Origin of the sequence: Pelagibacterium nitratireducens, assembly GCF_037044555.1 — a bacterium.
Lineage (GTDB): Bacteria > Pseudomonadota > Alphaproteobacteria > Rhizobiales > Devosiaceae > Pelagibacterium > Pelagibacterium nitratireducens.
The window spans coordinates 888,428-945,008 of sequence record NZ_CP146275.1; the positions used below are offsets into that span (position 1 = coordinate 888,428).

Consider the following 56,581-nt stretch of genomic DNA (forward strand, 5'->3'; position numbering starts at 1 on the left):
CTTTTCGACCGATTGCGGCCCGGCGTCGAGCACCATGCCGTCCTTGTCGATGGCGTCGAGCCCATAAACGCGGCTTGGCGTATCGGCCTTGAAATGCCAGGCGACGACGCCGTCGATAGGCAGGATGATGGCGCAACGGGCTTCTTCGGCCTTGTCCATTATGCGCAGCGCGGTTTCCTTGAGGTCGCGTTCGCACAGCGATTTGCCCACGTCATAGCCCAGCGCGTAGATGAAGGTGTTGGCCATGCCGCCGCCGATCACCAGCGCCTCGACCCGTGTGACGAGATTTTCGAGCAGGTCGATCTTGGTGGAGACCTTGGCGCCGCCGACGATGGCGATGACCGGCTTTACCGGATTGCCCAGCCCGGCTTCGAGCGCCTTGAGTTCGGCTTCCATGGCACGGCCGGCGGCGGCGGGCAGGGCGTGCGCCAGGCCTTCGGTCGAGGCATGGGCGCGGTGGGCCGCCGAAAAGGCATCGTTGACATAGAGGTCACCCAGCGAAGCCATGGTGGCGACCAGTTCGGGATCGTTGGTTTCCTCGCCGGGATGGAAGCGGGTGTTTTCCATAAGCACCACCGAACCGGCTTCGGCGCTTTGAATCACCTTCTTTGCATCGGAGATATCGGACCAGTCGGTGGACGCGAAATGGACCGGCTTGCCGATGATCTTGTGCAGGGCGCTCACCACCACCTTGAGGCTCATGTCGGGATCGACCTTGCCCTTGGGGCGTCCGAAATGGGCAAGAAGGATTGGCAAACCGCCCTTGTTGGCGATCTCCTGGATGGTGTGGGCCACACGCTCGACGCGGGTGGCGTCGCTCACCTTGCCATCCTTGACGGGCACGTTGAGGTCGACGCGGACAAGCACGCGTTTCCCGTCGAGGTCGAAATCGTCAAGGGTCTTGAAGGCGGCAGTCATGGTCGCATCCATCCGGTCTGGAATTCGAAAGGTCCCCTCGGCCATCACAGTGGCTCAAGGGCGGGCGATAGGCAAGAAAAAGGCGCTCCGAACGGAGCGCCCTTCGATTGGCAATCGTTGGGCTCAGAGCACCTTGCCAAACGCCACGGCGGTGTCGCTCATGCGGTTGGAGAACCCCCATTCATTGTCGTACCAGGACAGGATACGCACGAAAGTGCCTTCCATGACCTTGGTCTGGTCCATGTGAAAGATCGAGGAATGGGGATCGTGGTTGAAATCGGTCGACACCAGCTTTTCGTTGGTAAAGCCCAGGATACCCTTGAGCTTGCCCTCGGCAGCGGTCTTGATCGCCGTGTTGATTTCCTCGACCGAAGTTGTCCTTTTGGCGATGAACTTGAAGTCCACCACCGACACATTGGGGGTCGGCACGCGGATCGAGGTGCCGTCGAGCTTACCATTGAGTTCGGGCAACACCAGGCCCACGGCCTTGGCGGCGCCCGTGGTGGTGGGGATCATCGAGAGCGCCGCGGCGCGACCGCGATAGAGATCCTTGTGCATGGTGTCGAGCGTGGGCTGGTCACCGGTGTAGGAGTGGATCGTGGTCATGAAGCCTTTTTCGATGCCCACGGCTTCATTGAGGACATAGGCGACCGGGGCCAGGCAGTTGGTGGTGCACGAGGCGTTCGAGATCACCGAATGCTCGGGCGAAAGCTTGTCGTGGTTGACGCCATAGACCACCGTCAGGTCCGCGCCTTCGGCGGGTGCCGAAACGATCACTTTCTTGGCGCCGGCTTCGAGATGGGCCGAGGCCTTTTCCTTGGAGGTGAAAATGCCCGTGCATTCCATCACGATATCGACGCCCATCTCCCCATGAGGCAGTTCGGCAGGATTGCGCACGGCAGTCACCTTGATCGGGCCACGGCCCACGTCGATCGTATCGCCTGAAACCGTCACGGTGCCGGGAAAGCGGCCATGCACCGAATCGTAGCGGATCAGGTGGGCATTGGTTTCCACCGGCCCGAGGTCGTTGATGGCAACGACCTCGATGTCGGTGCGGCCGGATTCGATGATGGCGCGCAGGACGTTGCGGCCGATGCGGCCAAATCCGTTGATGGCGACGCGGACGGTCATGGAGCTACTCCTTGAGTATGGATATGCCGAACGGGAGGAAAAAGGGGCGCTGAACACGCCCCTCGGGATTTGAAAGTCTCTTAAAGTTGGGCTTTGGCCGCTTCAACAGCGGCTTTGGTTGTAATACCGAAGTGGTTGTAGAGCGCGTTGATCTCGCCCGAGGCACCGAACCCGGTCATGCCGACAAAGCGGCCCTTCTCGCCGAGGAATTTGGACCACCCCATCTCGATGCCCGCCTCGATGGCGACGCGGGCCCGCGCCTTGCCAAACACCGTACGTTTGTAATCGTCGGACTGGGCCCAAAACAACTCCATCGAAGGCACCGATACCGCGCGGGCCGAAATGCCCTCGTCGGTCAGCTCCTTGGCGGCTTCGACGGCAAGCTGGGTTTCCGAGCCGGTGCCGAAGATGACGACGTCGGCGTCCTTGTCACCCCAGATCGAATACGCGCCGCGCAGGCACTGGTTGTCTTTGGAGTATTCGGTGCGCAATGCCGGCAGGTTCTGGCGCGAAAGCGCGAGCACCGAAGGCTGCTTGAAGCGTTCGAGGGCGATTTCCCAGCATTCGGCCGCTTCCATGGCGTCGGCGGGGCGGAAGACCAGAAGGCCGGGGATGGCCCTGAGGGCTGCCAGATGCTCGACCGGCTGATGGGTCGGCCCGTCTTCGCCCAGACCGATGGAATCATGGGTCATGACGAGCCCGACCCGGATGCCCATCAGGGCGGCAAGCCGGATCGAGGGGCGGCAGTAATCGGTAAAGGTCAGAAAGGTGCCGCCATAGGGGTAGAGCCCGCCATGGAGCGCAATTCCGTTCATGGCCGAAACCATGCCGTGCTCGCGGATACCGTAATGGACATAGCGGCCCGAATAATCGTTGGCGGTCAGCGGCAGGGTCTGGGAGGTATTGGTATTGTTCGAGCCGGTCAGATCGGCCGAACCACCGAGGGTTTCGGGCATGGCGCCATTGATGACTTCGAGCGCCTTCTGGGAGGAGGCGCGGGTGGCGAGCTTGGGCTTTTCCTCGGCGAGCTTGTGCTTGTAGCTGGCCATCGCCGTCTTGAGCGCTTCAGGCAGATCGCCGCGCATGCGGCGCTCGAATTCACCCTTGGTCTCGGCATCTGCGGCATTGAGGCGTTCGGTCCAGGCGCTGCGCGCCTTGGTGCCGCGGTTGCCCGCAAGCCGCCATGCGTCCATCAAATCTTCGGGCACCTCGAACGGGCCGTATTTCCAGCCGAGCTCGGCCTTGGCCAGTGCAATTTCGTCGGTTCCGAGCGGGGAGCCGTGCGCCTTGGCGGTGCCGGCCTTGTTGGGCGAACCGAAGCCGATCGTGGTCTTGGCAGCAATGAGCGTCGGCTTGTCGGACTTCTGGGCGTCCTTTAGTGCCTTTTCGATCTGGTCGGGATCGTGACCGTCGATTTCCATCGTGTTCCAGCCGACAGCCTTGAAGCGGGCGATCTGGTCGGTGGAATCGGCCATCGAGACCTTGCCGTCGATGGTGATGTCGTTGTTATCCCAGATGACGATAAGCTTGTTGAGTTTCAGATGCCCGGCCAGCGAGATCGATTCCTGGGCAATGCCTTCCATAAGGCACCCGTCACCGGCATAGACGTAGGTGAAATGGTTGACCAGGTCGTCGCCGTATTCGGCGTTGAGATGGGCTTCGGCGATCGCCATGCCGACCGAATTGCCAAGGCCCTGGCCCAGCGGCCCCGTGGTTGTTTCGATGCCGTCGGCGTGGCCGTATTCGGGATGGCCGGCAGTCTTGTAACCGAGCTGGCGAAAATTCTTGATGTCGTCGAGCGTCATGTCCTCGTAGCCCAGAAGATAGAGCGAGGAATAGAGCAGCATCGAGCCGTGGCCCGCCGAGAGCACGAACCGGTCGCGGTCCGGCCAGTGGGGGGCCTTGGGGTCGAATTTCATGATCTTTGTGAACAGCACGGTGGCGATGTCGGCGCCGCCCATGGGCAGTCCCGGATGGCCGGAATTGGCGGCCTGCACGGCGTCCATGGAAAGGGCGCGAATGGCATTGGCCATGGCATCGTGTTTGGCTCTGTCTGTCATGATATCCCGAAGCGTTCGACGTTAGGAAAAATGGCGATGCGGCGGTCCGCACGAGACGGCCCGGTCGCGCGAGGCAGACACATAACAGGTCCGGTTAACGAGTCAATGTCGGGGCCGTCTTGCCCGGGGGTTGGTGCCCTTGCCATTTCCGCCACTTTTGGGGTTATTGTGGGCACCAGAGGCAATGGATTCGAAGGACGCGCCCAAAGTGACATCGCCATCGACCGGAGAGAGCTTTACCACAGCCATCGAACGGCTCGACCGGGCGCTCAACCGGCTCGACACATCGGTCCGCTCGCTGTCGGGACGGCTGCGCACATCGTCCCAGCTTCAGGCCGACAGCCAGCGGCTGGCCGGAGACCTCGACCGGGCCAATGCGCGGGCCGAACGGCTCGACCAGGCCGCCGAGACGGTTTCCAGGCGCATCGAGGAGGCGCTGACCAGCGTGCGTTCAGTGCTCGAAGAGGGAGATGCCCGTGGCTGAAGTCAGTGTCGAAATCAATGGCCGCAAATACCGCATGGCGTGCGAGGACGGGCAGGAAACCCACCTCTCGTCCCTGGCCACCCGGTTCAACAGCTATATCGACGATTACAAGGGCACGTTCGGCGAGATCGGCGATAACCGGCTTACGGTCATGGCCGGGATTGCGGTGGTCGATGAGCTTGTCGAGGCCGAGCGCAAGCTCGAGCAGCTGCGGGGCGAACTGCAGACGGTGACCAAGGCGGGCAACGACGTGGCCGCCGAGGCCGAAACCATGGAAAGCAAGTTCGCCGCCAAGCTGGCCGATGTCGCCCGCCGTATCGAATCGATAGCAACCGCCGTCGATGCTGCCGGTCAGGAGCCTCAGGGCAACTCGTGAGCGATCGGGCGCGGTCGCCGGCGTGTACTGCGTGCAATGGCTTGGACGGGTTTAAGGCCCTTGCCCGTCAGGGCAGCACGAATGGCAGGTCGGTATCGCCTGTCTTTTCGCCAAACCGGGTGATCAGCGCGTGGACCTGACCGCGGTGGTGGGTCTGGTGATTGAAGATCTGCATGATGAGCAGCGCGCGCGGCTTTGACATGTCACGTCCGACTGCCCCGCTGTGCCAGGACAGATCGCCTGCGATCGCCTCGGGCGTCATGGCATCGGCCCATTCGATCAGGACCTGGTCGAGGTCCTGCCGCTGTGCCCACAGACTGTTGAAGTCCTCGATCATGGTTGCGCTGCGTGCAATTGGCACGTCCGGTGCCTGCGCGGCGCCGAAGCGGGAAAGCCAGATGCGGTCGGCCCAGTAGAGATGAGACAGCGTGCCGTGGATCGATTTCCAGAAAGCCCCCTCGTCTGAGCGGCGCTGAGCATCGGAAAGCCGCAGCGCAGCCCCATAAACGCGGCGGTTGAGTTCGGCATTGTAGCGCGCCATGGTGCGCGCATATTCGGGCGTAATCATCGGGCTGCTCCCATGGTGACCTGCAGGCGTTGACCAATGTTATGTGCAGGATTGTATTTATGTCAATAATGCTGACATAAGCAGGGATATTTCGGGCATTTCTTCGTGCCGGGTCTGCGGTTCCTGCAGTCCGTTGTTTACCATTTATCCCCGGATTGATGGACATGTCATGTTGGTTATCCTTTGATTGGGTAACAATCCGATCCGTTAATGCGATCGGAAATGGGGCTGTGCGGATACAAAAAAACGCATTTCGGGCAATTGAACTTGGCCGCACCGCCTTGAAAACGGGGTATCGCCATGTCTGTCAGCGCATCACAAGCGCCTGTTCTTTCCATTGATCTCACGCGTTGCGCGCAATGGGTTGCCAAAATTTCGGCGGTCATCATCGCTCTGGGCATTGTGCGCGAAATCGTCATTGGCCGGATCGGGCTGGACACGCCGCTCAAGGAATTGCGCCACATAGCGCTCGATGCCGAGTTGTCGCTGCCAGCATTTTATTCAGCCGTCCTGATCCTGGCGATCGGGGCAACCCTGATGGTCATGGGGCGTACAGTGCGCCAGACCGGGGGAGTGGATGCGCGGCGCTGGACCATACTGGGGGTCATCTTCTGCCTTATGGCAATCGATGAGGCGGCGAGCTTTCACGAATCGCTGATGATGCCGCTGCGCAACGCCTTCGATCTCACCGGGATATTGTATTATTCCTGGGTCATTCCCGGCGCCATCGCGGTGGCATTGATCGGCGCTTATTACCTGCCTTTCCTCTTGCGCCTGCCGCGCCGCACCGCCGTCCTGTTCACCATCGCCGGCGGGGCCTATGTCGGCGGTGCGCTGGGGATGGAACTGGTGGGCGGCGCCGTCGAAAGTGCCACGGGCAAGGAGACCGTGGCCTATTCGATATCCATCCTGATCGAGGAGGGGCTTGAGATCGTGGGGCTGACGCTGTTTTTCTATGCTCTGACCGACCATATCGCCCGCGCATGGGACAGTGTTGGTCTTGCTTTTTCCGCCCGAACACTTGCCGTCGAGCGCAGCGCACTCCATCCGGTACCGGCCCAATAGGGCTGCGGCCCGCCGGGCTGGAAAACATTTGGTCCTTACCCACTTTTCGGGACGCTCACAAAGGCCTATATGATCGCGTGCTGCCCGGTTCGTGTAGGATACTGCATCCCCGGGGCCTTATCGATCCTAAAGGGAGCTGTCCCTGACCAGGCCCGTGGGCTTGGACAAACGGCGCCCACCTACTAACGTAGGTTCCCGGGATCGACACATCCCACGGCCAGGGCGGCACAAGATTTTAAAGGAAAGTGAGCGGCTTGACCGATAGCGAAGCCCAGCTTGAAGAGCAAAAGGCAACACTTCGGCAAGAGGCCCTTGCCCGGCGTCTGGCCGTTCCCCAGGACGACCGTGCCGACGCATCCAAACTGGCGGCCGATGTCTTTCTCGAGGGCGTGCCGCTGCATTCAGATCAGATTGTCGCGCTCTATTGGCCGATCCGTGACGAGATCGATTGCAAGCCGCTTCTGACCCGGCTCATGGATTCGGGCCAGAAAATCGCCCTGCCAGTGGTGACCGGCGAGGACGAGCCGCTCGAGTTGCGGCTCTGGGAAGACGGTCAGCCGCTCTATCCCTCGGGTTTTGGAACGCTCGCTCCAGCTGAAACCGCGCCCATCGTCACACCCGATATTGTCGTCATTCCGCTTCTGGCCTTCGACAGCCTCGGTACGCGGCTGGGCTATGGCAAGGGCTATTACGACAGAACGCTCGCCGCCATGAGCAAAAAACCGCTGCTTGTCGGTTATGCGTTCTCGGCCCAGGAACTCGATTTCATTCCCCGGCTCGATCATGACCTGCCACTCGACCTGCTGGTCACCGAGACCGGCCTGCGCCGCTTCGAGGACGCATGAGGCTTTTGTTTCTGGGCGACGTTATGGGGCGGGCCGGCCGGGATGTGGTGGCCGAGCGGCTTCCCGACCTGATCGAGCAATGCCGGTTCGATTTCGTCATCGTCAATGGCGAGAATGCCAGCCACGGGCGCGGCATCACCGAGGCCCATTACGAGCTGTTACGCGACGCGGGCGCCGATGTGGTGACGCTGGGCGATCATGCTTTCGACCAGCGCGAGTTGATGACGGCAATCGAGCGCCACGACACCCTGATCCGGCCGATCAATTTTCCCCCCGGGGCGCCGGGCCGCGGCGCCACAATGATTACGGGCCGCAACGGCCATCAGGTGCTAGTGGTCAATGCGCTGGGCCGGGTGTTCATGCCGCCCATGGACGATCCGTTCCGCGCTGTCGACAATGCCATCGCCAGCTGCCCGCTGGGTGAGCAGGCCGATGCCATCGTCGTCGATTTTCACGCCGAGGCGACCTCGGAAATGCAGGGCATGGGCCATTACCTCGATGGCCGGGTTTCACTGGTGGTGGGCACTCACACCCACATCCCGACCTCCGATCACCGCATCCTGCGCGGCGGAACGGGACTGATGAGCGATGCGGGCATGTGCGGGGATTATGACAGCGTGATCGGCATGGAGCTCGAAGAACCCCTCAACCGGTTCGTCACCGGTTTGGCCAGGGCGCGGTTCACGCCGTCCGAGGGTGAGGCCACGCTGTGCGGCGTTGCAATCGAGACAGACAGAGGCTCGGGGCTGTGCACGCAAATCCAGCCCGTGCGTATCGGTGGGTCGCTCTCGCAAGCGCTGCCCCAATTCTGAGGCTTTATTTCTCCGGATCGCTCCCCTATAACCCGCCAATCTCATTTTAACGACCAAACAGGGAACTGTCCGACCATGGCCGGCCATTCACAGTTCAAGAACATCATGCACCGCAAGGGCCGTCAGGACGCGGTGCGCTCGAAAATCTTTTCCAAGCTGGCGCGTGAGATCACCGTCGCCGCAAAGTCGGGCATGCCCGATCCGGCGATGAACCCGCGTTTGCGCCTGGCGGTCAACAACGCCAAGGCCCAGTCCATGCCCAAGGACAATATCGAACGCGCCATCAAGAAGGCGCAGGGCGGAGACGGCGACAATTACGAAGAGGTCCGCTACGAGGGCTACGGCCCCGGCGGGGTTGCCGTTATCGTCGAAGCGCTCACCGACAACCGCAACCGCACGGCGTCGAACGTGCGCGCCATCTTTTCAAAGGCCGGCGGCGCAATGGGGGAATCCGGATCGGTCGCCTTCATGTTCGACCGGGTCGGGGAAATCTATTATCCCGCCAAGGCCGGTGATGCCGATACGGTCATGGAAGCGGCCATCGAGGCCGGGGCCGAGGACGTGCAGTCCGACGAAGAGGGCCACACGATCTATTGCGCCTTTGAAGATATCGGTGAGGTTTCCACAGCGCTCGAAGCGGCTCTGGGGGAGGCCGAAAGCGTCAAGGCCGTGTTCAAGCCGCAGACCAATACGCCGGTCGATGCCGACAAGGGTGCGAGCCTGATGCGCATGATCGACAATCTCGACGACGACGACGACGTCCAGAACGTCTATGCCAATTTCGAGATGAGCGACGAGGACATGGCCAAGCTTTCGGCCTGACCGGCGCAAATGCTGTATTGAGAGGCGGCCCTGACGGCCGCCTTTTTCATGCGATGCGTTTGACTTCCTGCCCGCGATAGACCAGCCCGGTCGGCTCTTTGATCGCCGTGGTCGCTGTGGGGCGGGGCAGCAGCACCACGAGGCTGACGCCGTTGCGTCCGGATTCCTTGACCTTGTAAAGCTGTTCGTCGGCGCTTTTGAAGATGACGCCAAAATCGACCGGTTCGGCGGCAACGGCGCCGCCTATGCTCACCGACAGGACGCAGGCCTTGGTGCCTGCCGCATCGAATTCGATCATCTGGACCGATTGGCGAATGGTCTCGGCGGTGCGCTGGGCCTGTTCGGCATTGGCCGCGGGAAGAAAGACGCCGAATTCCTCGCCGCCGAGCCGGCCGATGATATCGAGGGACCCGACCGAGGAGCGGATGGCGGCGACGATGAGCTTGAGCGCGGTATCTCCACTGGCATGGCCGTAACGGTCGTTGATCGATTTGAAGTGATCGGCGTCGATGACAAGCAGCGTGCCGCCGCCGGCCTGCTCGTCGGCCAGAGCAAGGCTGACCGCATCGACGAAGGCGCCATGATTGAGGCAATTGGTCAGGCTGTCGCGCGCCGCTGCCGCCTCGAGCCTGTCATAGGCCATCTGCAGTTCGAACTGACGGACAGACAGGTAGAAAACCATCGGGCCGCCCAGCGCGAGCGGGGCGATGATGGCAACGATCAGACCGATTTGGCCGATGCCCTGGGAGAACACTTCGAGAATGATGTAGGAAATCACCACTGAAATCACGACGGCGACCGCCATGTGACCGAGCGTGCGTCCAATGATGCCCGCCCAGGCCTGCCGAGGCAGTCTGAATTCTCGTGCCATGGATATGTACCGAAAGTATTTGCGCCCGGGGGCAACCTAGCGGGTAAGGGGTGAACACAATCTTGCCGGGAACGGGAAAATTGGAGCCGCGCCGGATATTGTGAAGTCGGGGGATAAGATGGGGATGTTTTTGGTTTGTTCACTTTGCGCTTGGTAGGCTGATGGGAACGGGCTAATTTGGGGCATGTTGAATATCGTGCGAATCATGGGGATCGATCCGGGGCTGCGGCGCACCGGCTGGGGCATCATCGAGGCTGAGGGAAACCGTCTGCGGTTTATCGCCTGCGGGGTTCTGACGCCGGCCGTCGACCAGGAGCTTTCCCTGCGCCTCGTCCATCTCCACGAAGGGCTGATGCGGCTGATCGCCGAACATCACCCGGCCGAGGCCGCCGTGGAGGAAACCTTTGTCAATGCCGGCGCGCGTTCCACGCTGCTGCTCGGACAGGCGCGCGGCATTGCGGTGATGACTCCGGCTTCAATGGGTCTTCCGGTGGGTGAATATTCGGCCAACCTGGTCAAGAAATCGGTGGTCGGGACTGGGCACGCGGAAAAAAAGCAGATCGAATTGATGGTCAAGACACTGATGCCCGCCGCCAATTTTAAATCGGCCGACGCGGCTGATGCCCTGGCAATCGCCATTTGCCATGCCCACCATCGTCAACACCGCAAACTGGCAAAGAGCGCATGATCGGCAAACTCAAGGGCATCATCGAAACGCTCGGCGATGACACCGCGCTGATCGACGTCAATGGCGTGTGTTACGAAGCCCATTGCTCGGGCCGCACCCTGCAGGCGCTGCCCCGGGTGGGCGAAGCGGCCGTGCTGTTTATTGAAATGATCGTGCGCGAGGACATGATCCGGCTTTACGGTTTTGCCACCGAGGGTGAAAAGAACTGGTTCAAATTGTTGATGACCGTTCAGGGCGTTGGCTCACGCGTCGCGCTGGGCATTTTGTCGATCCTTTCGCCTTCCGATCTTTCCTCGGCCATCGCGCTCCAGGACAAGGCCATGGTGGGCCGCGCATCCGGGGTCGGCCCCAAGCTGGCCCAGCGCATCGTGTCCGAGCTCAAGGGCAAGGTTCCCGCCGGTGTCGCCATCGATGCAGGAGCGATGGGCCTGCAGACCGCTTTGGGCGAAGGGCTCGCCACGGGCAATGTGTCGGATGCCGTCTCGGCACTGGTCAATCTGGGCTACGGACAGGCGCAGGCCTCAAGCGCGCTGGCGCGGGTCGTGGCCAAAGAGGGCGAGGACACGCCCACCGAAAAGCTCATCCGGCTGGGGCTGCGGGAATTGAGTTCGTGAGGTCCGTTGCAATCGGGCGCCGGGGGCAATAGCAAACCAATATGACCGATCTCACCAATGCCGCTGAAGGCCGCGACGACAGTCTCGATGTTTCCCTGCGCCCCTCGGGGTTTTCCGAGTTTATCGGGCAGGAGGCGGCGCGCGCCAATCTGCAGGTGTTCATCGAAGCCGCAAAGCAGCGGCAGGCGGCACTTGATCATGTGTTGTTCGTCGGCCCGCCAGGGCTGGGCAAGACCACGCTCGCCCAGATCATTTCGCGCGAGCTTGGCGTAGGCTTTCGCGCCACGTCCGGTCCGGTCATCGCCAAGGCGGGGGATCTGGCCGCGCTTTTGACCAATCTCGAAGAGCGCGACGTCTTGTTCATCGACGAAATCCACCGTCTCAGCCCGGCGGTCGAGGAAATTCTCTATCCGGCGATGGAGGATTTCCAGCTCGATCTGATCATCGGGGAGGGCCCGGCGGCGCGCTCGGTGCGGATCGATCTGGCCAAGTTCACCCTTGTGGGCGCAACGACCCGGGCCGGACTTTTGACCACACCCTTGCGCGACCGGTTCGGCATTCCGGTGCGATTGAATTTTTACACGCCCCAAGAGCTGGTCCAGATCGTCGAGCGCGGTGCGCGGCTGATGGGCATGGCCATGACCTCGGACGGCGCGCTGGAAGTCGCTCGCCGCTCGCGCGGCACGCCGCGCATTGCGGGGCGTCTGTTGCGCCGGGTCACCGATTTCGCGCTTGTCGAGGGTGCGGCCGAGATCAACCGCAAGGTCGCCGACAAGGCGCTGTTGCGGCTCGATGTCGATGCCAGGGGGCTCGATCAGCTCGACCGGCGCTATCTTACGACAATTGCCGAATTTTATGGCGGCGGGCCGGTCGGCATCGAAACCATTTCGGCCGCGCTGTCCGAACCGCGCGATGCCATCGAGGAAATCGTTGAGCCCTATCTCATCCAGCAGGGGTTCATCCAGCGCACCCCGCGTGGACGGATGATGACGGCGCTCTCTTTCCAGCACATGGGCTATGCCGTCCCGCAGGGCTTTGCCGGCCTGCAGGCGAGCCTGTTCGAGGAGGAGAGCGGGGAGTGAGCGTTTTCGGCGGCGAAATCGGGGCCGATGGCCTCCACCGCTTTCCGGTGCGGGTCTATTTCGAGGACACCGATTTTTCCACCAATGTCTATCACGCCGCGTATCTGAAATTTTTCGAGCGGGCACGGACCGAATTTTTGCGCGCCCATGGCATCCATCACTCTCAATTGATCGCCGAGGGCCTCGCCTTCGCGGTGCGTGAAATGACCATTTCCTACGACAGACCCGCCCGTATCGACGATCTGCTCGAGGTCACAACGGAAATGGCCGCGGCCGGCGGGGCGCGGTTTGCTCTGGCGCAATCGATAAAGCGCGACGCAGAAATCATCTGTCGGGCGCAGGTCCAGGCGGTTTTGCTCAACGCCGCGGGGCGGCCGGTCCGCCTGCCAGCAGCCCTTCGCGCCCTACTTGATCGGCGTTGAGCGCTTCTTAACCTTTCCTTGACCATAAATGGGGCAAGCGGCCCTGCTGCGTCGCGGTGACCCGATCGCGGGCATTTGTCGAAATTCAACCTGCGTCGCTTTGACGACGAAAAGTGGGACCACTTTTCTGCACGCGGCGTTAATTTTGACAAATTTGACCGCGATTGCATCGGGTGTTGCTGGCGGCGGGGCACCCATCGGCAAGGTTTTTTCTCCGAGGAACACTCATAATGGAAGCTATGGACGCAGTGGGCAGCGCGGCGGCGCACACCGATTTTTCGCCCATCGGCCTGTTTCTGATGGCCGACATCGTCGTCAAGCTGGTGATGCTCGGCCTTCTGGCCGCGTCGATCTGGTGCTGGGCCATCATCATCGACAAATCGCTCAAATTCACCCGCGTGCGGTCGGACATGAACCAGTTCGAAAAGACCTTCTGGTCGGGCCAGTCGCTCGAAGAGCTCTATCAGACGCTCTCCCAGCGCCCCACCAGCGGGCTGGCGGCGGTGTTCGTTGCAGCGATGAAGGAATGGAAGCGCAGCCACGAACAGAACGCCTCGAGTTATGTCGGCGTGCAGGCGCGGCTCGACAAGGTGCTCGACGTGGCCATCGCGCGCGAAAGCGAACAGCTTGAAAGCCGGCTTTCGTTTCTGGCGACCGTGGGCTCGGCGGCCCCGTTTATCGGCTTGTTCGGCACCGTCTGGGGCATCATGAACGCCTTTTCGTCCATTGCGGCCTCGCAAAGCGCCAGCCTTGGCGTTGTCGCCGGCCCCATCGCCGAAGCGCTTTTTGCCACGGCCATCGGCCTTGTGGCGGCCATTCCGGCGGTTATCGCCTACAACAAGCTCTCGGGCGATGCCAACAAGCTGGTTGGCCGGCTTGAAGGCTTTGCCGATGAATTCGCGGCCATTCTGGGCCGCCAGCTCGAAGCGCGGAGCCGCAAATAATGGGCATGGGTGTTGCAGGCGGAAGCGGGGGCGGACGCCGCCGCCGTCGCGGCCAGCGCAGGGCCATGATGAGCGAAATCAACGTCACGCCCTTTGTGGACGTGGTGCTGGTGCTGCTCATCGTGTTCATGGTCGCCGCTCCGATGATGACGGCGGGGGTCGCGGTCGATCTGCCGCAGTCATCGGCGGGCGAGTTGCAGACGCCGCGCACCCCGATCATGGTTTCGGTTACCCCCGAGGGTGAGATTTTTGTCGATGACGAGCCGGTGGTGTCTTCCGCGCTGGTGGACGCCGTTTCCGCGCTCGCGGAATCGACTGAAGACCGGATTTATGTGCGGGGAGACACCTCTGCCAGCTACGGCACCGTGATGGACGTCATGGGCACGCTTTCGTCGGCCGGATATTCGCGTATCGGATTGATCACGCAGCAGCCGACTGCCGACAGCTCGGGGCAATAGTCCATGCGGATCGGGACCACCGTATCGGTCGTCGGCCATATCGCCATTATCGGGCTCACCCTCGTGCAGCTCTCGAGCGTCGAGCGGCTCGATCCGAACATGGATTCGGCGATTTCGGTCGATCTCGTCCCGATTTCGGAATTTTCAAATATCCAGGCGGGCAACCTGCAAAGCGAGATCGTCGAGACCGAAACACCGTCGGCCGTCGATACCGAAACCGAGGCCGAGCTTGCCGAGCGCACCGGCAACACCGAAGAAGATCAGCCCAACCCCGAAATTTCCGATACCCCGTCTCCAGCGCCCACTATTGAGACAGCGCCGGCGCCCGAACCTGCTCCGGAACCCGAGCCGGAGCCTGAACCTCAACCGGAACCCGAGCCCACGCCGCCGCCCACCCCGGCGCCGCGTCCCGAGCCCACGCCGGAACCCGAACCGGCTCCCGAGCCTGAGCCGACGCCCGCACCAGAGCCAGAGCCCGCGCCTGAACCTGTTCCGGAGCCAGAACCTGAGCCGGAGCCGGAACCAGAGCCGGAGCCCGAACCAGAGCCCGAACCTGAACCCGAGCCAACTCCCGAGCCGGAGCCTGTTGCGCCGGTACCGCCGCAGGTCACGTCGTCGGTGTCGCAACTGCGCGAGCAGTTTGCCGAGGCGCAGCGTCAGCCCGAGCCTAGCCCAACGCCGCAGGAGCCCTCCAGCCAGGTGTCCGATGACATTGCCGACCGCATCGGCGATCTGATCAATGAGGAAACCTCACGCGGGGCCACAACAGGCGAAGGTGGGCAATCCTCGTTGGGAGCGCCCAGCGGTCAGTCTGCGACGCTCACCCAGTCCGAGCAATCGGCGCTGGCCGCTGCCATGCGCCGCTGCTGGACGCCGCCGCCGGGCGCGCTCAGCGTGCCGGGGCTTACGGTGCGGGTTTTGGTTACGTTCAACCGGGACGGGTCGGTTTCAGCGACTGAAATCCGCTCGGCGCTGACCGACGATCTCATGCGTTCCACAGCGTTTGCCGCCCAGCGGGCCGTTGAGCGCTGCGGTCCCTATACGATGCTGCCGGCAGAAAAATACGACAGCTGGCGGCAGGTGGACGTGACGTTCGATCCGCGCGACCTTTAACCGAGCGACATCAATGCGTGGCCAAAATGCAATAACGAGTGCAAAACTGACCTCTCACCGATATTCGGACATGATTTGCCGATAATCGGGGCAACCTCAATTTGGCCTCTCCGATTGACCCTTCGGATCGAGGCGGCGGCACAGGCCGTCAAACATGGAGACTGACGTGGAAAACATTTCGATGACCCGCAGGACTGCGCTCAGGCTGGGACTTTCCGGCGCCGCGATGATGGCCGCAAGTCCGGTGCTGGCGCAATTGCAGATCACGGTGACGGGCGGCAATTTCACGCCCATGCCCATCGCCATCCCCAATTTCGCCTCCGCCGATGCGGCTTTCGGGGCCGAGGTGGCGCAGGTGGTGCGCAACAATTTGACCAATTCGGGCCTGTTCCGGCTGGTCGATCCGGCCGGATACCCCGCCCAGGTGGGCGATCCCAGCCAGACCCCCGATTTCCCCGCCTGGCGCTCGACGGGCGCGGACGCGGTGATCATGGCGGACGCTAACCGCGCGGAACAGATCCAGTCGAGCCTGCGGTTGTGGGACACGACGGCGGGCGCGCAGGTAACGGGAAAATCATACGGTACGGACGCAAGCTCATGGCGCCGTATCGCCCATATCGCATCGGACGCGGTCTACACGGGGCTGACCGGGGAAACGGGCTATTTCGACTCCCGCGTCGTGTTCGTGGCCGAAAGCGGCCCGCGCGCCAACCGCGTCCGGCGGCTGGCCATCATGGATCAGGACGGCGCCAATATCCGCTATCTCAGCGATGGCGCCCAGCAGATCCTTACCCCGCGCATGTCGCCCGACGGCCAGCTCATTGCCTATATGGTCCTGGACGGCCCGACCTCTTCAGGCATTTTCGTTGTGAACATGGCGACAGGCCAGGCACAGTCCATCGGCCAGTTCGGACAGATGAGCTTTGCCCCGCGTTTTTCGCCCGATGGTCGCCGGTTGGTGTTCTCGGTCAGCAATGGCGCGGTCACCAATATCTACGCGATGGATCTGGGGGGCAGTCAGCCTCAGCAGCTCACCACGGGCTCGGCCATCGACACCTCGCCCTCCTACTCGCCGGATGGGCAGCGTCTTGCGTTCGAATCCGATCGGGGCGGGCGTCCGCAAATTTACGTGATGTCGGCGGCCGGTGGTGGCGCGGAACGGATTTCGTATGGCGACGGGTCCTATTCGACCCCGGTCTGGTCGCCCAAGGGCGATCTGATCGCCTTTACCCGCCAGTCGGGTGGCCAGTTCTCGATCGGCATCATGGGACCGGATGGATCGGGTGAGCGTATCCTTGCCACTTCCTACCACGCCGAGGGGCCCACATGGGCGCCCAATGGCCGGGTCTTGATGTATTTCCGTGACCCCGGTGGCAATGACGGTTCCCAGCTTTATTCCATCGACATCTGGGGCCGTAACGAGCGGCGCGTTCCCACCGAGGGCTTCGCGTCCGATCCGGCCTGGGGCCCGCTGTTGTCGTAATGGCCATTGCAGTCGTGCAACACATGCAAGGCGTCCTGTTTCGGGACGCCTTTTTGCCGGGCAGATGCCGCAATTGCGCCCGATTAGCACAAGATTAACTATGCCCACACACGCGCGATTAAGATAACGCGCTGTAAAAATGCTAACCACAATTTTCCGGTTCTGGAGCTTTTTCGCTATGGGTTCGACCATGCCCCTTCTTCGTTTCGGCAAAGGCCTCCTGTTGGCGGTTTTGCTCGTTGCCGTCGCAGCCTGCGCCCGCACACCGACCACAGGCGTCGGCAATATCAGCGGCGATGCCGCCGGGGGCGGCGGTGCTCCTGGCAGCCAGCAGGAATTCCTGGTTTCGGTCGGCGACCGCGTCTTCTTTGAAACCGATTCTTCGGTTCTGACCGCCGATGCGCAGGCGACACTGGACCAGCAGTCCCAGTGGCTGCAGCAATACGCCCAGTACCGCATCGTGATCGAAGGTCACGCCGATGAGCGCGGTACGCGCGAATACAACATCGCGCTGGGTGCCCGCCGTGCCACCGCTGTCGTCAACTATCTGGTTTCCCGCGGCATTCCCCAGGAGCGCCTCTCGACCGTTTCCTACGGCAAGGAACGCCCCGTCGCGATCTGCAACGATATTTCGTGCTGGAGCCAGAACCGCCGCGCGGTCACCGTTTTGACAAACTGACCATCCAAATCGCCAATGCCAATCTGGAGGCATAGCGTCGGGACCGCGTATCTGGTCCCGGCGCTTCTTTTTTGCCAAAAACCTGCTTTAATCACGCATCCTTAAATCGTTGAACTGCGTTGCCAATGCAAAAGTGGCGCGTTTAAAGGAGATTTGTTGTGTCGAGACTTTTAACGACGCTCGCGGGGCGATGGCGGCAGGGCGCCGTGATCGCCGCAACGGCGGGACTTCTGACTTTTTCCATGACTGTCGCCGGACAGGGGCAGGGCAATGACCTGGCCGGTATGCAGGTGCGCATCGACCAGCTCGAAGAGCAGGTGCGGCTCAATTCGGGTCAGATCGAGGGGCTTCAGTTCCAGCTCACCCAGCTTCAGAGCCTTCTCGAGCGCACCCAGGAAGACAATGAATATCGCTTCCAGCAGCTGGAGGGCGGGAGCCTGGGGGAAACTGATGCGGCAATCCCATCCGGCGGCGAGACGCCTGCCGAGCGGTTGCCGCAGGACCCCCAGCCCCAGAGCGAACCGGCTCCCTCCGATCAGACGGTGATCGATCCCCTGATCGGGGATTCCGACATCATCGATAGCAGCGAAATTGGCGGCGAGGACAACCTCTATGCCAGCGATGTGTTCGGGCAGGAGTCGAGTGAGGAGGGTGCGGACGGGGTCGTTCTGGGCCCACCCGAAGGCGAATTGGGCAGCACGCCGCCCTCCGAGCCGCTCGATCTCAGTTTCGATCCCGATGCGATCCCGCTTGAGGATGGCGATGCCAACGCTCAGTACCAGGCGGGTTACGATGCCGTGGTGCGGGGCGAATACGCCTTTGCGGAAAACCAGTTCCGCCAGTTCATCGAAACCTTCCCCAACCACCAGCAGGCGCCCGATGCGACCTATTGGCTGGGCGAAACGTTGATCGAACGCGCCGCCTATGGGGAAGCGGCCGAAGTTCTGCTCGAAGGGTTCGAAAGCTACACGACCTCGACCCGTGCGCCCGATCTGCTGTTCAGCCTCGGCGTTGCGCTGCACGGGGCGGGAGAGTTCGATACCGCGTGCCGGACTTATGGCGAAGTGCTGCGTCGCTATCCGGACTCCACCCAGGCCTTCAAGGACAGGGTGACGGCCGAGCAGGCGCAGGCGGGGTGCTGACCCCGGCTGACATGGCGTTGTGCGGTCTCGACCCCGAGACGCTTTTTGCGCCTCTGGCCGGTCGAAAAACCATCGGCCTCGCCGTTTCGGGCGGGGCCGATTCGCTTGCACTGATGCTTCTCTATGCCGCCTGGAGCGGCACAAAGCCCAGGGCGATCGTCTATACCGTCGACCACGGCTTGCGGCCCGAGGCGCAGGCCGAAGCGGCCATGGTTGCTCGCGAGGCCGGAAAGCTCGGACTTTCCTGCCGCGCGCTTGCCTGGACGGGGGACAAGCCTTCGACAGGCAGGCAGAGCGCGGCGCGCAAAGCCCGCTACGGGCTGATTGCGCAGGCGATGGACGCCGACGGGGCCGAAATTCTGCTCACCGCCCATCATCTGCGCGATCAGGCCGAAACGGTCCTGATGCGGCTTGCCCATGGCAGCGGAGTTTCCGGGCTGGGCGGCATAAGGACATTTTCGAGCGTCGAGGGAATTTGTGTTTTCCGGCCGCTGCTTGGCGTTTCGCCCGAAACGCTGGCGACGCTGGTGGCGCGGGCCGGGTTGTCGCCGGCCTTCGACCCGTCCAACGCCGATGGAACCTATGAACGCACGCGCTGGCGCGACGCGTTGCCCGGCCTTGCCGATCTCGGGCTCGCGCCCGATCGGCTGGGCAAGGCCGCCGAACGGCTCCAGCGGATCGATGCTTTGGCCATTCGGGCGACCGATGGGTTTATCGCCGGGCATGGCACGCTCGATCCCCTGGGAATCGTGCGGATCGAGCGCGAGGCGTTCGGGACTGCCGATCCTGAAATCAGGGTGCGCGTTATCGAGCGGGCATTGGCTGGCGTATCTGGAGTGCAATCGTTCTTTCTGTCGCGGATCGAGGCGCTGGCGGAGCGAATTGCGGCGGGTGCGCGGTTCACGGCCACGCTGGCGGGCACACGCATCCTGGCCGAGGCGAACACAATCGTGATCCATCGTGAGGCCGGACGGCGCGGATTGCCTACGGCAAGTCTTGCCCCCGGCCAAAGCCTTGTCTGGGATGGCCGTTTTGTCGTCAAGGCGGCGATCGCGGGAACCATCGGGCCGGCCACCGGGTTGGGCAGAGAGGCGTTCGGGGCACTCACGGGCGGGACTTTGGCCGGTCCGGTTGCCGGTCTGCGCGCGGCACCGCTGGTCCGCGACGCGCACGGTGAAATTGCCGCCATTGGCGGCATAGAGGTTGGAGAGGGTTTTTCGGTGGAGCAAATCCCGTTAACCTCTTGGGCCGGAAACTGCGGCAATCGGCCACCGGACGGGGCTGTTGCCCTTGTATCGCCGGAATGACGGCCTTACATTCGGCGGCAACAATTATGGCACGTCGTGTGCCGCGCGGCCTCTTTGCGGGGCTGCTGCAATCTTAAGGGCGCTGCCCGACCAGGACAGGATTGATGAACGGAAATTTTCGGAATTTGGCCATATGGCTGGTCATCCTTTTCATGCTCTTGGGGCTGTTTCAGGTTTTCCAGTCCTCGACCCGCACCGTATCGACGGTGGAGCGGACCTATAGCCAGTTCGTAAATGACATCGACAATGGCCGTATCGCCGAAGTCACCATCATCAACGATACGGTTCAGGGCCGCACCAACGAGGGCACCCGCTTTGAGGTGACGATCCCCGAAGGCGCCAACATCGTCGAGCGGCTCGAAAACCAGAACGTGGAAATCACGGCCCGCGCGCCGGAAGGGTCGCCCTTCTGGTCGATCCTGCTCTCGAGCTGGCTGCCGTTCATCGTTTTGATCGCCGTATGGTTCTTCTTTATCCGCCAGATGCAGGGCGGTGGCCGTGGCGGCGCCATGGGCTTTGGCAAGTCGCGCGCCAAGATGCTTACCGAATCCTCGGGCAAGGTGACGTTCGAGGACGTGGCCGGTGTCGAGGAAGCCAAGCAGGATCTGGAAGAAATCGTCGAGTTCCTGCGCGATCCGGGCAAGTTCCAGCGGCTGGGCGGGCGCATTCCGCGCGGTGTGCTGCTTGTCGGCCCTCCGGGCACCGGTAAGACGCTTCTGGCCCGTTCGGTGGCCGGCGAGGCCAATGTCCCGTTCTTTACCATTTCGGGTTCGGACTTCGTTGAAATGTTCGTGGGTGTCGGTGCGTCCCGCGTGCGCGACATGTTCGAGCAGGCCAAAAAGAATGCGCCGTGCATCATCTTCATCGACGAAATCGACGCCGTCGGCCGCCAGCGTGGTGCCGGTTTAGGCGGCGGGAACGACGAACGCGAACAGACGCTCAACCAGTTGCTGGTCGAGATGGACGGGTTCGAAGCCAATGAAGGCATCATCCTGATCGCCGCGACCAACCGTCCCGACGTTCTCGATCCCGCGTTGCTGCGTCCGGGCCGTTTCGACCGTCAGGTCGTGGTGCCCAATCCCGACGTCGCCGGTCGCGAACGCATCCTCAAGGTCCACGTCCGCAAGGTGCCGCTGGCCCCCGACGTCGACCTGAAGGTTCTGGCCCGCGGAACGCCCGGCTTTTCGGGCGCGGATCTGATGAACATCGTCAACGAAGCCGCACTTCTGGCCGCGCGCCGCAACAAGCGGTTCGTGACCCATGCCGAGTTCGAGGATGCCAAGGACAAGATCATGATGGGCGCCGAGCGCCGCACCATGGCCATGACCGACGAGGAAAAGAAGCTCACTGCCTATCACGAGGCCGGTCACGCGCTGATCAACCTGATGCTGGTGGGCAAGCTCGATCCGATCCACAAGGCCACCATCATCCCGCGCGGCCGTGCGCTGGGCATGGTGATGACCCTGCCCGAAAAGGACAGCTATTCGTTCTCCCGCGAAAAAGCGGTGGCGCGTCTGGCCATGCTGTTCGGCGGCCGCGAAGCCGAGATCTACAAGTTCGGTGCCGAAAAGGTCACATCGGGCGCCTCTGGCGATATCCAGATGGCGACCAATCTGGCCCGCTCGATGGTTATGGAATGGGGCATGAGCGAAAGGCTCGGCCGCGTGCGCTACAAGTCGAACGATCAGGAAGTGTTTCTTGGCCATTCGGTGACCCAGTCCCAGCACATGTCGGATGAAACCGCCAAGCTGATCGACGAGGAAGTGCGCAAGCTTGTCGAAGACGGCGAGTTGGCGGCCCGCACCATGATCATGGAAAATATCGACAAGTTCGAAACCGTCGCCCAGGCGCTTCTCGAATATGAAACCCTGACGGGTGACGAATTGCGCGGCCTTATGGACGGCAAACAGCCGGTCCGGGATATCGACAACGACAACACGCCGAAATCGACCGGTGTGCCCAAGGCCGGTAAGCCGCACAAAAAGCGCGGCGAGGAAGGCGAACCCGATGCCGGGCTCGAGCCCCAGCCGGGCACCTGATGCCACAGCGTTCAAAGGGCCGCTCTCTGGAGCGGCCCTTTTTGTTTGTGCTGTTATCCCACGCCCTGCTTTAGCTCCTCCCTCGCTTCGCACCGGAGTATGGGTATGGCTGCTGGGTCCCGGATCAAGTCCGGGACAGCGATGGGGGTTGAGCCGCGCTTGCGGCTCCATCACCGCCATTCACTCCACCCCCATCGTCATCCTCGGGCTCGACCCGGGGAGTGAATGCCGTCCGTAGGCAAATCGCTCCGGTGGAGCGATTTGAGGCGCGAACGCCCGGAGCGCTATGCGCGAGGGCAGCAACGCCCGAGGATGACGTGGGTGAAGGTGGAAACGCTGCGTAAAAAACTTTATCCCCGCCCCATCATCCTCGTGCCATTCTCCTCGCACGGCCGCACCAGAGACGAGGATGCATACGAGCTTCCGGTGAGGGCGGGATTGGAGAAGGGGGAGCATGGGTCCGAGCCTTAGGACCGCATCGGCCCTCGGGCACTTCGATCCCATCCGACAGGCCGGTCCGGGTTCCATGCGGGTCGCTGCAGGGAAGGCCCAAAGCGGACGGATGGCCGGGCGAGGATGGGAGTCCACGTCGTACTCCCGAAAGGGAGAGGGGCACCGACGGGAGGTTGGCAGGGAAAGTGGGCACCGGATTCCCGGTTCGCCAACCGACCCACTAAAAATGCCAATATCCCGGACGACAAACCCCAGCCCGAGACGCCGCCATAAGCCCAAAACCCCGGATGCGTGGGGCGATGATCGCTTCATATAAAAACTAAATCATGCGGAGCGTTCATCGCCCCATGCCGTCTACTTCGATCCGTCCTTCGGCCAATCGTGCCGGTGGCACGATTGGAGGTGAGAAGGCCATGAGAGCTAAGCTCGAATGGCAATCATAGTCCGAGGCGATCTCGCCGTCGGACGCATCGGCGCGCCAAGACTAACCTATGTAAACCACCTTATCGTTTCCCTAAACGGCTGTTTAACCAGGGATGGTTAACTATTCGGGCAGGGACGACATATCGATGCCTGCTTGCAGGTCATCTGGGGGAACTGGATATGTTCAGACTAAACGGTGCTGCGTCCGGCGAAGCGCAATCGAAAATTGATGCCATCAATCGCTCACAAGCGGTGATCGAGTTTTCGCTCGATGGCACCATTCTGACCGCCAATGAGAATTTTCTCGCGGCTATGGGGTACGGGCTCGAAGAGATCGTGGGCAAGCACCATTCGATGTTCGTCCCGCCTGACTACGCGGGCAGCGAGGCGTATCGTGCCTTCTGGAAGAGCCTGGCGCAGGGCGTCTATCAGGCCGACGAGTTCAAGCGGCTGGCCAAGGGCGGCCGCGAGATCTGGATACAGGCAAGCTACAATCCGATCCTCGATCGCGCCGGCAAGCCGGTCAAAATCATAAAATTTGCCACCGATATTACAGCGCAAAAGCTGCAGGCCGCCGATCACGCGGCTCAGGTCGCAGCCATCGGGCGGGTACAGGCCGTCATCGAGTTTACCCTCGAAGGGATCGTCCTCACCGCCAACGAGAATTTCGTTTCAACGGTCGGCTATGGGCTCGAGGAGATCGCCGGCAAGCACCATGCCATGTTCTGCGATGCGAGTTATACGGCATCGCAGGACTATGCCGACTTCTGGGCGCGTCTGCGGGCTGGCGAGTTCGTGGCCGGTGAATTCCAGCGGGTGGGCAAGGGCGGCAAGGACATCTGGATACAGGCGAGCTACAACCCGATCCTCGATCCCGCCGGCAAACCGGTCAAGATCATCAAGTTCGCCACCGACATTACCGAGCGCAAACGGGCCGAGGCGATCATCGCGCTGCTCACCCGGAGCCTTGAAAGTATGGCCGAGGGCGATCTGCGCGGGCGGATCGATCAGAGCTTCACCGGCCAGTACGAAGCGTTGCGGCAGGCCTACAACAAGACGCTCGCGCAACTCGTCGATATCGTCTCCCGGCTCAAATCGACATCGGGCGCGGTCAAGACCGCAACCAGCGAACTGCTCACCGGGGCCAACGATCTGGCGGACCGGACCACAAAGCAGGCCGCGACCATCGAGGAAACATCGGCCGCCATGGAGCAGCTTTCTGGCGCTGTCGTCGCCAGCGCCGGGCAGGCGCGGACCGCCGCCGACAAGGCCCGTTCGCTCTCGGCCAGCGCCAGTGAGGGGGGCACCGTGATGGGCGAGGCCAACAAAGCCATGGAGCGGATCTCGGCCTCTTCGGCCAAGATTTCCAACATCATCGGCATGATCGACGATATCGCCTTCCAGACCAACCTTCTGGCGCTCAACGCATCGGTCGAAGCGGCCCGGGCCGGGGAGGCGGGCAAGGGATTTGCCGTTGTCGCCATCGAAGTGCGCCGCTTGGCCCAATCTGCGGCCGATGCGTCGTCCGAGGTCAAGGCACTCATTGAAACCAGCGCCGCCGAAGTTGCCGGAGGCTCCCGGCTCGTCGAACAGGCCGCCGCCCGGCTGCTCGAGATCTTGCAGGGCGCTGAAGAAAGCTCGGCCGTCATAGGTGAGATCGCCAAGGCGGCCTCCGAGCAGTCCGCCGCCATCGAGGAGGTCAACAGCGCGGTCCGGCAGATGGACGAGATGACCCAGCACAATGCCGCCCTGGTCGAACAGACCAACGCCGCGGTCGAGCAGACCGAGGGCCAGGCTGTCGAACTCGACCGGATCGCTGCGGTCTTTACGGTCACCGACCAGGAACCGAGCCCGGTTGCCCGCCCGCCGGTTGCGGCGCCGCGGCGCGCCTATCGTGTGGATGGCAGTGCGGCGATCAGCACCGAGTGGGAGGATTTCTAGAGTTCGATCCGACGTCCCCCGGTCAGCGCCTCTTGTCACGACGCCCTCTCTTGGCTACCCAGAAGCGTCTTTTATGGAGAAGCAGCGCGTGGCCAAGATCGATACCAAGACCGAAGGACTGGACCTCTATGTCTATGTCGCCAAGACCTTTGCCGACAGTCCATGGCTCCACTACGGTCTGTGGGAACCCGGCGAGCGCCCCAACATTCCCCAGTTGCGGATGGCGCAAGAGCGCTATGTCGATAAGCTCCTGGCGCTGATCCCGCCCGCTCCCGGCCGGCTTCTCGATATTGGCGGGGGCACGGGCGAAATGGCAAAGCTGCTGCTCGACAAGGGTTACACTGTCGAAATGATCACGCCGAGCCATTTGCAGGCCGAAGTAGCCGCTGAAAAGCTCGGTCCCAATGCGCGTGTCCATGAGACCAAATTCGAGGATTTTTCGGGTGAAGGTCCGTTCGATGTGTGCATGTTTTCCGAGAGCTTCCAGTATGTCGACCTCGAAACCAGCCTTGCCAAACTCAAACATATCCTCGCACCGAATGGACGGGTGATAATCGCCGACTGTTTCCGCTCCGATGCCTATCAGGGCGACAGGCAGCCGGGCGGGGGACACCGCTATTCAGAGTTTGCCGTCGCAGTGGAACGGGCCGGATTTGCCATTGTCGAGAACGAGGACGTAACGCTTGCCGCCGCGCAGACCATGGCCATTGACCAGAACGTCTATCGCGGATTTGTCGCGCCGACGGTCGATCAGGTGCGCGGACTGCTCTCCAACAAGCGGCCGATCCTTTATTGGTTTCTCAAGACGGCCTATGGCCTGTTCGTGCCGAAATCGGAGCGCGAGAACATCGTTGCGCGCCTCAAGGCGGACTATCGCTCTCCGGAGGCCTTTGCAACGGTCAACACATACCGTTTCCTTGCCCTCGAAAAACGCGCCTGATCCCCGGTTATATTTACCGCGTCAGCGCGTTTGCCTTTTTTTTGCACGACGGGCGGTATAACTTGGTGCGCTGCTGAACAATCGGAAATTTCCCCATGGCTCGCAAATATTTTGGCACTGACGGCATTCGCGGTCTGGCCAATGGTCCAAAATTGACCCCCGAGCTGGCCCTCAAGGTCGGCATGGCAACCGGTCTTGCGTTCACGCGGGGCGATTATGCGCACAGGGTGGTGATCGGCAAGGATACCCGCCGGTCCGGCTACATGATCGAAAACGCGCTCACCGCCGGCTTTACCGCCGTTGGTATGGATGTGCTTTTGCTCGGCCCCATGCCGACGCCGGCCGTGGCCATGCTCACCCGGTCGCTCAGGGCCGACGTCGGCGTCATGATTTCCGCGTCTCACAATCCGTTCGATGACAATGGCATCAAGCTGTTCCGACCCGACGGCTACAAACTTTCCGACAGTTTCGAGGCCGAGATCGAAAGCCTTATCGATTCCGACCTGACGCCGAGGCTGGCACGCGGCACGCGGGTCGGTCGGGCGCGGCGTGTCGAGGAAGCCCGCACGCGCTACGTTGAATATGCCAAGCGCACCCTGCCGCGCGATATGGATTTCACCGGATTGCGGGTCGTTGTCGATTGCGCCAATGGCGCCGCCTACAAGACAGCGCCCGAGGTGCTCTGGGAACTGGGGGCCGAGGTCATCTCGATCGGCATCTCGCCCGATGGCTTCAACATCAACGACGGATGCGGTTCGACGGCACCGGGCGCGCTCATCGAGAAGGTCAGGGAATTGCGCGCAGATATCGGCATCGCGCTGGACGGCGATGCCGACCGCGTGCTGATCGTGGATGAAAAGGGCGAGATGGTCGATGGCGATCAGGTGATGGCCGTTATCGGGACCTCCTGGCATCAGCGCGGCATGCTTGCAGGGGGCGGGATCGTCGCCACTGTGATGTCCAACCTCGGGCTTCAGCGCTATCTCGAAGCGCAAGGGCTTTTGCTCGAGCGCACCAAGGTGGGTGATCGCTACGTGCTCGAAGCCATGCGCGGCAAGGGCTTTAATGTAGGTGGCGAGCAGTCGGGCCATATCATTCTGTCGGACTTTACGACGACGGGCGACGGGCTGGTTGCGGCGTTGCAGCTGCTCTCGGTGGTCAAGCAGGAAGGCAAGCCGGTTTCCGAGGTCTGCCATCGTTTCGATCCGGTGCCGCAATTGCTTCAGAGCGTGCGGTACAAGCGCGGCAAGCCGCTCGATGACAAGTCGGTGCGGGCTCTGATTGCCGATGCCGAAATCAGGCTCGGCGAGACCGGCCGCCTCATCATCCGTGAATCGGGCACCGAACCGGTCATCCGGGTGATGGGCGAGGGCGACGATGCGGCACTGGTTTCCCAGGTGGTCAACGAGATCGTTGCGGCCATTGGCAAAGTTGCCTGATCTGGGACTTTACGGTTAAACGGTACAGTTAAGCGCACTTTAAGGAAGTTCCTCTAAATTCTACTTAATGCTAGGGAATTTGATGGCTTGGGGAACTTACGCCTATGAAAAAGCTGGTCGCTTGTGCTGTCCTTGGGGCAGCGGCGCTTGTGTCGACGGCAGCCATGGCCGCCGATCCTGTCTCGTTCGACTATCCTGTCTATAAAGACTATGTCCCGCCCTACGTCCCGCCGGTCGACGAGGGCCTTAAAGGCTCGTTCTATCTGCGGGGAAGCGTGGCTGGAAATTATGCATGGTCGCGTCAGGCGCGCCATCCGGACGCAGGTGATGTCTTTTCGATCACTGAAGGTGGCTGGGGCTACAGCGCTGGCATTGGTGCTGGGTATGAGACCGGCACAGGGTTTCGGTTCGACACGACGGTCGACTATCTCGCCAACAACGACATGACGGCCGATATTGGGGGCGCAGATCATACGCTGGAGTTGCGTTCGACTATCGTTTTGGCCAATGCCTATTACGATTTCGGCCTTGGAGATATGGGCTTGTCGGCTGCGGGTGGCGCATTCGGCTACGTGGGCGCAGGTGCCGGTGTGGCATTTAACGACTCGCGCGTTTCGGATGGCAGCTTTGGCCCCTGGGGCAGCAATACGAGCTTTGCAGCGGCCGGCATGACTGGCGTCGGGTACGATTTCGGCTCGATCGTTGCCGATCTGGGCTATCGTGCGCTCTACATCGCGAGCATCGAGAACGATAACGAGACGCCGCGCTATGCGCTCGACGATACGTTGGTGCATGAACTGCGTGCCACTTTGCGTTATCGCTTCTAAGGGCACTGACCTCTACCAGTTTGAAAGGCGGCCTAGATGGCCGCCTTTTTTGTTTTGAGGAGTGCGTGCAGTGCGCCGCCGGCGATCAGGCCCCAAAAGGCAGCGCCGATGCCGAAAAGGGTGAGGCCGGAGGCCGCCGTTACGAAGGTCAAGATCGCCGGCAGGCGCAAATCGTCATCGGCGACCGAGCCGACGAGCGCGTTGGCAAGAGCGCCGATCAGGGCCAGGCCGGCCACGGCCTCGATCAGGATCGGCGGCGCAGCGGAAATGAACGCTGCCGCGATTCCAGCCCCCAGAGCGAACACGATATAGGCAAAACCCGCTGTAATGGCGGCGATATAGCGCTTGGCCTTGTCCGGATGGGCCTCCGGCCCAGCGCACAGGGCGGCCGTTATGGCAGCCAGATTGATCAGTTGGCCGCCCAGGAGCCCGCCAATGGCGCTGACAATGCCGGTCGAAACAAAGATCGGTTTGACGTCGGGATGGTATCCATTGGTCCGCAAGACGGCGAGGCCGGGGATGTTCTGGGACGCCATTGTCACGACAAACAACGGCAATGCTATGCCGACAAGAGCGTCAAGATTAAGGGTCGGCACGACCAGAACGGGGGCCGGCCAGGCATTTGCGAAGAGATCGGCGGGAAGTTCAGTCGATATGGCAATCATCACCGCGCTGACCCCCACTGCGGCGGGTACGGCCCAGATTCGTGCAAAGCGCAGGGTAATCGCCCAAACCAGGATGATGGGAAGTGCCAGCGCGGGAAGTTCGGCGACGGCCCGGACCGGAGCGAGGCAGAGATTGAACAGGATGCCGGCCAGCATGGCACTGGCGAGTGGCATCGGGATTGCTGCCACTGCCCGTCCGAACGGGCGCCAGAAGCCGGCGGCAACGACCAGCGCGGCGGCAACGATGAAGGCACCGACCGCGGCGGGAAAACCACCCTGGACGGCGCCCGTTGCAATCAGCAACGCAGCACCCGGCGTCGACCAGGCGATCGAGATCGGCATTTTGGTCATGGCACTCATAATGATTCCGACCAAAGCCATGCCAAGACAAAGCGCAAAAAGCCCCGAGGCGGCCTGGGCCTGCGTGGCGCCCACGGCACCAAAGCCCTGCAAGATGATGGCGAACGAACTTGCAAAGCCCACCAGCGAAGCGAGCAGTCCCGAAAAGACCGGCTGGAAAAGGGTCCCGGTTTGGGCCATCGCCGGGTTGGACGGGGAATCGATCATGGTGGGAAACTCCCAGGAATTGCGTGCCGAACGGCCGCCAGAGTTGCCTTTTCAATGCCACGATTAGGCGAGTCGCGCATATGTGTTCCAAGGACTTTTGAAGGTAATGCTTTGAATCGATAGACGATTCTTGTTGATCACATTTTTGTCATCGTTGGTTACCACTGTTGAGAGCGTCAAAACGATGCCGCTTTCAGAATACCCGGCCGATGGCCGTACCCAATGGGAACCATTTTTGCCACTGGCCATTTTGTTTTGAAAATGAAAAGGAGACCAAAAATGCGTAAGTTTCTTGCCCTTCTGGCTCTGCCGCTCATGCTGGCCGTTGCCGCTTGTGACATGCCTCCGCCCGAGGATGGCGGTGCGCCTGCCGATCCGGCGGTGACGACCGATCCGGCCGTCCCGGCCGAGCCTGCGGTCCAATAACGATCGTACCGATAATTGCTTTGACAAAGGGCGTCCGAAAGGGCGCCCTTTTTTCATGAAATCTGGAATCCGATGAGCGACCAACCACAACCACACCGGCAACAGGGAGCGCGGATCGGGGGGATCGACGCGGCTCGGGCCCTCGCCGTGGTGGGCATGCTGATGGTCCATGTGGGACCGCGTGACCGAGCCAATCTCGCCGAAGTTCTCTACAATCTGCCGCATGGCCGCGCGTCGATCCTTTTCGTGTTCATCGCCGGGATCGGGATATCCTTTCTTTCGGCGCGGCGCGAAGACTTGAATGTAGCCAGGCTCAGGCTGTTCTGGATGGCTATGGTTTTTCTCCCGGTCGGGCTGATCCTGCAGACGCTTGACCACGGGATCGCGGTGATCCTGCATCACTATGCGATGTTTTATCTGCTCGGCATCGCCGTAATGGCTCTGCCCTCCCGGTATTTGGCCGGTCTTGCCGGTGCTGTGAGCATATGCGGGCCGCTGGTCTATTTTGCGATCCGCGCGCACTGGCCCGACCTGGTCGGGCGGGAGACCACTATGGTGGGCGATCGACCGCTCGATGTGCTCGACGGACTGCTGCTGACCGGGCCGTACCCTTTGCTCACCTGGTCTCCAGCGCTGCTGTGGGGCATGTGGGTGGGACGGCTGGATCTGCGGTCGGGGCAAAGGCATTTCCAATTGTTGCAGGCAGGCGTTGCAGTTGCGTTGGGTGCGGCTGGCGTCAGCGCGGCCGGATTGCTGATATCGGGCACGCCGGATGGCGTGGCGGACTGGCGGCAACTGCTTGTGGATGGACCGCACAGCCAGATGCCGCTCTGGGTGATCGGATCGATCGGGACGGCCGCGTCGGTGAGTGGGGCGGTGCTCGCCATCGTCGACCGTTGGCCGAAAATTTGGGGGCCATTGGTGGCATTGGGACAGTTGGCGCTGAGCTTTTATGTTGCGCATCTGGTTGCGCTGCATTTCCTCGACGATCTCTTGCGGCGCGACAGCGTTGGGGAGGCGATGGTGTCGGTCATTATCGTCACGGCCATCGCAATTGGTTTTGCCGTGCTGTGGCGACGCCATTTTGCGCGTGGACCGCTGGAGACGCTGCTTGTGAGCCCGTTCGTTCTGGCGGTGGGGCGTGGACAATAATTCGGTCGCGTTGGCGGTTGCGTGCGGATATGGAGGGGCATGGACAAAGAACATTTTCCAATTTTTCTCGTGGCCACACCCGGCCTTGAGAACGCACTTTGCAATGAAGCCGCCGACCTGGGGTTTTCCGAACCCAAGCCCGTTTTTGGCGGTGTCGAGATTTCGGGCGGCTGGCGCGACGTTTGGCGCGCCAATCTCGAACTGCGGGGGGCCGGTCGGGTGCTGGTGCGGATCGACAGCTTTCGGGCCAGCCATCTGGCGCAGCTCGACAAACGCGCCCGTGCGGTGGCCTGGGGCGAGGTGCTGCGCAAGGATGTGCCTGTACGGGTCGAGGCGAGTTGCCGGAAATCGAAGATCTATCATTCCGGTGCCGCGGCGGAACGCGTGGAAAAGGCGATAGCCCAGGAGTTGGGGGCCACAATCGAAAGCGATGCGCAGATCCGGGTGCTGGTAAGGATCGAAAACGATCTGTGCACCATCAGCCTGGACACCTCGGGCGAGGGGCTGCACAGGCGCGGGCATAAACTCGAAGTTAACAAGGCGCCGATGCGGGAAACCATGGCGGCTTTGCTGTTGCGCGAATGCGGATACACCGGCGACGAACCGGTGCTCGACCCCATGTGCGGGTCGGGCACGCTGGTGATCGAGGCGGCCGAAATGGCGCTGGGCCTCAAGCCGGGCCGGAAGCGGCCGTTTGCGTTCGAGCATCTGGCCCGTTTCGATCCAAACGAATGGGCGGCGATGAAACAGGCACGAGGTGGTAAGAGCACCAACTTTCTGTTTCTTGGCAGCGACCGGGATGCCGGCGCCATTCGAATGAGTTTAGCCAATGCGGAGCGGGCGGGGACAAGTTCGGTTACGCGCTTTGCCCAAATCCCCATCGACCAGTTGGAACGGCCCGAAGGGCCGGCAGGGCTGGTGATCGTCAACCCGCCTTACGGGGCGCGGATCGGGGATCGCAAGAAGCTCTATCCGCTTTATGGCGCGCTGGGGCGAGTGCTTAAAGACCGATTTTCGGGCTGGCGCGTGGGTATGGTGACCACCGACAAGGCGCTGGCGCAGGCGACCGGGCTGGAATTTGGCAAGCCGGGCGAAAGCATCGACAATAACGGGTTGCGGATCACGCTCTATCGGACCGGCGTACTGCAATAGCGGGCTTGCAAGCGCGGCAAAATCTCCCATCTCTTTTAATGCATTTACGCATCGGGGGATTTTCAAATGGATAGACGCATCAAGATCGAACAGCACTCGGGCGTCGGGATGCTGTGGTTTGTGGGCTGGCTGTTCACCATCGGCTTTCTGGAACTCAATTTCTGGACCGGCGTGTTGGCGATTATCGTTTGGCCCTATTTCCTCGGCACCCATTTTGCCGGGATGGGTGGGGTCTAGCGCGCCCTTGCGCTGATCGCCGCAAAATGATTTACGGCGGGCAGAAATGGCCGCTCTTACGGGGGCGGCCTTGTCTTTGTTGGAAGTCTCCTGATGATCCGTCTTGAAAATATCGGCAAGCAGAACGGCAAACAGATCGTTTTCATCGAAGCCTCCGCCGCGCTCCAGAAGGGCGAAAAAATCGGGCTGGTGGGGCCGAACGGGTCTGGCAAGACCACGTTGTTTCGCATGATTACCGGCGAGGAAGGGCCTGATGAGGGGCAGGTGTCTGTCGATCGGGGCACGACGATCGGGTATTTTTCCCAGGATGTTGGCGAGATGGCCGGGCGCTCGGTGGTGGCCGAAACCATGGATGGGGCCGGGCCGGTGGCGGCGCTCAGCGCGGAAATGCGCCAGCTCGAAGCCGATATGGGCGATCCCGACAAGGCCGACGAGATGGATGCGATCATCGCGCGCTATGGCGAGGTGACCGAACAGTTCGAGGAGCTCGACGGCTACGCGCTGGATGGCCGTTCGCGCGAAGTGCTCGACGGGCTGGGGTTTAGCCAAGCCATGATGGATGGCGATGTGGGGGCGCTGTCGGGCGGCTGGAAGATGCGCGTGGCGCTGGCCAAGATCTTGCTGGCGCGGCCCGATGTGTTGCTGCTCGATGAGCCGTCGAACCATCTCGATATCGAAAGCCTGATCTGGCTCGAGGAATTCCTCAAAAACTTCTCCGGTGCGCTGCTCATGACCTCGCACGACCGGGCGTTCATGAACCGGGTGGTCAACAAGATCATCGAGATCGATGGCGGCACGCTGACCTCCTATACGGGCGACTATGAATTCTATCAGGCCCAGCGCGCCATTGCCGATAAGAACCAGCAGGCTCAGTTCGAGCGTCAGCAGGCGATGCTGGCCAAGGAAATCCAGTTTATCGAACGGTTCAAGGCGCGGGCGAGTCACGCGGCGCAGGTGCAAAGCCGGGTGAAAAAGCTCGACAAGATCGACCGGGTCGAACCGCCCAAGCGGGCGCAGAAGGTCGTGTTCGAATTCCGCCCCGCGCCGCGCTCGGGGGAGGATGTGGCCGTGCTCAAGGGCGTCGCCAAGACCTATGGCGACAAGACCATCTATGACGGGCTCGATTTCCATGTGCGGCGCAAGGAGCGCTGGGCAATCATGGGGGTGAACGGTGCGGGCAAATCAACACTCCTCAAACTGGTGACCGGGGCGGCAGAGCCGGATACGGGATCGGTAGCCCGGGGGCCGTCGGTCAAGATGGCCTATTTCGCCCAGCATGCCATGGATGTGCTGGACGGGGACAAGTCGATCTTTGAGATGCTGCAAAGCGAATTCCCGCAGGCGGGACAGGCGCCGCTGCGGGCTTTGGCGGGGTGTTTCGGGTTTTCCGGCGACGATGTCGAAAAGAAATGCCGGGTGCTTTCGGGCGGGGAAAAGGCGCGGCTGGTGATGGCGATGATGCTGTTTGATCCCCCCAATTTCCTTGTTCTGGACGAGCCCACCAACCATCTCGACATCGCCACCAAGGAAATGCTGATCGAGGCGCTGGCCAATTACGAGGGCACGATGCTGTTCGTGTCGCACGACCGGCATTTTCTGGCCGAATTGTCCAACCGGGTGCTGGAGGTTTCGCCCGAGGGCGTGCGGACGTTCGGGGGTGGGTATCGCGAATATGTCGAAAGCACCGGACAGGAGGCGCCGGGGTTAAGGCATTAGGTTTGGCCCGGGGGGCTTTCTTCGAGACATGCCAAAACCGCCGACGGCGAGATTGCCTCGGGCTATGATGGGATAGACGGCATGGGGCGATGAACGCTCCGCACTGAAATTTGTATATATGAAGCGATCATCGCCCCATGCATCCGGGGTTTTTGGCTTATGGCGGCGTCTCGGGCTGGGGTTTGTCGGGAAGACACCATCGCTGGTGCCTTCCGCGGTGCCCCTCCGGGTTTCCCCGGTACGACGTGGATACCACTCCTCGTCCGGCCATCCGTCCGCTTTGGACCTTCCCTGCGGCGACCCGCATGGAACCCGAACCGATCCCGCCCAAACGTTCGTTGCGCTTGCGTCTATCTGCGCGGGTTCGTGAGGGCAGTATGGGGGAGGTGGTGGAAGCGGGGATAAAGTTTTTGCGGCTGTATGTTGCCCAAGGTAAGCAAACTGGGCGAAAGGGAAGTGTTCCGCCGGAGAATGCTATGACACCGCAGGAATATCAAAACTGGAAGCCGCCAAGCGAATATGCCCGATGGGTTCCAATTTCTGCCCATCTCTTTGTCGTAAACCTCGCTCTGCCTGCTGGGCTATCAATCATCCATAGGCTAATGGCCGCCACTATTCCGGGTTACACGGCGAGTGCGCTTCAAACCCTAGTCTTCATAGTTGTCGGGTTGGCGCTGCAAGTCGCCAATCTCAGGATCTGGTTGTATTATCGCGGCGCAGCGCTTGCCGGATTGATTTCGGTGGTCATTGGACTCAACTTCTTGACGATGGCGCTAATGGCTCTTTGGTCATTTGTGTTGGCCGCCCCTTACATGCACTATCTTTGGAATGCATATCTAATCTTCACCGCTGGCTGACCGTTGGCGTCGTTCGGTTTGTGCAATTCGTGCCATTGATTCTCAGCCCCCTTGCCAACCGCCCCCATCCTCCTCTATACGGGCTTCGGGCCATCCCTCCCCAACGAGGGACGCCCATCTGTAAGGATGGAGCAACATGACAGATATTTCTGCCGCCACCGATGTGGCGAAGCCGGCACTGCGTCCGGAAAATCCCAATTTTTCGTCAGGTCCTTGTGCCAAGCGTCCCGGGTGGACGGTTGAGGCGCTTACCGGTGCGCTGGTGGGGCGGTCTCACAGGGCCAAGCCGGCCAAGGCCCGCATTCAGCGCGCCATCGCATTGACGCGTGAACTGCTCGAAGTTCCCGAGGATTATCTGATCGGCATCGTGCCGGCATCCGATACCGGCGCCGTGGAAATGGCGCTGTGGGGCATGCTGGGCGCACGCGGCGTCGACATGCTGACCTGGGAATCGTTTGGGGCCGGGTGGGTCACCGACGTTCAAAAGCAACTCAAGCTCGACGATGTGCGGGTGCTCAAGGCCGAATATGGCGAATTGCCGGACCTCTCCGACGTCGATTTTTCGCGCGACGTCGTGTTCACCTGGAACGGGACGACATCGGGCGTTCGCGTTCCAAATGGCGAGTGGATCCCGGCGGACCGCGAGGGACTGACCATTTGCGATGCCACTTCGGCGGCGTTTGCGCAGGATCTCGATTTTTCCAAGCTCGATGTTGTGACCTTTTCCTGGCAGAAGGCGCTGGGCGGGGAAGCCGCGCATGGCATTCTGATCCTCTCGCCGCGGGCCGTGGAACGGCTGGAAACCTTTACGCCGGCCAACCGGCCCCTGCCCAAGATTTTCCGGCTGACCAAGGGCGGCAAGCTGATGGCGGAGGTCTTTGAAGGCGCGACCATCAATACGGTGTCGATGATCTGCATCGAAGATGCGGTGGACGCCATGGAATGGGGGCTCAAGGTTGGCGGGCTCAAGGCGCTGCAGGCGCGGGCCGATGCCAATGAGAAGGCGATTGCCGATTGGGTGGCCAAGACCGATTGGGTCGATTTTCTCGCCACTGATCCCAAGGTGCGGTCGAACACTTCGGTGTGCCTGAAAATCGTCGATCCCGAGGTCGCAGCGCTTTCCGACGAGGCGCAGGCCAAGCTTGCCAAGGCGGTTGTCTCCCGGCTCGATAAGGAAGCCGTGGGCTACGATATCGGCGGCTATCGCGACGCGCCGACGGGATTCCGCATCTGGTGCGGCTCGACCGTTCAAACGGCAGATCTCGAAAAGCTGACACCGTGGCTCGACTGGGCGTTTGCCGAAGAGAAAAAGGCGGCGTTGGCGTAAGGCGGGCTGGACGGGAGCGGGCGGCATGGCAAGCGAGAAACTGCGCAGCTTTGCCGCGGACACGGTCGCGCTGGTGATCTTTTTCACCATCGTGAGCGGGCTCAACGAGCGGTTTATCGCCGGTATGAGCTGGCCCGAGGTGGCGGTTTCGCGCGCCATCGGTGCGCCGCTGATGGTGCTGACGGCTCGGCCTTACGGCTTCTGGCGGGACTGGTTTTTGAAGATCACCAGCCCCCGCTCGCCCGGTTCAACCCTGATCATGGATTCCATTGCGCTGCTGGCGTTTCAGGTGCCGATCTATGTGTTCATCATCTTTGCAAGCGGGGCAAGGGGCATGGGGATCGTTACCGGAGCGTTGGGATTTGCGGTGCTGATGCTGATCCTGGGACGGCCGTATGGACTATGGCTCGAATTCTTCCGCAGACGGTTCGGATTAACGAGCCCGGGCCAGAAACCGATGTCGCTGGGCGGATAAAAGAGAATTTTCCGGCCGCTGCGGTGGCCGGCTTTCATCACATTTTCGGGCCGGAGCGGCCCATGCTGAACAAGGATTATGGATATGGCCAAGGTATTGGTTTCGGACAAGATCAGCCCGGCGGCAATCGAGATTTTCAAGGCAAACGGGGTGGAGGTCGATTACCTCCCCGATGTGGGCAAGGACAAGGAAAAGCTGGCCGAAATCATCGGGCAGTATGACGGTCTGGCCATTCGATCGGCGACCAAGGTGACCGACAAGATTTTGGCCCATGCCACCAACCTCAAGGTCATCGGGCGGGCCGGGATCGGGGTGGACAATGTCGATATTCCGGCAGCGACCGCCAAGGGGGTGATCGTGATGAACACCCCGTTCGGCAATTCGATCACCACGGCAGAGCACGCCATTTCGATGATGCTGGCGCTGGCGCGGCAGATCCCGGAGGCCGATGCCTCCACGCGGGCATCGAAGTGGGAAAAGAACCGCTTTATGGGCGTTGAAGTGACCAACAAGACGCTGGGCCTGATCGGGGCGGGCAATATCGGCTCGATCGTTGCCGACCGCGCTCAGGGCCTGAAAATGAAGGTGATCGCCTTCGATCCGTTCCTCACGCCCGAGCGTGCGATCGATCTGGGCGTCGAAAAGGTCGAACTGGACGACCTTCTGGCGCGGGCCGATTTCATCACGCTGCACACGCCGCTGATCGATGCGACGCGCAACATCATTTCGGCTGAAGCGATTGCCAAGATGAAAGACGGCGTGCGGATCATCAACTGCGCACGCGGCGGGCTGATCGATGAAGCGGCGCTGAAAGATGCGCTGGACGCGGGCAAGGTTGCCGGCGCGGCGCTCGACGTGTTCCTCGAAGAACCGGCCAAGGACAATCCGCTGTTTGGCCTGGCCAACGTCATCTGCACCCCCCATCTTGGCGCATCGACCACCGAGGCGCAGGAAAATGTTGCGCTGCAGGTGGCCGAGCAGATTTCGGCCTATCTCAACACCGGCGAAGTCATCAATGCGCTGAACTTCCCATCGATTTCCGCCGAAGAGGCGCCCAAGCTGACCCCGTTCGTCAAGCTGGCCGAGCTCCTGGGCTCGTTTGCCGGGCAATTGACCGAAACGGCGATCAGCGGCATCCGTATCGAGTTCGAGGGGGATGTTTCGGCGCTCAACACCAAGCCGATGGTCGCGGCGCTGCTCAACGGGGTTCTCAAGCCCTTGCTGGGCGAGGTCAACATGGTTTCGGCCCCGGCACTGGCCAAGGATCGCGGCATTGCGGTGGAAACGGTCAATCGCGAGCAGGTGGGGGCCTATGACAACCTCATCCGGCTCACCGTGGTGACCGAGCGCCAGGAGCGCAGCGTTGCGGGCACGGTCTATGGGTCCAAGGCGCCGCGCATCGTCGAGATCAAGAACATTACGCTCGAAGCGGAAGTCACCCCGCACATGCTTTACATCACCAACGAGGACAAGCCGGGCTTTATCGGGCGGCTGGGCACGCTTTTGGGCCAACTTGGCATCAATATCGCCAACTTCAACCTCGGCCGGGTCGAACAGGGCAAGGATGCGATCGCGCTTTTGTCCATCGACAGCGAGATGACCGATGGCGAGTTGACGCAGATCGAAGGGCTCGAGGGCGTCAAGCAGGCCAAGCGGCTGGTGTTTGGGGTCTGAGATCGACCACAGCGATTTTGAAAAGGGCGGCAGCGATGCCGCCTTTTTTACTGTGCTTGCGCTCTATTGCGGCTTGAGGATTTCGCGCAGATTGCGGCGTGCGGCATATTCGGCAATGCCTATGCCTGCAATGATGAAGGCTGCGGCGATCATATGAAAGATCTCGAGGGTCTCACCGAGGATAAAGACGGCGAGCAGGGCGCCGAAGACGGGAATGAGGTTGATGAACAGGCTGCCCCGGTTGGGGCCGATCAGTTCGACGCCGCGTGCGTAGGTCATCTGGGCGACGATGGAGGGCAGCAGGGCCACGTAAAGAACGACGGTCCAGCCGCGCCAGCTCATTGTGGTCACCTCCGCGACAAGCCCGAGCGGGCCGGTGCCGAACACGAGCTGATAGCCGCATGCGGCGAGCATGGCGAAAAAACTTGTGCAGGCGATAAAACTGAGCCATCCGATTTTCGGCTTGTAGCGCAGCATGAGCGAGTGGAGCGCGTAAAACAGTGCCGCAAGCAGCATCATGGCATCGCCGATATTGACGTCGAGCCCGACCAGCCGGAGCGGACTGCCATGGGTTGCGACGTGGATGACCCCGTAGATGGTGAGCACCACGCCCACGATGTGGAGCCCGGAAGCGCGGACGCGGAAGATCGCGAAATTGCCGACCATGACCAGAACAGGGATGGCCGCCTGGATCATGGCGACATTGACGGCGGCGGTGTGGGTGGTCGCTGCATAGAGCAGCACGTTGAAGCTGGTGAAACCGAGAACGCCATAAAAGGCCAGCCAGCCCCATCCGCGCCGGATTTCGGCCCATTCGGCGCGCAGGCTGGTCCAGGCGAAGGGCGCGATGATGACAAAGGCAACAAGCCAGCGCATGACCGAAAGCGCATAAGGGTCGAGCTCGCCAATGGCCATTTTCCCCGCAATGATATTGGCGCCCCAGAACAGCGCGGAGAGGGTCAAAAGCAGGTAAGGCTGGCCCATGAGCCGCGTCAATGGATTGGATGGCGAAGAGAGCGAGGCAGGGGACTTTGTCATAACGGGCCTTGTACTTTATAGAACCCGGACTTATCAGCGTTTTGGCTTGCGGTGAAACAGAGATTTCTGCTGCGGGCGACCCCACCGACAGGTGGGAACGTGGCGCACACGAAAGGGAAACTGGCGTAAATGGCGAATGTTGTGGTGGTCGGCTCGCAATGGGGCGACGAAGGCAAGGGCAAGATCGTTGACTGGCTTTCCGAGCGTGCCGACGTTGTGGTGCGCTATCAGGGCGGACACAATGCCGGCCATACGCTGGTCATCGACGGGGTGAGCTACAAGCTTTCGCTGCTGCCCTCAGGGTTGGTGCGCGGCAAGTTTTCGGTGATCGGCAATGGCGTCGTTGTCGATCCGCATCATTTCGTTGCCGAGGTCGCAAAGATTGCCGGACAGGGGATTTCGGTGACGCCGGAGGTTTTGCGCATCGCCGAGAACGCACCGTTGATCCTTTCGCTGCACCGCGAACTCGACGCGCTGCGCGAGGATTCCAATTCCGGGCTCAAGATCGGCACGACACGGCGCGGGATCGGGCCGGCCTATGAGGACAAGGTGGGCCGCCGGGCGATCCGGGTTTGCGACCTGGCCGAACCCGAAACGCTTATGGACAAGATCGAGCGGCTCCTGACCCACCACAACGCGCTGCGGCGCGGCATGGGGGCTGTCGAGATTTCGGCGCAGGCAATCCATGATGAACTGATGGCGGTGGCCTCCGACATCCTGCCGTTCATGGATCGGGTGTGGGAGCTGCTCGACGAGCGGCGCAAGCGCGGCGAGCGCATTCTGTTCGAGGGTGCGCAGGGCGCTCTGCTCGACAATGATCACGGCACCTATCCGTTCGTCACATCCTCGAACACGGTGGCCGGGCAGGCGGCGCCCGGCTCGGGACTGGGGCCGGCGGCAATCGATTATGTGCTCGGGATCACCAAGGCCTATACGACCCGGGTCGGCGAAGGTCCGTTCCCCAGCGAGCAGGACAACGAGATCGGCCAGTTCCTCGGCGAGAAGGGGCACGAGTTCGGGGTTGTGACCGGACGCAAGCGGCGTTGCGGGTGGTTTGACGCGGTGATCGTGCGCCAGACAGTGCGCACTTCGGGCATTCACGGCATCGCGCTGACCAAGCTCGACGTGCTCGATGGGCTGGACGAAATTCAGGTCTGCGTGGGGTATGAGCTCGACGGGCAGAAAATAGATTATCTGCCCGCCTCAATGGGGGCACAAAGTCGAGTCAAGCCAATTTATGAAACGCTTGATGGCTGGAAAGAAACGACCGCAGGCGCCCGCAGTTGGGCCGAATTGCCCGCTCAGGCGATCAAATATGTGCGGCGTATCGAGGAGCTGATCGGCGCGAGTGTGGCCATGCTCTCCACAAGCCCTGAACGCGAAGACACGATTTTGGTCCAGGACCCGTTTCAAGATTGAATTTTCTTGTTTAAAAACAACTTTGACTAATGCCGGCAACAAGTGATGTTGAGTAGATATGGCCGACTATCGTGAACTCTTGCGCAAGGCGATCGATGCCCTGCCCGACAATACCGGGGCAAATCGCCGGGCGGTTTACGAAAAGGCGCGCAGTGCACTTGTAGCGCAATTGCGCGCCATCGATCCGCCCTTGCCTGCTCGCGAGATCACGACCCACCGGCTCAACCTCGAAGATTGCATTCGTGAGGTCGAGCACGAAGCGACCGAGCGTCTTCTGGGACGGTTCCGGGCTGTCGAGGAAACCGAGCCTGAAGATCAGTCCGAGGATTTCTCCGAAGTCGAGGATGTGACCGGTGAGCCGGTCGCGGCGTTCGATGACCGCGACGACGCTGTGGCCGTGGACGAAGCTGAGCCAGAGCCTGAAATCGAGCCCGCCGATATCGAAAGCGACGGCTTTGTTTCACCTCCGGCCGACGATTTTGTCGCCGAGCCCGAGATGACTGAAGTCGAAACCGTCGAACCCGGGGTGGACGAGCCCGAAGTGGCTGCGGCGGAGCCCGAGTGGCGGGAAGGCGATGCGGAGGAGGGGCCTGCGGACGACGATCAGTTTTCGGCCGAGCCTGCTCCGATGTTTTCGCCGGACGAGGACGGTTCTTCAACCGTCGAGAACGAGACCGTCGAAACGGTTGACCAGCCCGAGCCCGAGCCCGAAACTGAATCGTTCCGGCCTGGTTCGATCGAGGACATCATCGCTTCTGCGGAACGGGCCGCGGGTGAACCCGAAGATACCGAGCCGTCGACGACCGAGCCCGAAGGCGATGAGCGGATCGTCCCGTTTGTGCCGGTGGCCGAACCGGAGGACCATGCCGCTTCGGAAGCCGAGGAAAAGCATTTCATAGTTTCGGAGGCTGACGCCCAGCCCCGGAGCGGTGCACCGCTGGTCGATCTGCACGGACGTCCGCTGAGTGGGACGCAGGAGGCGGTCGCTCAGCCGGAGCCGGCGATGTCGAGCGTTCGTGAGGTTGAACTCGAGCCCGGCATTCTGGCACGTCCGGAAGTTTCCGATGCGCAGGTCGCCATCGACCGGGCGATTGCAGCGCTCGACCGCGAAGCGCGTGGCGAAGCAACCGGTGCCGATGAGGCGGAGGGCGGCGCCGCAGCCGAAGCTCACAACGAAACCGGCGACGATGACAATCCCGAGCGGCGGGGCGGCTTTGGCGCCTTTACGATCTTCCTTCTGATTTCCGTCCTGCTTCTTGGTGGTGGCGGCCTGGCGGGGTATTGGGCCTGGCGGGAAGGGTTTGTCGACCTCAATGCCATCTTTGCCCAGAACGATGCGCCCGAGACGACCGAAGTCGCCGATGCGGACGTGCCGCAAGAGCCGGCTCCGGCCGAAACGCCGGCCGCTGTCAACACCACGCCGGATGTGCCGAGCACGGAAGGCGAAGTGGACGGTTCACCCATGCCGGGCGAGGAGCTTCCCTTCACCGAAACCGAAACGCCCTCGACAGCACCGACGGAACCCGAGGTCACTTTCGAGGACCGACTGCCGGCGGAAGCTGAAACGCCCCCGAGTGCGGACGGTGATGGTGAGGACGAGCCCGGTGCCGCAATAGCGGCCACCGAAGGGCCACAGTCATTGCTGCTCGAGGAGCAGGCCGGCGGAGCAGCGGGCGCCGTGCCTTATACGGGCGGCGTTGAATGGTCGCGCGGGACCGACGAGTTGGGACACCCAACCATCGTCGCCGAGGCCTCGATTCCGGCACGTAATCTGGATGTTGAAGTGTTGTTGCGCCGCAATGCGGACGACAACCTGCCGGCCAGCCACCTCATGGAAGTCAATTTCACGGTTTCCGACAGCTTTGTGGGCGGATCGATTGCCAATCTGCCGGGCGTTCTGCTCAAGAACGAGGAATTGGTGCAGGGCCAGCCGCTGACAGGGGCATCGGCGCGCATCGTGGGCAACTCGTTTCTGTTCGCGCTGTCGAGCGCCAGCGACCTCGACGTCGAAAACAACCTCAACCTGCTCGAGAACCGCGAATGGATCGATCTGGCCATGGTCTATGGTACCGGCCGCCGCGCTATTCTGACCCTCGAAAAGGGCGAAGATGGTGATGCGATCTTTGACGATGTTCTAGAGGCGTGGTCCGCGCTCGATGCCGCGTCGGGGACCGACGCCGAACCGGTGGTCGAGGAGGACACTCCAGCCGAGGCGGCGGGCGGGTAGAACCGCTTCAGATCAATTTCGTGCGGCCGTTTTCGATCCGGTATGTGCTGTCGGCCATGGTTTCTATGTCTTGGGACTGATGGGAAACCACGATGGCGTGCCAATTGTTGGCGCGCACCATATGCCGGACAAGATCGCGGATGGGGGCGGCGGTTTGGTTGTCCAGGCCGGTAAAGGGTTCATCGAGCAGCAGGACGGGCCGGTTGCGCAAAAGGGTGCGGGCCAGCGCGACGCGTTGCTTCTGGCCGCCCGAAAGTTGCGCGGCACGACGCCCGATCATGGCCGAAAGGCCCATCTGGGCGAGGGCTTCGGTCACCCTTTCGTCTGTCGCCCTGGCGGCGCTGCCCAGGCCCAGCGCAACGTTGGCGCCGGTGGAGAGGTGGTCGAACAGATTGTCCGATTGAAACAGGATGGAAACAGGCCGGTCTTCGGGCGGCTGGCCCAATATCGAGCGGCCGGAAAGCGCAATATCGCCCGAGATCGGTTCGAGAAAGCCGGCGATCAGGTCGAACAGGGTCGATTTGCCGGCGCCCGAAGGGCCGACCAGACCGGCGATCTCGCCGGGTCCGATACGCATGTCGAAGGCAAAGCCGGTGTCGCCGCCGTCATAGCTGAAGGTCAGCCGGTCAATTTCGAGCATTTGTCAGCTTCTCGAACAGTTTGGGGATGAGGATGAAGGCGGCGACGCTGACAATCAGCAGTACCGCTGCGATGGCCTCGGCGTCATTGGTGCGATAGGCGCCCAGGGCACGATACATCAGCCAGGGAAGGGTGGAAAATTCGGACGTTCCGAACAGCGATATGACGCCCAGATCGCCCAGCGAAAAGACAAACGCGATGGCCAGGGCGTAGCCGACGGGCTGGCCGAGCAGGGGCCATTCGATGCGACTCCATTGCCTGAAAGACGAGATGCCGAGCGCGCGGATGACGCGATGGTGACGCCGGGTGAGCGCTTCGAGCGGCGGGGCGATGGTGGCAAAGACGAAGGGCAGGGCCAAAAGCGCGTTGGCCAGGATCAAAACAATCGGAGCGACGGCGGCGGGGGCAAGGCCGGTGAGCCGGGCGAGCAGGAAAAAGCCCAGCGAGAGCACAACAGCGGGGACGGCGAGGTAGGCAAAGACCGGAAAGCCGAGCACGGCGCGCCAGAGCGAACCTCTGGCCTGCAAGGCGCGGGCCATGCCAAGGGCAAGGCCCAGGGCGATGGCGAGCAGCGCGCTGAGCGTGCCGATCACCAGACTGGTCAGAGCGGCCTGCCAGAAAGTGGCTTGGACCAGAACATTTGCGATGGCTCCGAAGCCTTCGGCGAGAACCGCGATCAGGGGGGCAAGAAAGCCGGCGAGAAGGATGGCGAGCACGACCCGCTGCGCAGCGGCGAGCCAGCGGCGTTCGGGCCAGTGGATATGGCTTTGGGCACCGAACAGGCTGGCGGCAGGCGAGAGGGTCGAGGCGGGGATGATGATGGCCGCGCAGACGACCAGTTGCACGATGGCGAGGCTGACGGCGGCGCCGAGATCGAAATCGAGACGTACGGCCTGATAAATGGCCACTTCGAGGGTCTGGTTGGCCGGCCCGCCCCCCAGGGTGAGGACGATGGGAAAGCTTGTGAAGCACAAAAGAAAGATGGTGGCGGCCACACCGGGGATCGAGGCGGCGAGGGTGGGCAAATCGATTATAGTGAAGCGCTGGAGCGGGCCCAACCCCAGGCTGCGGCCGAGCTTGAGCTTTTCGGAGGGGATGGCGGCCAGCCTGTCGATGAAGATGCGGGCGGAAAAGGCGCCATTGAGAACGACGTGGGCCGCAATGATGCCGCCGAGCCCGAAGATCGAAGAGCCGGTTTCCAGCCCCAGCGGGGCGAGCAGGACATTGACCCAGCCATTGCGGCCCCAGATGGCGAGCAGGCCCGAAACGATGACGAGGGAGGGCATGACCAGCGCCGTCGAAAGCAGGCCGATGACGATGCTCCTGCCGGCAAAGCGCAGTCGGTCGAGTGTCCAGGCCAGCGCCATGCCGGTCAGGATCGACAGAACCGTTGAAAGGGCGGCCTGAGTGGCCGAGGTTGCCAGCAGATAGCCGATGTCGGTGACGCTGGAGCCGGTGGTCGCAAAGCGCTGCCCGGCCACCCAAAGGGCGATCAGCAGGGCAGCGATGAGCAAGGCGACGGTGGCGGCAACCGATGCGCCGACGTAACGACGGCCGGGACGCCAGTTGGAGGGAATCCCGGCCAATTTTTTACCTCAGCGTCGAAAAGGCTTCCTCGATCCACGCCCGGGTGTTGGCGGTGACCTCCTCGGCGTCGAGCAGAAGCGCGGGTTGGGGATCGATCATTTCGGCAAAGCCGGGATTGAGCCCGCCTTGGGGTTCGAGCACTGGATACATCCAGTTGGTTTCGGGCAACGGAGCCTGCCCCTCGGGGGTAACGAGATAGGCGAGGAAGTCGCGGGCCAGCTCCTGATTGGGGCTGGAGGCCAGGATGCCGGCGACTTCGATCTGGGTGTAATGGCCCGCGTCGAACCTGGCGGCGCGATAGCGGTCTTCATCCTCGGCAATGAGGTGATAGGCGGGTGAGGTGGTGTAGGAGAGCACCATATCGGCTTCTCCCGAGAGGAACAGGTCGTAGGATTCCGACCAGCCGCTGGTGACCGTAAGAACGTGCGGCGCGAGGCCCTCCCAGATATCGACGGCCCCCTCGCCATAAAGCGCCTTGATCCAAAGGATCAGGCCAAGCCCGGGGGTGGACGAGCGGGGATCCTGAATGACGATCTTGAAATCGTCGGGCAACGCGATCAGTTCCTCAAAGCTTGTGGGCGGTGTCGAGAGGGACTGGCTGTCGTAGACAAAGGCGAAATAGCCGTAGTCGAAGGGGACAAAGACATCGTCGGTCCATTCGAGCGGGATGTCGAAATCGGGAAGGTCGAGCTGGTGCTCGGTGAACAGGCCGGTCGCCTTGCCTTCTCCGATGGTGGCGGTATCGAGCCCTAAAATGATGTCGGCATCAGTCGCATCGCCCTCAAGCTGGGCGCGGCGCAGGGCCGAGATTGAATCATTGGCCGAAACGAAATCGAGTGTGCACTCACACTGGGCCTCAAAGCCTTGCTTGAGCGCAGGGCCGGGGCCCCAATCGGCGGCAAAGGCGTCGTAGGTGTAAACGGTGAGCGTTGGATTGTCCTGGGCGATGGCCGGGAGCGCGAGCGCTCCGAGCACAACCGCGCACAGGCTCGTCCTTACGGAAGCGATCATGAGTTTCCTCATTGTTGGGGCGTGCAAAACCAATGGTTTTGCTGGCGCCGAGCCAAGTTTGCGGCCATGGATTAGGGGAAAGATTTCAAATGGAAGAGCCATCGGTGGCTCTTGCCATCTCGAACTTCCTCCGCCAGCATGACCTGGTTCAGGTTCTATGGGTTTTTCTCAGCCCATCCTTTCGGACGGACACCCCAGCGAGACGAGGCGACACTATAGGCGTGCAAGGTCCAGTGCAAGACGGCGCGGGGGAAAACGGGACGCCAATGGTGTTCGAAGGTCCTTTGCTGATCGTTGGCGGAGGAGAGGTCGACCCCGGCATGCTGGCCGCGCTGGCCAAACAGGCTGCGGGGCTGGTGGGCGCTGACAGGGGCGGGGACATATTGATGGCGGCGGGGCTGGTGCCCGATGCCGTGATCGGGGACATGGACTCGGTTTCCGACCGGACACGGTTTCCGGCTGAAACCAGGATCCTGGCATTGTCCGAACAGGACACCACCGATTTCGAGAAATGTCTCTATTCGACGCGCGCGCCGGTGACGCTGGCGCTGGGAATGACCGGCGGGCGGTTCGATCACACGCTGGCGGCGCTGCATGCGGTTGCACGTCATGCGGCCGAGCGGCGGATCATCTTGATAGACGGATACGACCTGGCGCTGGGCGTTTCCGGTTCGATCCGGTTTGAGATCGATGTCGGCGCGCGCGTTTCGGTCTATCCGCTCGGACGGACCCGCTTTGCCCGTTCGTTGGGGTTGCGCTATGGGCTCGATGGTCTGGAACTGGTTCAGGGGAAAACGATCGGCACTTCAAACCGTGCGGAGGCGCGGGAGATCTGCATCGAGGTGGACAGCGCCGGGGACGACCCGTGGCTGCTCATATTGGAGCGCGATAATTTAAAGTCGTTTATTTGAGAAAAGTCACGTTGCGCTCAGGTCTCCGCAAGTAGTTTCGCAAGTTAACGTTCAGTTAACCTTGTGGGATCGATCCATCATGACTAAGAAGTTTGCGTATGTCGCCAGCACGGCACTTGCCGCCGGCGCGCTGTTGAGTAGCATTTTTCCGGTTCAGGCGCAGCAGGTTTTGACAGTTGCCGGAGCGGCGAGTCTCTGTCCCGTCTCATTGGAAACCGAGATCGGGCAGTGCGATCTTGTTGTTCAGTCGTTTCTCGATTCACGCGCTCCCGGCGCCGCTCGGGATGCCGACATTGTCCAACTTGCACTTTCGATTGCGCAAGCCGGCAACGGCGCGGTTGTGCCACAGCCGATCTGCATCGAGGCGGCTGATGCGGTCGTAACACTTGCAATTGCGATGGATGTCGATGCTGGAGCTCAACTGCAGCTTCTCGAGATCGCCGCTGCCATGTGTATCGATCAGATCCCTGTTGCAGCGATTGGCTCATCGAACGCCGATGAAGACGATGATGAACGCAATTATGATCGTAACCGCAACCGCGATGACGACAACACGGGCAATGGCGGTGGCGCCGGCAATGGTGGCAGCGGGAATGGTGGTAACGGCGGCACTGGCAACGGCGGTAACGGCGGCACTGGCAACGGTGGTAACGGCGGAACTGGCAACGGTGGTAATGGCGGTACTGGCAACGGTGGCGAGGGCAATGGCGGTAACGGCGGCAACGGCGGCGCTGGCAATGGCGGCGGTAATGGCGGCGGTAATGGCGGCGGCCACCACCACGGCGGGGGCGGCCACCACGGCGGGGGCGGCCACCACGGCGGGGGCGGCCATCACGGCGGTGGCGGTCATCACGGTGGAGGCAATGACCACGGCGGCGGCTGGGGCGGCGGCCGCGATGATGATGACGATGACGACCACGGCGGTGGCTGGGGTGGCGGCCGCGATGATGATGACGATGACGACCACGGCGGCTGGGGTGGCGGCCGCGATGATGATGACGATGACGACCACGGCGGTGGCTGGGGCGGTGGCCGCGATGATGATGATGACGATGACGACCACGGCGGCGGCTGGGGCGGTGGCCGTGATGATGATGACGACGACGACCACGGCGGCGGCTGGGGCGGTGGCCGTGATGATGATGACGACGATGACCACGGCGGCGGCTGGGGCGGTGGCCGTGATGATGACGATGACGACGATCATGGCGGTGGCTGGGGTGGCGGTCGTGATGATGATGACGACGATGACCACGGTGGCGGCTGGGGCGGCGACCGTGATGATGATGATGACGACGACGACGACGACGATAACGATGGCGACGATCGCTAGCCGGCCTCGCCCTTACTGGAAAAATGGCAGCTCGAAGGTCTCGGGCTGCCATTGCCTTGTTCGCTCCTGGCCAGGATCAGAGCCGTCCCGGTTCGTCGCCTGACCCTGTTGAGACACCACATTTAGCGGCCGATCATCGGCGATGCGAGAACCTTGTCGACCCGATGACCGTCCATATCGACCACTTCAAGCCGCCAGTTTCCTGCTTCGAGCACCTCGCCGGTTTTGGGAATATGCTGGAGGTGATCGATGACAAAGCCAGCAAGCGTCTGATAGTCACGATGCGCGGGCAGGGTCAGGCCGAGGCGGTCGGACAGATCATCGATCATCAGGCTGCCGGCCAGAAGCCACGAGCCGTCTTCGCGCTGGACGGCCTCGTCGGTTTCACCGTCTTCGAGGTCGGAGCGGAACACGCCGGCGATAGCTTCGAGCAGGTCGGTGGGCGTTACCAGGCCATCGAAATGACCATATTCGTCAAGGACCAATGCAAGGGGGAAATCGGCGCGGCGCAGCAGGTCGAGCACGTCGAGGGCGCCTACAGTGTCGGGAACGATCTGGGGTTTGCGCAACAATTTCCGCAGCGCTGCATGGTCGGCGGGTTGGGCGGCAAGATAATCGCGCACGACGAGAACGCCGATGATGTTGTCGAACTCACCGCTCGAAACCGGCAGGCGCGAATGACGGGCCTGGGTCAGTTTTGCGCGAATTGTCTCGAAATCATCGTCGAAGTCGAGCATCTCGACATCGGTGCGCGGGGTCATGATGGAGCGGGCACTGCGGTCCGAGAGACGCAACACGCCGGCAATCATGCGCTTTTCGTCGCGCTCGATGACACCGGTTTCTGCGGCCTCGGCGACCATGGATTTGATCTCTTCCTCGGTGACGAGGTCTTCTCCGGTATCGCTGCGGCCGAGCATTCGCAGGACCAGTCGTGTCGACGCATCAAGGAGCCAGACCGCCGGCGCGGCGATCCGGGAAAGGATCTGCATGGGCCGGGCGATAATACATGCCACCCGTTCCGGGTTGCGCAGGGCAAGCTGTTTGGGAACCAGTTCGCCCACGACCACGGAGAGGTAGGTGATGATGGCAACCACGCCACCATACCCCAGGGCCGAGGCAACCGGGCCTGGCAGACCCGTATCGATGAGAATCCTAACGAGCACCCCGCCGAGCGTGGCGCCGGAAAACGCACCCGCCACGATGCCGATCAGGGTAATGCCGATCTGGACCGTGGAGAGAAAGCGGCCGGGGTTTTCAGCCAGTTTCACGGCTGCCGAAGCGCCGGGCTGGCCCCGTTCGGCCATTGATCGCAGTAGCGGTTTGCTTGCGGACACGATGGCGAGTTCGGACAGTGCGAAGACGCCATTGAGCAGGATCAGACCTGCAACGATAGCAATATCGATCATTGGGGACGGATCGGCCGTTGGGCCGGTCCGATTTTATCTTTCGGTGGGTTTGCGAGCCCGCTCAATGGGGGAAACCGGGCCGCGCGTCAATGCGCGGCCTGGCTCCGTGCGGCTTCCTTGACGGCGTCCTGCACCTTTTCAAAAGCGCGGACCTCGATCTGGCGGATCCGCTCGCGTGAGACGTCGTATTCCTGGGCCAGTTCTTCGAGCGTTGAGGGGCTTTCCTGCAGGCGGCGGGCCTTAAAGATCGCCTTTTCGCGGTCGTTGAGAACTTCCATGGCGCCTTCGAGAAGCCCCATGCGTTCGTCATATTCCTGGCTCTGGCCCAGCACTTCTTCCTGATCGGGCACATCGTCGATCAGCCAGTCCTGCCATTGGCTGGTGCCTTCGTCGGCGCGCATGGGCGCGTTGAGCGAGGCATCGCCGGTGAGGCGCTGGTTCATCGAGACCACATCGTCCTCGGTCACGTTGAGGGTCGTGGCGATCTGCTTGATCTGGTCGGGATGGAGGCTGCCGTCGTCGAGCGCGGCAATCTGGCCCTTGAGCCGACGCAGGTTGAAGAACAGACGCTTCTGGGCGGCGGTGGTGCCGATCTTGACCAGAGACCACGAGCGCAGGACATATTCCTGGATCGAGGCGCGGATCCACCACATGGCATAGGTGGCCAGACGGAAGCCCTTGTCGGGCTCGAAACGCTTGACCGCCTGCATAAGGCCGACATTGCCCTCCGAGATCACTTCGGAAATAGGCAGGCCATAGCCGCGATAGCCCATGGCGATCTTGGCCACGAGCCGCAGATGGGACGTAATGAGTTTCTGGGCCGCCTGGGGATCGGAATGCTCCTTGTACCGCTTGGCGAGCATGAACTCCTCGTCAGGGTGAAGCATGGGAAACTTGCGGATTTCCTGCAAATAGCGATTGAGGCCGTCTTCGGAACTCAAGACAGGAAGATTGGATTGGGCCATTTCTAGCACCCCCTCTCGTAAACCCCCGGATATCTCCGGCGGGTTGTGGTCCGCACCGACGCCCTTTACGGCACGTTTGCGGACATAATCGGAGCCAATATAGGTCTGAATTGGGCGATTACACCCCTGCTCCGCGAAAATATGGTATTCGCGGACTGCATGGTTTGGTGACCGATGTTCCAACCCTATAATGCATAGGGGGCGAGCTTAGTTGCGAGGTCGGCAAGCTCGGGGGGAAGTGGGCTTTCAAACCTGAGGGTCTGGCCGGTCACGGGATGGGCAAAGCCAAGGATCGCGGCGTGAAGGGCCTGCCGGTTCAAGGACTTGATGGTGTGCCCGATATCCTGGGGCACCGTATTGATCTTTGTTGCAAATGCCGACCCGTAAACCCCGTCGCCGATCAGAGGATGGCCGATATGGGCCATGTGCACGCGGATCTGATGGGTGCGGCCGGTTTCGAGCTGGCATTTGACCTGGGCGATGGACCATTTTTGGTCATTGAAGCGGCCCTCGACGCGAAAATGGGTGATGGCCTCGCGGCCTTCGCGCGGCAGGACCGATTGCTTGAGGCGGTTGTGAGGGTCGCGCCCGATCATGGTTTCGACAGTGCCGACCAGCGGGTTGGGGATGCCCCACACAAAGGCGGTGTAGGCACGCTCGAGAGGACCGGTGCGGCCATGGTCGGCGAACTGGGCGGCGAGCCCGTTATGGGCCTGCTCGGTCTTGGCGGCGACCATGACGCCCGAGGTGTCCTTGTCGAGCCTGTGAACGATCCCGGGGCGCTTGACCCCGCCGATGCCGCGCAGGCTGTCGCCGCAATGGTGGATGAGGGCGTTGACCAGCGTGCCGTCCTCATTGCCCGGTGCGGGATGGACCACCATGCCGGCGGGCTTGTCGATCACGATGAGATATTGGTCCTCGAACAGGATATTGAGTGCGATATCCTGGGGTTGGGGTTCGGCCTCGACGGGCTCGGGGGCGGCGAGAGTGATGGACTCGCCGGTCCTGACGCGATATTTGGGCACATCGTTGGTCGTCCCATCCACGCTGACCGCGCCCAAAAGGATCAAGTCCTTGATGCGGTTGCGGGAAAACAGGGGGAAACGGGCCGCCAGAAATGCATCGAGCCGCGTTCCGGCCTCAGGTTCGAGGACGGTGGCGTCGTGCCTATCCTGTTGGAGCTGACTGCCCGCCATGACCGATCCTCAAACCAATTTCGACAAGGACGAGCCCCTGAGCCCGGAGGCCGAGGCGGTGATGGCAAAAGCCCGCCGGCGGGCGGGATTGTCCATGCTCGTCATGATGGTGGGGTTTATGGCGGTTGTACTGGCGGTTGTCTATCGTCTGGCCACCATGGGAAGTGATGTGACCGACCAGTATGCACTGCAATCGATCGCCTTGCCCGAAGGGGCGCAGGTGATTTCGGCACAGGTGCAGGACGGGCTGGTGACGGTCACTTACGGCGCGGAAAGCGGGCAGGCGATCCGGATTTTCGATGGGGAAACCGGAGAAATGGTGCGCGAGATCGCGGTGGTGGGCGAGTAGCGTTTTTGTTGATCGCACTCTAGAGCCGTTCAGGATTTGATTGAATCAAATCCTTGGCTCTAAGTCCTTGTTTTGTCGCGTGTCCGAACCGCAAAACCGTTTCCACTTTTGCTGGACACGCTCTAGCAATCGGGTACGGCGACGCTCAGTCCGCCGAGCGAGGTTTCCTTGTAGCGTTCGTCCATGTCCTTGCCGGTCTGGCGCATGGTTTCGATGCAGGCGTCGAGGGGTACGATGTGGCTGCCGTCGCCCTGCATGGCAAGGGACGCGGCGGCGACGGCTTTCACCGCGCCAAGTCCGTTGCGCTCGATGCAGGGGACCTGGACGAGGCCCTTTATGGGGTCGCAGGTCATGCCCAGATGGTGTTCGAGAGCGATTTCGGCGGCGTTTTCGATCTGGGCGTTGGTGCCGCCGAGCGCTGAACAGAGAGCGGCAGCGGCCATGGCCGAGGCGGAGCCCACTTCGCCCTGGCAGCCCACTTCGGCGCCCGAGATCGAGGCGTTGTATTTGATGAGACCGCCAATGGCCGCACCAACCAGCAGCATTTCGGGGATTTTTTCGCGCGTGGCGCCTGGCACATGGGAGATATAGTAGCGCAGGACGGCGGGGAAAACGCCCGCCGCGCCATTGGTGGGGGCGGTTACGACCTGGCCGCCGGCGGCGTTTTCCTCGTTGACCGCCATTGCGTAGGCCGAAAGCCAGTCGATGGCCGAATGGAGCGGCATGTCGTTGGCGCCGGCCTTGCCGGAAAGGTTTTCGAAAATGGCACGGGCGCGGCGCTTGACCTTGAGGCCGCCGGGAAGTTCGCCAGTGGCGTCGAGGCCGCGGGTAATGCAGGCGTCCATGACGTCCCAGATGCCGATGAGGCGTTCTGAGAAGGCCTCACCGTCGAGCCGTGCGCATTCGTTGCGGCGCTTCATTTCGGCGATCGAGAGATTGGCGGCAGCGCCCATCTCGAGCATCTGATCGGCATTGGCAAAGGGGAAGGGGACGTCGTCGGCCGGGGTGGCCGGCATATCGCCAGCCTCGATTTCGGCGAGCGTTTTGACAAAGCCGCCGCCGATAGAGAAATAGGTTTCCTCGGCGACGATCTTTTTACCGGCATCGAGCAGGGCGAAGCGCATGCCGTTTGGGTGGGTTTCAAGGCGTGTCTTGCGGTCGATAATCAGGTCCGCCTCAGGATCGAGCGCGATGGTTCGTCCGGGAGCGGGTTCAATGGTCCTGCGGGTGGCGAGTTCGGCAAGCGCGGTATCGACTTTGCCTCTGTCGTAGGTTTCGGGTTCGAAACCGAGGCAACCGGCAAGGACGGCGGCATTGGTGCCATGGCCGACGCCGGTGAAGGCGAGCGAGCCGTAAAGGGTGATTTGCAGGCGCGCAGCTTCGAGCGCTTCGACGGTGCGGATCGTATCGAGAAAACGGGCGGCGGCGAGCATCGGTCCCATGGTGTGGGACGATGAGGGCCCGACGCTGACCTTGAACACGTCAAACACCGAGACGAACATGGCTGGCCATCTCCTGAGAGGTCGAATGGTTCGTTGTCGTTCGAGGGAATAGAAAATTATTGCGCCCGTCAAGCTGATATTGGCGGTATCATTGCGCGAGTATCAGCGATTATAGGCCGAAATCTGTGCTTTGGTCGCCTTTTCGCGCCAAATCGTTTCAAAGAGGGCGCGGAAATGGTCGGGCTCAAGGCGATCCATGCGGATCAGGACGTAGGGATAGTCGCGATAATGATCGGTGATGAAGAAAAGGTCGGGATCGGCTTCGATCAACATGTCGCGTTCGTCGATCGAGGGGCGCTGAAGGGCGAGAATTCCCGGTTCGCGCTCGCGGAGCAGGAATTTGGTGCCGAGCTTGATCGCAGGTGTGCCGTAGCTGGTCGATCGAACGACGCCGGGGAAGGTTGAGGCAATTGCAAAGACGTCATCGAAATCCATGACGTCTTCCCGGGTTAGCGGCGGTAGCGCAGGCGCCCGATTTCGTCGAATTCTGCCTGTTCGCGCTTTTGCTGCTCGTCTTTTTCGCGCTGGTGTTCGCGCGCATCGAGCAGTTCGACCTTTTTGAGGTCTTCGATGGCTTCGGCGAGTTCGTCCTGGGCAGCTTCGAGCTTGCCCTTCATGTCCCCGGCCGAGGTCAAGAGATTGTCGCGGCGGGTGATGGCAGCCTTGGCGAATGTCGAATAGGCGAAATGGGCGACATCGGAAATGCCGGTCTTTTTGTGCTCGATATCGATCTGCTGGTCGAGTTCGGCGGCCATGCGCTCGAAATCGGCGACCATGGTCTCGATCTGGAGGACCTGACGGCGCTTCTCGTCCACCTGAAACTTCTTGAGTCGGATCAGGCTCGCGCTCTTGGACTTCATGACTTGTACTCCTTACTCATCAAGCCGTATCCCCCGCCGCCGCCGTTCCCAGAATCGTCGCCAGCAGATTGTAGCCGTCGGCGATATTGGTCCGCTCGTCCGATCGCTGGCTCAAAAACGCCTCCAGCGCCGGGCTGAGCGCGATGGCGCGGTCAACCTTGGGATCCGATCCTTTCCGGTAAGCCCCCAGCCGGATCAGTTCCTCCATGTCGGCGTAAACCGACATCAGTTCGCGCGCCTTGCTCAAAGTGGGCCGGAACTCTTCCGGCACGCATCCGGGCATGGTGCGCGAGACGGAGCGAAGAACATTGACGGCAGGATAGCGTCCCCGTTCGGCAATGGATCGCTCCATCACAATGTGACCATCGAGAATGCCGCGCACGGCGTCCGCAATGGGCTCGTTGTGATCGTCACCTTCTACCAAAACGGTAAATAGACCGGTAACAGAGCCCGAATTAACCAGGCCGGGACCGGCGCGTTCCAACAAACGTGGCAATTCTGTGAAGACGGTTGGCGGGTAGCCCTTGGCGGTGGGCGGTTCGCCCGTCGCAAGGCCGATCTCGCGCTGGGCCATGGCAAAGCGGGTGAGGCTGTCCATCATGCACAGGACGCGCTTGCCCTGGTCGCGGAAATATTCGGCCAGGGTGAGGGTGAGATAGGCGGCCTGACGGCGCATGAGGGCGGATTCATCGGAGGTCGCGACGACGACGATGGCCTTTTTCATGCCCTCTTCGCCGAGCTGTTCTGTGATGAATTCCTGGACCTCGCGGCCGCGCTCGCCGATCAACCCGATGATCGAGACGTCCACGTCGGTGTTACGGGCCAGCATGCTCATGAGAACCGATTTGCCGACGCCCGAGCCGGCAAAGATTCCCATGCGCTGGCCGTCACAGCAGGTGGTGAAGGTGTTGAGGCACCTCACGCCCAGATCGATGGGGCCACCGACGCGGGCGCGCTCATGGGCGGGCAGGGGGAGGTTGCGCAGCGCGTAGGGCGCGGCGCCGCGCATCAGGGGCGCTCCACCATCGATGGGTCTGGCTTCGGCGTTGAGGACGCGACCGAGCCAGGAGGTGTCAGGATAGGCGGCGCCGTCATGGCCGGCAAACACCGCCTTGCAGCCGAGCCTTACGCCCTCGACAGGGCCGAAGGGCAGGCAGAGTGCCAGCCCATCGCGAAAACCGATGATTTCGCAGGCCAGGTTGGAGCCGGTCTGGGTTTCGATGGTCACGCGGCCTCCGACGCGCAATTCGCGCACCGGGCCAACGACTTCGATCAGAAGTCCCTGAACCGTCTTGACGCGTCCGAAGACCTCGATCTCATCGATCGCTTCAATGTCGGAGATCAGGGACTGCACCGCGGCCTCTCCAGTGGAAATGATTCGTACCCAGAATTGGCCACATTGGTAACTCATCCTTAAGGTTATGGCGATATTGCCGAAAGTTGAGCAATTTTTTTCGCTGCGCATCGGCGCGCGTCCGCTTTCCCCTGTCAGACCCGGTTCAATGAGTCCCAAGAGTCGCTTGAAGGGCTTTCTTAACGTTGTGCATTAAGAAAAATTCTTTTCATTTTTCCTTGTATTTCAATGAGTTAACACCTTATTCAGTTAATGCAAATCGCATATTGCCCGACTGAATTAAACTTTGTTAACTAATTACCGGTAGCTTCGAATCGTACCCAGTAGGGTTTGGTTAAGGGCGTCGGGATCGAGCTGAACGCCCGGTCCCAGCAGGGACTTGTTGGATTTAAGGGGATTGGCATGCGTGTGCTCTTGATAGAGGACGACAGCGCGACAGCGCAGAGCATCGAACTGATGCTCAAATCCGAGAGTTTCAATGCGTACACAACCGACCTCGGTGAGGAAGGTGTCGATCTGGGCAAGCTCTATGATTACGACATCATTTTGCTTGACCTCAATCTGCCGGATATGAGCGGGTATGAAGTGCT

Annotated in this window: 55 protein-coding genes, 1 other RNA gene and 1 riboswitch (2 of these 57 cut by a window edge); of the genes, 38 read left to right on the forward strand and 18 right to left on the reverse strand. The window is 61.6% G+C overall.

The window, feature by feature from the left end; translation table 11 throughout:
• The 3 genes from V6617_RS04540 to tkt form a co-directional block, all read right to left on the reverse strand.
• Positions 1-918, reverse strand: the 5' portion of a protein-coding gene (locus V6617_RS04540; RefSeq protein ID WP_338609429.1) for a phosphoglycerate kinase. Its footprint begins 288 nt before the window's first position; only the first 918 of its 1,206 coding nucleotides appear in the window; it begins with the start codon at positions 916-918; its stop codon lies off the left edge, out of view.
• Between the two features lie 123 nt (positions 919-1,041).
• Entirely contained in the window at positions 1,042-2,049 is a 1,008-nt protein-coding gene (gap, locus tag V6617_RS04545; protein WP_338609430.1) for a type I glyceraldehyde-3-phosphate dehydrogenase, read from the reverse strand.
• A gap of 80 nt (positions 2,050-2,129) precedes the next feature.
• Positions 2,130-4,109: a transketolase gene (tkt, locus tag V6617_RS04550; RefSeq protein WP_338609431.1), complete on the reverse strand. Its 1,980-nt coding sequence runs from the start codon at positions 4,107-4,109 to the stop codon at positions 2,130-2,132.
• Positions 4,110-4,317: 208 nt separating this feature from the next.
• On the opposite strand from tkt, the gene V6617_RS04555 reads away from it, so the two are divergent.
• Both V6617_RS04555 and V6617_RS04560 read left to right on the forward strand, forming a co-directional pair.
• On the forward strand, positions 4,318-4,593 hold the full coding sequence (locus V6617_RS04555) for a DUF4164 family protein (RefSeq protein ID WP_338609433.1): 276 nt from the start codon (positions 4,318-4,320) through the stop codon (positions 4,591-4,593).
• A complete protein-coding gene (locus V6617_RS04560) occupies positions 4,580-4,969 on the forward strand; it encodes a cell division protein ZapA (protein ID WP_338609435.1) in 390 nt (129 codons plus the stop codon). The genes V6617_RS04555 and V6617_RS04560 overlap by 14 nt, the downstream gene beginning before the upstream one ends.
• 67 nt (positions 4,970-5,036) lie before the next feature.
• On the opposite strand, the gene V6617_RS04565 is transcribed toward V6617_RS04560, so the two are convergent.
• Positions 5,037-5,537 (reverse strand): DinB family protein, encoded by a 501-nt coding sequence (locus V6617_RS04565; RefSeq protein ID WP_338609436.1) that lies wholly within the window; start codon positions 5,535-5,537, stop codon positions 5,037-5,039.
• Between the two features lie 300 nt (positions 5,538-5,837).
• On the opposite strand from V6617_RS04565, the gene V6617_RS04570 reads away from it, so the two are divergent.
• The 5 genes from V6617_RS04570 to V6617_RS04590 all read left to right on the forward strand — a co-directional run bounded on the left by V6617_RS04570 (position 5,838) and on the right by V6617_RS04590 (position 9,081).
• Positions 5,838-6,602 (forward strand): hypothetical protein, encoded by a 765-nt coding sequence (locus V6617_RS04570; RefSeq protein WP_338609437.1) that lies wholly within the window; start codon positions 5,838-5,840, stop codon positions 6,600-6,602.
• A gap of 74 nt (positions 6,603-6,676) precedes the next feature.
• Positions 6,677-6,835: non-coding RNA, 6S RNA (ssrS, locus tag V6617_RS04575), on the forward strand.
• Between the two features lie 21 nt (positions 6,836-6,856).
• Positions 6,857-7,447, forward strand: coding sequence for a 5-formyltetrahydrofolate cyclo-ligase (locus tag V6617_RS04580; RefSeq protein ID WP_338609438.1), 591 nt, complete (start codon positions 6,857-6,859; stop codon positions 7,445-7,447).
• Positions 7,444-8,259 (forward strand): TIGR00282 family metallophosphoesterase, encoded by an 816-nt coding sequence (locus tag V6617_RS04585; RefSeq protein WP_338609439.1) that lies wholly within the window; start codon positions 7,444-7,446, stop codon positions 8,257-8,259. The genes V6617_RS04580 and V6617_RS04585 overlap by 4 nt, the downstream gene beginning before the upstream one ends.
• A gap of 75 nt (positions 8,260-8,334) precedes the next feature.
• Positions 8,335-9,081 (forward strand): YebC/PmpR family DNA-binding transcriptional regulator, encoded by a 747-nt coding sequence (locus V6617_RS04590; RefSeq protein WP_338609440.1) that lies wholly within the window; start codon positions 8,335-8,337, stop codon positions 9,079-9,081.
• A 46-nt stretch (positions 9,082-9,127) separates the two neighbouring features.
• Here V6617_RS04590 and V6617_RS04595 read toward each other — a convergent pair whose 3' ends face one another.
• On the reverse strand, positions 9,128-9,952 hold the full coding sequence (locus tag V6617_RS04595; protein ID WP_338609441.1) for a GGDEF domain-containing protein: 825 nt from the start codon (positions 9,950-9,952) through the stop codon (positions 9,128-9,130).
• A gap of 184 nt (positions 9,953-10,136) precedes the next feature.
• Between V6617_RS04595 and ruvC the strand changes: the two genes are divergently transcribed.
• The 16 genes from ruvC to V6617_RS04675 all read left to right on the forward strand — a co-directional run bounded on the left by ruvC (position 10,137) and on the right by V6617_RS04675 (position 27,946).
• Entirely contained in the window at positions 10,137-10,640 is a 504-nt protein-coding gene (ruvC, locus tag V6617_RS04600; protein WP_338609443.1) for a crossover junction endodeoxyribonuclease RuvC, read from the forward strand.
• On the forward strand, positions 10,637-11,254 hold the full coding sequence (gene ruvA / locus V6617_RS04605) for a Holliday junction branch migration protein RuvA (RefSeq protein ID WP_338609444.1): 618 nt from the start codon (positions 10,637-10,639) through the stop codon (positions 11,252-11,254). The genes ruvC and ruvA overlap by 4 nt, the downstream gene beginning before the upstream one ends.
• 41 nt (positions 11,255-11,295) lie before the next feature.
• Positions 11,296-12,336, forward strand: coding sequence for a Holliday junction branch migration DNA helicase RuvB (gene ruvB, locus V6617_RS04610; protein ID WP_338609445.1), 1,041 nt, complete (start codon positions 11,296-11,298; stop codon positions 12,334-12,336).
• Entirely contained in the window at positions 12,333-12,758 is a 426-nt protein-coding gene (ybgC, locus tag V6617_RS04615; protein ID WP_338609446.1) for a tol-pal system-associated acyl-CoA thioesterase, read from the forward strand. The genes ruvB and ybgC overlap by 4 nt, the downstream gene beginning before the upstream one ends.
• A gap of 239 nt (positions 12,759-12,997) precedes the next feature.
• Positions 12,998-13,702 (forward strand): protein TolQ, encoded by a 705-nt coding sequence (tolQ, locus tag V6617_RS04620; RefSeq protein ID WP_338610633.1) that lies wholly within the window; start codon positions 12,998-13,000, stop codon positions 13,700-13,702.
• Complete coding sequence (locus V6617_RS04625; protein WP_014131609.1) at positions 13,702-14,160, forward strand: biopolymer transporter ExbD; 459 nt, start codon at positions 13,702-13,704, stop codon at positions 14,158-14,160. The genes tolQ and V6617_RS04625 overlap by 1 nt, the downstream gene beginning before the upstream one ends.
• A 3-nt stretch (positions 14,161-14,163) precedes the next feature.
• The gene (locus V6617_RS04630) at positions 14,164-15,273 is read left to right on the forward strand and encodes a cell envelope integrity protein TolA (protein WP_338609447.1); all 1,110 of its coding nucleotides are present in this window, start codon (positions 14,164-14,166) and stop codon (positions 15,271-15,273) included.
• Positions 15,274-15,454: 181 nt separating this feature from the next.
• Positions 15,455-16,756 carry a Tol-Pal system beta propeller repeat protein TolB gene (gene tolB, locus V6617_RS04635; RefSeq protein WP_338609448.1) on the forward strand — a complete coding sequence of 434 codons (1,302 nt, stop codon included), beginning with the start codon at positions 15,455-15,457 and terminating at the stop codon, positions 16,754-16,756.
• 190 nt (positions 16,757-16,946) lie between these two features.
• Positions 16,947-17,435, forward strand: coding sequence for a peptidoglycan-associated lipoprotein Pal (gene pal / locus V6617_RS04640; protein WP_422394802.1), 489 nt, complete (start codon positions 16,947-16,949; stop codon positions 17,433-17,435).
• A gap of 158 nt (positions 17,436-17,593) precedes the next feature.
• Positions 17,594-18,577 carry a tol-pal system protein YbgF gene (gene ybgF / locus V6617_RS04645; RefSeq protein ID WP_338609449.1) on the forward strand — a complete coding sequence of 328 codons (984 nt, stop codon included), beginning with the start codon at positions 17,594-17,596 and terminating at the stop codon, positions 18,575-18,577.
• A complete protein-coding gene (gene tilS / locus V6617_RS04650; RefSeq protein ID WP_338609450.1) occupies positions 18,571-19,884 on the forward strand; it encodes a tRNA lysidine(34) synthetase TilS in 1,314 nt (437 codons plus the stop codon). The genes ybgF and tilS overlap by 7 nt, the downstream gene beginning before the upstream one ends.
• 104 nt (positions 19,885-19,988) lie before the next feature.
• The gene (gene ftsH / locus V6617_RS04655; RefSeq protein ID WP_338609451.1) at positions 19,989-21,923 is read left to right on the forward strand and encodes an ATP-dependent zinc metalloprotease FtsH; all 1,935 of its coding nucleotides are present in this window, start codon (positions 19,989-19,991) and stop codon (positions 21,921-21,923) included.
• A gap of 1,056 nt (positions 21,924-22,979) precedes the next feature.
• Complete coding sequence (locus V6617_RS04660; protein ID WP_338609452.1) at positions 22,980-24,740, forward strand: methyl-accepting chemotaxis protein; 1,761 nt, start codon at positions 22,980-22,982, stop codon at positions 24,738-24,740.
• Between the two features lie 88 nt (positions 24,741-24,828).
• Positions 24,829-25,680, forward strand: coding sequence for a class I SAM-dependent methyltransferase (locus V6617_RS04665; protein WP_338609453.1), 852 nt, complete (start codon positions 24,829-24,831; stop codon positions 25,678-25,680).
• A 95-nt stretch (positions 25,681-25,775) separates the two neighbouring features.
• Complete coding sequence (gene glmM / locus V6617_RS04670; RefSeq protein ID WP_338609454.1) at positions 25,776-27,119, forward strand: phosphoglucosamine mutase; 1,344 nt, start codon at positions 25,776-25,778, stop codon at positions 27,117-27,119.
• A gap of 104 nt (positions 27,120-27,223) precedes the next feature.
• Positions 27,224-27,946 carry a hypothetical protein gene (locus tag V6617_RS04675; protein WP_338609456.1) on the forward strand — a complete coding sequence of 241 codons (723 nt, stop codon included), beginning with the start codon at positions 27,224-27,226 and terminating at the stop codon, positions 27,944-27,946.
• A 32-nt stretch (positions 27,947-27,978) separates the two neighbouring features.
• Here V6617_RS04675 and V6617_RS04680 read toward each other — a convergent pair whose 3' ends face one another.
• Positions 27,979-29,178: a benzoate/H(+) symporter BenE family transporter gene (locus V6617_RS04680; protein ID WP_338609458.1), complete on the reverse strand. Its 1,200-nt coding sequence runs from the start codon at positions 29,176-29,178 to the stop codon at positions 27,979-27,981.
• Positions 29,179-29,457: 279 nt separating this feature from the next.
• On the opposite strand from V6617_RS04680, the gene V6617_RS04685 reads away from it, so the two are divergent.
• The 9 genes from V6617_RS04685 (at position 29,458) to serA (ending at position 38,194) form a co-directional block, all read left to right on the forward strand.
• On the forward strand, positions 29,458-29,604 hold the full coding sequence (locus V6617_RS04685) for a hypothetical protein (RefSeq protein WP_338609459.1): 147 nt from the start codon (positions 29,458-29,460) through the stop codon (positions 29,602-29,604).
• A gap of 72 nt (positions 29,605-29,676) precedes the next feature.
• Complete coding sequence (locus V6617_RS04690; RefSeq protein WP_338609460.1) at positions 29,677-30,756, forward strand: DUF418 domain-containing protein; 1,080 nt, start codon at positions 29,677-29,679, stop codon at positions 30,754-30,756.
• 39 nt (positions 30,757-30,795) lie between these two features.
• Positions 30,796-31,908 carry a THUMP domain-containing class I SAM-dependent RNA methyltransferase gene (locus V6617_RS04695; RefSeq protein WP_338609461.1) on the forward strand — a complete coding sequence of 371 codons (1,113 nt, stop codon included), beginning with the start codon at positions 30,796-30,798 and terminating at the stop codon, positions 31,906-31,908.
• Positions 31,909-31,974: 66 nt separating this feature from the next.
• Positions 31,975-32,145 (forward strand): hypothetical protein, encoded by a 171-nt coding sequence (locus tag V6617_RS04700; RefSeq protein WP_338609463.1) that lies wholly within the window; start codon positions 31,975-31,977, stop codon positions 32,143-32,145.
• Between the two features lie 93 nt (positions 32,146-32,238).
• Positions 32,239-33,861: an ABC-F family ATP-binding cassette domain-containing protein gene (locus tag V6617_RS04705; protein WP_338609464.1), complete on the forward strand. Its 1,623-nt coding sequence runs from the start codon at positions 32,239-32,241 to the stop codon at positions 33,859-33,861.
• Between the two features lie 305 nt (positions 33,862-34,166).
• Positions 34,167-34,718 (forward strand): hypothetical protein, encoded by a 552-nt coding sequence (locus V6617_RS04710; protein ID WP_338609465.1) that lies wholly within the window; start codon positions 34,167-34,169, stop codon positions 34,716-34,718.
• Positions 34,719-34,854: 136 nt separating this feature from the next.
• Positions 34,855-36,045: a phosphoserine transaminase gene (locus V6617_RS04715; protein WP_338609466.1), complete on the forward strand. Its 1,191-nt coding sequence runs from the start codon at positions 34,855-34,857 to the stop codon at positions 36,043-36,045.
• Positions 36,046-36,070: 25 nt separating this feature from the next.
• Positions 36,071-36,520, forward strand: a complete 450-nt coding sequence (alaE, locus tag V6617_RS04720) for an L-alanine exporter AlaE (RefSeq protein WP_338609467.1) — start codon at positions 36,071-36,073, stop codon at positions 36,518-36,520.
• 78 nt (positions 36,521-36,598) lie between these two features.
• On the forward strand, positions 36,599-38,194 hold the full coding sequence (gene serA, locus V6617_RS04725) for a phosphoglycerate dehydrogenase (RefSeq protein ID WP_422394803.1): 1,596 nt from the start codon (positions 36,599-36,601) through the stop codon (positions 38,192-38,194).
• Between the two features lie 63 nt (positions 38,195-38,257).
• On the opposite strand, the gene V6617_RS04730 is transcribed toward serA, so the two are convergent.
• On the reverse strand, positions 38,258-39,232 hold the full coding sequence (locus tag V6617_RS04730) for a DMT family transporter (RefSeq protein WP_338609470.1): 975 nt from the start codon (positions 39,230-39,232) through the stop codon (positions 38,258-38,260).
• Positions 39,233-39,361: 129 nt separating this feature from the next.
• Between V6617_RS04730 and V6617_RS04735 the strand changes: the two genes are divergently transcribed.
• Both V6617_RS04735 and V6617_RS04740 read left to right on the forward strand, forming a co-directional pair.
• The gene (locus V6617_RS04735; protein ID WP_338609471.1) at positions 39,362-40,651 is read left to right on the forward strand and encodes an adenylosuccinate synthase; all 1,290 of its coding nucleotides are present in this window, start codon (positions 39,362-39,364) and stop codon (positions 40,649-40,651) included.
• Between the two features lie 58 nt (positions 40,652-40,709).
• On the forward strand, positions 40,710-42,878 hold the full coding sequence (locus V6617_RS04740; protein ID WP_338609472.1) for a hypothetical protein: 2,169 nt from the start codon (positions 40,710-40,712) through the stop codon (positions 42,876-42,878).
• Between the two features lie 7 nt (positions 42,879-42,885).
• On the opposite strand, the gene V6617_RS04745 is transcribed toward V6617_RS04740, so the two are convergent.
• Genes V6617_RS04745 through thiB form a run of 3 tightly spaced genes read right to left on the reverse strand, consistent with a single transcriptional unit; the run spans position 42,886 to position 46,127 of the window.
• Entirely contained in the window at positions 42,886-43,518 is a 633-nt protein-coding gene (locus V6617_RS04745; protein WP_338609474.1) for an ATP-binding cassette domain-containing protein, read from the reverse strand.
• Positions 43,505-45,103, reverse strand: coding sequence for a hypothetical protein (locus V6617_RS04750; protein ID WP_338609475.1), 1,599 nt, complete (start codon positions 45,101-45,103; stop codon positions 43,505-43,507). The genes V6617_RS04745 and V6617_RS04750 overlap by 14 nt, the downstream gene beginning before the upstream one ends.
• 4 nt (positions 45,104-45,107) lie before the next feature.
• Positions 45,108-46,127: a thiamine ABC transporter substrate binding subunit gene (thiB, locus tag V6617_RS04755; protein WP_338609476.1), complete on the reverse strand. Its 1,020-nt coding sequence runs from the start codon at positions 46,125-46,127 to the stop codon at positions 45,108-45,110.
• 96 nt (positions 46,128-46,223) lie between these two features.
• A riboswitch (TPP riboswitch) is annotated at positions 46,224-46,322 on the reverse strand.
• Between the two features lie 59 nt (positions 46,323-46,381).
• Between thiB and V6617_RS04760 the strand changes: the two genes are divergently transcribed.
• A complete protein-coding gene (locus V6617_RS04760; protein ID WP_338609477.1) occupies positions 46,382-47,026 on the forward strand; it encodes a thiamine diphosphokinase in 645 nt (214 codons plus the stop codon).
• A 484-nt stretch (positions 47,027-47,510) separates the two neighbouring features.
• On the opposite strand, the gene V6617_RS04765 is transcribed toward V6617_RS04760, so the two are convergent.
• Entirely contained in the window at positions 47,511-48,233 is a 723-nt protein-coding gene (locus V6617_RS04765) for a hypothetical protein (RefSeq protein WP_338609478.1), read from the reverse strand.
• Between V6617_RS04765 and V6617_RS04770 the strand changes: the two genes are divergently transcribed.
• A complete protein-coding gene (locus V6617_RS04770) occupies positions 48,211-48,462 on the forward strand; it encodes a hypothetical protein (protein ID WP_338609479.1) in 252 nt (83 codons plus the stop codon). The two genes, V6617_RS04765 and V6617_RS04770, sit on opposite strands and share 23 nt — an antisense overlap.
• Before the next feature lie 19 nt (positions 48,463-48,481).
• Here the strand turns inward: V6617_RS04770 and V6617_RS04775 are convergent, their stop codons facing one another.
• The 3 genes from V6617_RS04775 to V6617_RS04785 all read right to left on the reverse strand — a co-directional run bounded on the left by V6617_RS04775 (position 48,482) and on the right by V6617_RS04785 (position 51,926).
• A complete protein-coding gene (locus V6617_RS04775) occupies positions 48,482-49,765 on the reverse strand; it encodes a hemolysin family protein (protein WP_338609480.1) in 1,284 nt (427 codons plus the stop codon).
• An 86-nt stretch (positions 49,766-49,851) separates the two neighbouring features.
• Positions 49,852-50,730 (reverse strand): RNA polymerase sigma factor RpoH, encoded by an 879-nt coding sequence (gene rpoH, locus V6617_RS04780; RefSeq protein ID WP_338609481.1) that lies wholly within the window; start codon positions 50,728-50,730, stop codon positions 49,852-49,854.
• 185 nt (positions 50,731-50,915) lie between these two features.
• Positions 50,916-51,926 carry an RluA family pseudouridine synthase gene (locus tag V6617_RS04785; RefSeq protein WP_338609482.1) on the reverse strand — a complete coding sequence of 337 codons (1,011 nt, stop codon included), beginning with the start codon at positions 51,924-51,926 and terminating at the stop codon, positions 50,916-50,918.
• On the opposite strand from V6617_RS04785, the gene V6617_RS04790 reads away from it, so the two are divergent.
• Positions 51,925-52,275: a DUF6476 family protein gene (locus V6617_RS04790; RefSeq protein WP_338609484.1), complete on the forward strand. Its 351-nt coding sequence runs from the start codon at positions 51,925-51,927 to the stop codon at positions 52,273-52,275. The two genes, V6617_RS04785 and V6617_RS04790, sit on opposite strands and share 2 nt — an antisense overlap.
• Positions 52,276-52,397: 122 nt before the next feature.
• Here the strand turns inward: V6617_RS04790 and V6617_RS04795 are convergent, their stop codons facing one another.
• From V6617_RS04795 to fliI, 4 genes are all read right to left on the reverse strand, one after another.
• Complete coding sequence (locus V6617_RS04795) at positions 52,398-53,777, reverse strand: L-serine ammonia-lyase (RefSeq protein WP_338609486.1); 1,380 nt, start codon at positions 53,775-53,777, stop codon at positions 52,398-52,400.
• Positions 53,778-53,879: 102 nt separating this feature from the next.
• Positions 53,880-54,212: an MmcQ/YjbR family DNA-binding protein gene (locus V6617_RS04800; protein ID WP_338609487.1), complete on the reverse strand. Its 333-nt coding sequence runs from the start codon at positions 54,210-54,212 to the stop codon at positions 53,880-53,882.
• Positions 54,213-54,226: 14 nt separating this feature from the next.
• Complete coding sequence (fliJ, locus tag V6617_RS04805) at positions 54,227-54,637, reverse strand: flagellar export protein FliJ (protein ID WP_338609489.1); 411 nt, start codon at positions 54,635-54,637, stop codon at positions 54,227-54,229.
• Positions 54,638-54,656: 19 nt separating this feature from the next.
• Entirely contained in the window at positions 54,657-55,991 is a 1,335-nt protein-coding gene (gene fliI / locus V6617_RS04810) for a flagellar protein export ATPase FliI (protein ID WP_338609490.1), read from the reverse strand.
• A 402-nt stretch (positions 55,992-56,393) separates the two neighbouring features.
• Here fliI and ctrA point away from each other — a divergent pair, with 402 nt between their 5' ends.
• Positions 56,394-56,581, forward strand: the beginning of a protein-coding gene (gene ctrA / locus V6617_RS04815; protein ID WP_014131573.1) for a response regulator transcription factor CtrA. The gene runs 514 nt beyond the window's last position; only the first 188 of its 702 coding nucleotides appear in the window; it begins with the start codon at positions 56,394-56,396; the stop codon falls past the right edge of the window.

Excerpts from the sequence above, each read along its gene's own strand:
- V6617_RS04800 (WP_338609487.1), bottom strand. The coding sequence starts at position 54,212 with ATGGATTTCGATGACGTCTTTGCAATTGCCTCAACCTTCCCCGGCGTC.
- V6617_RS04700 (WP_338609463.1), top strand. The coding sequence starts at position 31,975 with ATGGATAGACGCATCAAGATCGAACAGCACTCGGGCGTCGGGATGCTG.
- V6617_RS04660 (WP_338609452.1), top strand. The coding sequence starts at position 22,980 with ATGTTCAGACTAAACGGTGCTGCGTCCGGCGAAGCGCAATCGAAAATT.
- glmM (WP_338609454.1), top strand. The coding sequence starts at position 25,776 with ATGGCTCGCAAATATTTTGGCACTGACGGCATTCGCGGTCTGGCCAAT.
- ruvA (WP_338609444.1), top strand. The coding sequence starts at position 10,637 with ATGATCGGCAAACTCAAGGGCATCATCGAAACGCTCGGCGATGACACC.
- rpoH (WP_338609481.1), bottom strand. The coding sequence starts at position 50,730 with ATGGCCCAATCCAATCTTCCTGTCTTGAGTTCCGAAGACGGCCTCAAT.
- V6617_RS04695 (WP_338609461.1), top strand. The coding sequence starts at position 30,796 with ATGGACAAAGAACATTTTCCAATTTTTCTCGTGGCCACACCCGGCCTT.
- V6617_RS04735 (WP_338609471.1), top strand. The coding sequence starts at position 39,362 with ATGGCGAATGTTGTGGTGGTCGGCTCGCAATGGGGCGACGAAGGCAAG.
- V6617_RS04590 (WP_338609440.1), top strand. The coding sequence starts at position 8,335 with ATGGCCGGCCATTCACAGTTCAAGAACATCATGCACCGCAAGGGCCGT.
- V6617_RS04710 (WP_338609465.1), top strand. The coding sequence starts at position 34,167 with ATGGAACCCGAACCGATCCCGCCCAAACGTTCGTTGCGCTTGCGTCTA.
- tkt (WP_338609431.1), bottom strand. The coding sequence starts at position 4,109 with ATGACAGACAGAGCCAAACACGATGCCATGGCCAATGCCATTCGCGCC.
- fliJ (WP_338609489.1), bottom strand. The coding sequence starts at position 54,637 with ATGAAGTCCAAGAGCGCGAGCCTGATCCGACTCAAGAAGTTTCAGGTG.
- V6617_RS04630 (WP_338609447.1), top strand. The coding sequence starts at position 14,164 with ATGCGGATCGGGACCACCGTATCGGTCGTCGGCCATATCGCCATTATC.
- V6617_RS04745 (WP_338609474.1), bottom strand. The coding sequence starts at position 43,518 with ATGCTCGAAATTGACCGGCTGACCTTCAGCTATGACGGCGGCGACACC.
- tolQ (WP_338610633.1), top strand. The coding sequence starts at position 12,998 with ATGGACGCAGTGGGCAGCGCGGCGGCGCACACCGATTTTTCGCCCATC.
- alaE (WP_338609467.1), top strand. The coding sequence starts at position 36,071 with ATGGCAAGCGAGAAACTGCGCAGCTTTGCCGCGGACACGGTCGCGCTG.
- V6617_RS04570 (WP_338609437.1), top strand. The coding sequence starts at position 5,838 with ATGTCTGTCAGCGCATCACAAGCGCCTGTTCTTTCCATTGATCTCACG.
- pal (WP_422394802.1), top strand. The coding sequence starts at position 16,947 with ATGCCCCTTCTTCGTTTCGGCAAAGGCCTCCTGTTGGCGGTTTTGCTC.
- V6617_RS04795 (WP_338609486.1), bottom strand. The coding sequence starts at position 53,777 with ATGTTCGTCTCGGTGTTTGACGTGTTCAAGGTCAGCGTCGGGCCCTCA.
- V6617_RS04790 (WP_338609484.1), top strand. The coding sequence starts at position 51,925 with ATGACCGATCCTCAAACCAATTTCGACAAGGACGAGCCCCTGAGCCCG.
- V6617_RS04585 (WP_338609439.1), top strand. The coding sequence starts at position 7,444 with ATGAGGCTTTTGTTTCTGGGCGACGTTATGGGGCGGGCCGGCCGGGAT.
- V6617_RS04705 (WP_338609464.1), top strand. The coding sequence starts at position 32,239 with ATGATCCGTCTTGAAAATATCGGCAAGCAGAACGGCAAACAGATCGTT.
- V6617_RS04565 (WP_338609436.1), bottom strand. The coding sequence starts at position 5,537 with ATGATTACGCCCGAATATGCGCGCACCATGGCGCGCTACAATGCCGAA.
- V6617_RS04560 (WP_338609435.1), top strand. The coding sequence starts at position 4,580 with ATGCCCGTGGCTGAAGTCAGTGTCGAAATCAATGGCCGCAAATACCGC.
- V6617_RS04625 (WP_014131609.1), top strand. The coding sequence starts at position 13,702 with ATGGGCATGGGTGTTGCAGGCGGAAGCGGGGGCGGACGCCGCCGCCGT.
- V6617_RS04685 (WP_338609459.1), top strand. The coding sequence starts at position 29,458 with ATGCGTAAGTTTCTTGCCCTTCTGGCTCTGCCGCTCATGCTGGCCGTT.
- V6617_RS04760 (WP_338609477.1), top strand. The coding sequence starts at position 46,382 with ATGGTGTTCGAAGGTCCTTTGCTGATCGTTGGCGGAGGAGAGGTCGAC.
- V6617_RS04785 (WP_338609482.1), bottom strand. The coding sequence starts at position 51,926 with ATGGCGGGCAGTCAGCTCCAACAGGATAGGCACGACGCCACCGTCCTC.
- serA (WP_422394803.1), top strand. The coding sequence starts at position 36,599 with ATGGATATGGCCAAGGTATTGGTTTCGGACAAGATCAGCCCGGCGGCA.
- ruvC (WP_338609443.1), top strand. The coding sequence starts at position 10,137 with ATGTTGAATATCGTGCGAATCATGGGGATCGATCCGGGGCTGCGGCGC.
- V6617_RS04690 (WP_338609460.1), top strand. The coding sequence starts at position 29,677 with ATGAGCGACCAACCACAACCACACCGGCAACAGGGAGCGCGGATCGGG.
- V6617_RS04775 (WP_338609480.1), bottom strand. The coding sequence starts at position 49,765 with ATGATCGATATTGCTATCGTTGCAGGTCTGATCCTGCTCAATGGCGTC.
- thiB (WP_338609476.1), bottom strand. The coding sequence starts at position 46,127 with ATGAGGAAACTCATGATCGCTTCCGTAAGGACGAGCCTGTGCGCGGTT.
- tolB (WP_338609448.1), top strand. The coding sequence starts at position 15,455 with ATGACCCGCAGGACTGCGCTCAGGCTGGGACTTTCCGGCGCCGCGATG.
- ruvB (WP_338609445.1), top strand. The coding sequence starts at position 11,296 with ATGACCGATCTCACCAATGCCGCTGAAGGCCGCGACGACAGTCTCGAT.
- V6617_RS04595 (WP_338609441.1), bottom strand. The coding sequence starts at position 9,952 with ATGGCACGAGAATTCAGACTGCCTCGGCAGGCCTGGGCGGGCATCATT.
- ftsH (WP_338609451.1), top strand. The coding sequence starts at position 19,989 with ATGAACGGAAATTTTCGGAATTTGGCCATATGGCTGGTCATCCTTTTC.
- V6617_RS04730 (WP_338609470.1), bottom strand. The coding sequence starts at position 39,232 with ATGACAAAGTCCCCTGCCTCGCTCTCTTCGCCATCCAATCCATTGACG.
- V6617_RS04680 (WP_338609458.1), bottom strand. The coding sequence starts at position 29,178 with ATGATCGATTCCCCGTCCAACCCGGCGATGGCCCAAACCGGGACCCTT.
- V6617_RS04740 (WP_338609472.1), top strand. The coding sequence starts at position 40,710 with ATGGCCGACTATCGTGAACTCTTGCGCAAGGCGATCGATGCCCTGCCC.
- V6617_RS04770 (WP_338609479.1), top strand. The coding sequence starts at position 48,211 with ATGATGACGATGACGACGATCATGGCGGTGGCTGGGGTGGCGGTCGTG.
- V6617_RS04715 (WP_338609466.1), top strand. The coding sequence starts at position 34,855 with ATGACAGATATTTCTGCCGCCACCGATGTGGCGAAGCCGGCACTGCGT.
- gap (WP_338609430.1), bottom strand. The coding sequence starts at position 2,049 with ATGACCGTCCGCGTCGCCATCAACGGATTTGGCCGCATCGGCCGCAAC.
- V6617_RS04765 (WP_338609478.1), bottom strand. The coding sequence starts at position 48,233 with ATGATCGTCGTCATCGTCATCATCACGGCCACCGCCCCAGCCGCCGCC.
- V6617_RS04675 (WP_338609456.1), top strand. The coding sequence starts at position 27,224 with ATGAAAAAGCTGGTCGCTTGTGCTGTCCTTGGGGCAGCGGCGCTTGTG.